The following is a 57671-nucleotide window of genomic DNA, read 5'->3' on the forward strand; positions in this document are numbered from 1 at the left end:
GCCGCAGGTTGTGCCGCCGACCTGCTCCTGCTCGACGCTGATCCTGCGCAGTCGCTCGCAACGCTCTCGGATCCCGCGCTGGTCATCGCGCAGGGCAAAGTCCACGACCGCAAAGCGCTGGCCGATCTTAAGGTCCTTGCTGCAAAGGCCGATCTCGCCCGCACGCAGACCAACGTGATCGAGGGTTTGCAGGCGCAAGGGGCTGACGTAACGCCGCTGCTCCAAGGCGCGGGCGGCTGACCCTCGGCCCCCGTGTCACGTCGTAATCGAATTCTTCAGGTTTCAAACGTTACTATCTGGCAGAAATCCGCCAGATTCGGGTCTGGACAAAGAGGAATCGAGCGACCATAGCCGCTTTCGAAATGACAGCGATTTACGCCCCTACGGCCCTAGGCCTGCTGCTTCGACTTACTCGCCCTCGGGCGTGACCCTTGCGCTGTCCGCTGGCGGCGCACCTGTCGCCCGGGGGATCGAAAGCCACCTTACCCAGTCGAATTAGCCAAGAAGTTCCTGTCATGACCCAAGCTACTACCGGCCAGGCGCCTACCGGGATGTTGAAAGACCCCTCGCGCAAATACCGCGCGTTTCCGCAGATCGACATCGCCGATCGCCAGTGGCCCTCGCGCACGATCACCAAGCCGCCGCGCTGGCTCTCCACCGACATGCGCGACGGTAATCAGTCGCTCATCGATCCGATGGACAGCGTGAAGAAGAACCGCTTCTTCGACCTGCTGGTCAAGGTCGGCCTGAAAGAGATCGAAGTCGGCTTCCCCGCCGCCGGTGCGACCGAATTCGACTTCATCCAGAACCTCGTGCGTTCGGGCCGCATTCCCGACGACGTCATGGTGCAGGTCCTGACGCAGAGCCGCGAGGACCTGATCCGCACCAGCTTCGACAGCCTCGAAGGCGCGAAGCAGGCGATTGTGCACGTCTATAACGCGGTCTCGCCCGCGTGGCGCGACATCGTGTTCAAGATGAGCAGGGAAGAAGTGCGCGGCATCGCCCAGGCTGGCGCCAAGGTCATCCGTGACGAAGCGGGCAAGCGCCCCGGCACCGACTGGCACTTCGAATATTCGCCGGAGACGTTCAGCACCGCCGAACTCGACTTCTCGATTGAGTGCTGCGAGGCGGTGATGCAGATCCTGCAGCCTACGCCCGAACGTCCGATCATCCTGAACCTGCCGGCAACGGTCGAGTGTGCGACACCCAACATCTACGCCGACCAGATCGAGTATTTCTGCCGCAACCTGCCCAACCGTGAGAGCGCGATCGTATCGCTGCACACGCATAACGACCGCGGCACCGGCGTAGCTGCGGCGGAACTGGGCATCATGGCGGGCGCGGACCGCGTCGAAGGCTGCCTGTTCGGCAATGGCGAGCGGACGGGCAACTGCTGCCTCGTGACCGTGGCGCTCAACATGTACACGCAAGGGGTCGATCCCGGCCTCGACTTTTCGGACATCGACGAGGTGATCGAGACGGTCGAGTACTGCAACCAGATCCCCGTCCACCAGCGCCACCCCTATGGCGGCGAACTGGTCTTCACCGCGTTTTCGGGCAGCCATCAGGACGCGATCAAGAAGGGCTTCGAGGCGCACGACAAGCAGAACGACGAGCAGTGGCGCGTGCCTTACCTGCCGATCGACCCTGCCGACCTCGGCCGCAATTACGAGGCCGTGATCCGCGTCAATTCGCAGTCCGGCAAGGGCGGTTTTGCCTGGGTGCTGGAGCAGGACAAGGGCCTGAAGCTGCCCAAGCGGATGCAGGCCCACTTCTCCAAGGCGGTGCAGCGAATGGCCGACGAAACCGGGCGCGAGCTGAATGCCGAGGATATCTGGACGACGTTCCGCCACGAATACCATCTGTCGCGTCCGCAGCACTTCCAGCTCGTCGATTATGAAGAGCAGCGCGCCAAGGACGGCACGCGGGTGTTCTCCGGCACGATCAGCGAGGACGGCAAGGAGCGTACGGTATCGGGCCGTGGCAACGGGCTTATCTCGTCCGTGGTGGCAACGCTGTCGGACGCGTTCGGGATGAAACTCGAAGTGCTCGATTACTCCGAACACGCCCTTTCCAAGGGTTCGGACGCACGCGCAGCCGCCTATGTCGAGTGCATGACCGAGGCGGGCGATATCGTCTGGGGCGTTGGCATCAGTGCCGACGTTGCGACCGCGGGCGTGCGCGCCATTCTCAGCGCCGCAAACGCGACGCGCCCCGAATAACCTGGTTGATGTCGGCGACGGGAGCACCTGTCGCCGACACGGCTACAGGCTGCCTACCGCGCCCCAAAGCACGTCGGCCATCGCATCCAGTTCGGAATAGTCCTTGTCGCGCCCGATCGGGTCGCGCCGGTTCAGCACGAACGGCCCATCGCCGCCCCTCTCCAGCCCACGCGCCAGACCGCGTTGGATAAGACGGATGCGCGCCAGGGCGACATCCCGTGCAAGCAGTTCATCACGACTGCGAGTGTGCGACCACTCCATTTCAACTGCGCCGACCCTTTCAAAGACCAGTTCGTTGTACACCCTGTGAGGTCCGCGATGCAGCGGCAGCCGGGCGTTTAGAGCGGTTTCCACACGATCTGACTCAACGGGGATTCCCATTGCTGCGCTGATGTGATTCACGCTACCTGCTGGTGGCAGGAGGCCAGCTTGGATGGCACGAACGCTTTCACAGGACCTTCGAGACAGAGTTATTGCTGCGATTGATGGGGGCATGAGCTGCCGTGCGGCTGCGATGCATTTTGAGGTCAGCGCATCGAGCGCGATCCGCTGGCGGCAACGGGCACTTGAGCTTGGTCAGGCCGTTGCAAAACCGCGCGGCGGTGACCGGCATTCGGGCAAGATCGAGGCGCATGGCGGCTTCATCCGGGAGTTGATTGCTGAGCAGGGTGACATGACCCTAGTCGAGGTCCAGGCGCGGCTGATGGAGCGCGGCACGTCGGTCGGGATCGGCACGGTGCACCGCTTCTTCCAACGCCACGGGATCACGCGTAAAAAAAGACCGGGCACGCGATCGAGCAGGACCGTCCCGATGTCCTGAAGCAGAGGCGGCAGTGGTTCAACGGCCAGCTCGATCTGGAACCGGAGCGCCTCGTGTTCATCGACGAGACGTGGACTGCCACAAACATGACCCGCAGCCACGGTCGCTGCGCCAGGGGCGAGCGTCTGCGGATGGGCTTCCCGCATGGTCACCGCAAAACCACCACGCTGGTCGCCGGGCTGCGCATGAGCGGAATGGTTGCGCCAATGGTGCTCGATGGTCCGATCAACGGCGACTGGTTCGAGGCCTATGTGACGCAAGTTCTCATACCCGAGCTTCGACCTGGCGATGTCGTGATCATGGACAATCTGTCGAGCCACAAGCGCGCATCGGTGCGTGAGCGGATCGAAGCAGCCGGCGCAACCCTGCGCTTCCTTCCGCCCTACAGCCCGGACTTCAATCCGATCGAGAAGGCGTTCTCCCGGCTCAAGGCCATGCTCCGAAAGGCGGGTGAGCGAACCGTCAGCGGCCTGTGGGACCTGATCGGCAAGCTCATCGACATCTTCCAGCCAGACGAATGCGCCAACTACTTCAGCTCGTGCGGATATGAACCGGAATGAACGAAAACCGCTCTAGAGCTGCCGCCTCCGTGCCCGGCAGCAAAACGCCGTTCACGTTGAAATCGTCGAACCACTCTCCATGCGGAGAAATCAAGGAGAACATCGCCGCGAAACTGCGACGGCCGAATGTCTGGCGCGGCAACAGGTGGTGTTTTTGCCATCCGCTGCGATAGCCGGTTCGGCCCCGCCTGTTCACACTGGCAAACCGGCGCACCGGTTCCGGCCTTCGGCAAGTCTGCGACGTCCCCCTTCCCATGCCGCTTCTTGGGAAGGCAGGTTTAAGGAAAAGGTGACCGTCTAAGGTAAATTTTCTTACCACTGTCGCGAGGATCTAACTCGAACGAGCCGAAACCGTCGACTTCGACAATCTCGTTTTCCGTAACGGCACCCTCGGCAGCGAGATGGTCGATCATGCGGATCGCGATCTTTGCCTGTTCCGGCATCGGCATGGGCGCGAGATCGAGGACAAGCTCTTGTTCGCAGAAGGGGGAGAGCCCCCTCGTAATCAGTCCGCCATCGCCATCACCCTGAAGAGCGACAAGCACCATCGCCGGGAAAGCACCGCCGTCTTCCCAGCTTTGTACGACTTTGATAAAAAACTCGCTCCCAGTAATCGTCCCAGCTTCAGACCAGCCAATCGCCTTTGCCTGAGCGCTGCGTGCGATTTCGGCAGCAAGCGCTGACAAAGCCTTAACCGAAGTCAAAAACGAAGCAGAACCGCCCTCGACCAGTCTCAGTTCGAGTGAGGGGCCGTCGGGCAGATCGATGGGGTTGGTGGCAATGTATTGCGGCGTGTCGATGTTGCCGCTGGCAGGTGCCAGGTGCAGATCCATGCCGTTACGCTTAATCGTGATTGGCAGGGTGTCAGCGCCGAAATGCCTGGCCAGAATGTCAGCGGCGCTTTCCGCGTCATCAAACCAGAAGCGAAAGCAAGCCTGCGAAGCTGGCGTCATCTGATCTGAAGTTGGTGCGTTGCCGTTCATCGTCCCGCGCTCCCGTCGCGCTCTGGCGACGCTATGCAATTCCTCCGTTACGCCGTCGAGACCTTACCCTGTTGTTGTATCCGATGTGGACATAAAATTCACGTCCCCGCGACAAGCGCGCCACATCTAGAAAATGCCGAGCGACAGACCCTCTGCCAACGCCGCGCCCAATTCGCGGCACGTGCTTGCATCGTCGTCTGCAAGTGTCTTTCGCGCCATGATTTCCTCTGGCGTCTGCGCGTCGAAGTTCACGATCAGCGGATCGGCCACGCGTTTCAGCCGCCACCCTTTGGCGATCCGGTCGATCTGACGCGTGGCCCCTTCCCCGTCCGAACCGGCGGCAATGGCGGTGGCGAAAGCCTTCCCTTCGATCTTGCCCAGCACCGGATAGTAGCAGCGGTCGAAGAATTCTTTCATCGCGCCGGACATCGTGGCCAGGTTTTCCGGACAGACGAACAGATAGGCCCCTGCACCAATCAGATCATCAGGCCCCGCCTCGTCACAATAGAGCAACCTTGCCCGATCCGCCGTGCCATCCAGCACCGCACGCGCCATCGCCTCGGCGCCGCCCGTGCGCGAATGCCAGACGATCAGCAGATGTGCTTCAGTGCTCATAGCCCATATCGCTAGCAGGTCGATCGGCCCCGTGGAAAGGCGTGGAAGCAGTCTGCGTCAACCTTTGCGCTGGGTGCCTGCGTTACTGTATCTGCGGGGCATGGCATCGGTAGCAGGACATCACGAACTCGACAGCGCGGCATGCGGCGTAACACGGTCGCTTAGCGGCAAGGCATGGCGCTGGCGTGGCGGGAACATGGCGCTCGGTTCTGGCGGCGGTATGGCGGGCGATGATCTCGTTATGCAGCTGCTTACCTCACGCGGGGTTCCGCTCGAGGATATCGAACGGCACCGCAATCCGACCATCCGCGATTTTCTGCCCGATCCTTCGATCTTCGCGGACATGGACGTGGCGGCTGACCGACTGGCACAGGCCGTCGTTTCAGGTGAGGCGATCACGATCTACGGCGATTACGACGTTGACGGTGCGACAAGCAGCGCGCTGCTGATCCGCCTGCTGCGCGAACTGGGCGCCAACCCGTCGCACTACATTCCCGACCGCCTGCTCGAAGGATACGGACCTTCGGGCGAGGCACTGGTCAAGATTGGCGAGCAAGGCTCAAGCCTTATCGTGACTGTCGATTGCGGCGCGATGGCGCATGAGGCGCTGGCCATGGCGCATGACGCGGGCATCGACGTAATTGTGGTGGATCATCATAAGTGCGCGGCGGAGAACCCGAAAACCGTCGCTCTGGTAAATCCGAACCGCCTCGATTCGACTGACGAGGCCGCGTCGCATGGGCATCTGGCGGCAGTGGGTGTCGCGTTCCTGCTTGGCGTTGCGCTGGTTCGGACACTGCGCGGCCAAGGTTTCTTTGCCAACCGCCCTGCCCCCGACCTTATGGGCCTGCTTGATCTCGTCGCGCTCGGCACGGTGGCCGACGTCGCGCCGATCCATGGCCTGAACCGCGCTTTCGTGGCGCAGGGTCTCAAGATCATGGCGCATCGCCGCAATGTGGGCCTTAGCGCGCTGATCGACACGAGCCGGCTCAAGCGTGCTCCGCAGTGCAGCGATCTTGGCTTTGCCCTTGGCCCCCGCATCAATGCCGGCGGCCGCGTCGGAGAATCGACACTGGGCGTTCGCCTGCTGACGGGTGAGGACTTGCCCGAGGTGCAGGACATTGCGTCCCGGCTCGACGGGTTGAACGAAGAACGCCGCGCGATCGAGGCGGAGGTTCAGGCAGCGGCGGAAGAACAGCTTGCAGGCCAGCACAACCGATCGGTCCTCGTCCTGTCCGGTAAGGGCTGGCACCCGGGCGTCATCGGCATCGTTGCGGGGCGCATCAAGGAAAAGGCGGGCAAGCCCACCATTGTGATTGCCGTCGACGAGAACGGCGAAGGCAAGGGGTCGGGCCGTTCGCTTTCGGGCGTCGACCTTGGCGCTGCCATCATCGCCGCGCGGGAACACGGCCTGCTGGCCAAGGGTGGCGGCCATGCCATGGCGGCAGGCCTGACGGTAGAGGAAAGCCGGATCGATGCGCTGGCTGACTGGCTGGACAGCCAGCTTGCCCGCGACGTGGACCGCGCGCGTGCCTCACAGGCGACTATCGTTGATATTTCGGTCAGCCCGCGTGGGCTGCAACCCGATCTTGTCGAATTGCTCGAATCGGCGGGCCCGTTCGGCGTGGGTTGGCCCGCGCCGCGCATTGCGGTCGGGCCAGTGAAGCTGGTGAAGGCAGATGTCGTCGGCAATGGCCACGTCCGCCTGATCGCCGCCGGACAGGACGGCGCTCGCTTCAAGGGAATCGCTTTCCGTGCAGAGGAAAGCGATTTGGGTCAGGCCCTGCTCCACGCTTCTCGCGGGCGTAGCCTGTGGCTTGTCGGGCGTCCCAAGATCGATGACTGGGGCTCTGTCCCTGCAGCAGAACTGCATGTCGAGGACGCGGCTTTCGCGGATTGAGCGGCTTTGCCGACAAACATTTTTCGGTCCGCGCAATAAAAGTGCAAAAGGCCCCTTGACCGTCCGCGAATGCACTCGTAGATGGCCGGCCTGCACCGCGACGTGGCCCCTTCGTCTAGCGGTTAGGACGCGGCCCTTTCACGGCTGAAACACGGGTTCGATTCCCGTAGGGGTCACCACGCGGTGCAGTATTTGCCTTCCCGGCGCGGCGTTTGCCCCGGCATGGCACGGCCCCTTCGTCTAGCGGTCAGGACGCGGCCCTCTCACGGCTGAAACACGGGTTCGATTCCCGTAGGGGTCACCAGTCTCCTCCTCCACATTACGGTTTTATGACAGTGGCGCGGCGCGTTTTGCCGCACTACAGCCTGTCGCCGTGACAAGTGGATTCGTGATTCCCGCTGCCAGTATTTCGGCTCCGACCAACGTGCGAGGTGCATGGTGAAACGCTCCATGCCCTGGGCCGGTCTCACGCTTGCCACGGCAGGCTCGATCGTCCTGCTGCTCGTCACTTACGATTTCCTCGTCAGCTTCGCGCTGTGGATCGTCTGGTGCGGCTCGCTGCTCGTCCTGCGCCCCGCGCCTGAGCGTGAACGTATGCGCGACGATGGCATGGCGATCACGCAGGACCGCATGCGCGAACTGATCGAACCGCTCAGCCTGCCTTACCTCGTCATGGAAAACCGCCGCATCGTGCTTGCCAACGGCGCGGCGCGCGAAGTGCTTGGCCCCCACGTCGTCGGGCAGGACGCCCGCGTCGCCTTGCGCCACCCGGAGGCAGTCCGCCTGCTCGAAAGCGACAAGGGCGGCGAAGCGATCGTTCGCGGCCTCACCGGCCCGCGCAGTGTCTGGGCCGTCTCCCTACGCCCCGTCGATGCCACCAAGACGATGATCGAACTGGTAAACCGCACGGCCGAGGCCGACATCAGCCGGGCTCATACCGATTTCGTCGCCAACGCCAGCCACGAACTGCGCACGCCGCTCGCCTCCATTATCGGCTATGTCGAAACGCTGATCGACGCGGACGAGGAAGAGCAGGTCCGCCCTATGAAACCGGAGACGCGCAAACGTTTCCTTGAGACCATCGCACGCGAGGGCAAACGCCTGCAGGCTCTGGTCGAGGACTTGATGAGCCTGTCGCGTATCGAGGCGGAAAAGCACGACCTTCCCGCCACGGTGGTCGATTTCGGCACCAGCATGGAATCGCTGGTGTTCGGCATGCAATCGCTCCACGGCAAGGACCGTATCGTCTTCGAGCGCGCCGAAGTGCCAATGCCCGTCCGCGGAGACGAACAGCAGTTGCATCAGCTGGCCCGCAACCTGGTCGAAAACGGCCTCAAGTATGGATCGGACAGCGAACCGGTTCGCGTTTCGGTGCAGCGCCGGGACGACATCTTCGAATTGAAGGTGACCGATAGCGGCGAAGGCATCGCGCCTGAGCACGTGCCGCACCTCACCCGCCGTTTCTATCGCACCGATCCGGGGCGTAGCCGTGCGGTCGGGGGTACGGGGCTTGGCCTTGCCATCGTGAAGCACATCGTCGAACGGCATCGCGGACGGATGGAAATCGACAGCAATGTGGGATTCGGCACCACGATCACGGTCCGATTCCCTCGCCATCGCCCGGCAGAGACTGTCGCGGCAGCTTAAGTCGCGTAATTTTATTTCCCAAATATTACAGTGTTCGCCGGGATTATCCCGAGCGTAAAATGGCCTGCACGCTCTACTGTAACAAAACCGTCATCTGCTGGTCATAGAGGCGTCGCCGTTCGGACAGCGAACTGTCAGAAAGGCAAGAAACGTCATGAGGATCCACCAGGTTTCGCTGATCGCCGTTGCCGCGGCGACCGCAGTCTCCTCCCCCGCCTATGCGCAGGATGCATCGACCGTTCAGGCCGAGATCGAGGCCATGCGCGCGCAGATGCAGGCAATGGCTGCTCGTATCGACGCTCTCGAGGATCAACTCGAAGTCGCCGAAGCCAAGGCCGATGCCGCAACCACTGCAGCCACGGCTGCGGCGGAGACTTCCGGCACGGCCCTTGCCGCTGCCAATGAAGCGAAGAGCGACACCAAGGTTTCCTGGAAGGGCGCCCCGCTGATCGAGGGCAAGGGTGGCTGGAGCTTCAAGCCCCGTGGCCGCATGAATTACGACGTTGGCTTTACCAATGCGCCGGAAATCGATGGCCGCGAAGACGGCTTCGGCAGCGAGGCACGCCGCGTCCGTCTGGGCGTCGAAGGCGATATTCCGGGCGGCTTCGGCTACAAGTTCGAAGCGGACTTCGCCGGCAACGAGGTGGAAATTGCCGATGCGACGATCACCTACGAAGACGGCGGCCTGAAGATCGCGGCCGGCCAGCAGAACAACTTCCAGTCGATGGAAGAGCTGACCAGCAGCCGCTTCACTTCCTTTATCGAACGCGCCGCTTTCACCGATGCGTTCGGCTTCCAGCGCCGCGTCGGCCTTTCGGCTGCAGTCGCGGCGGGCGACGTCATCGTTCAGGGCGGCCTGTTCACTGACAACATGGAAGAACTTTCGAACAAGCAGTGGGGCGCAGATGGCCGCGTCGTCTTCATGCCGAAGATGGGCAACACCCAGCTGCACCTCGGCGGTTCGCTGCACTACACCGAACTGGATAACGACAACCTGACGGTTCGCTATCGCCAGCGCCCGCTCGTCCACTTTACCAGCAACCGTTACATCGACACCGGCGCGTTCCTTGCCACTTCGGAAACCGGTTATGGTCTGGAAGCAGCCGCCATCAACGGCCCGTTCCACTTTGCAGGTGAAGCTTTCTGGCAGAAGTCGGATCGTCCCGGCCTTGCCAACCCGACGTTCTTCGGCGGGTCGGCCGAAGTGGGCTACTTCCTGACCGGCGGAGACAGCCGCGGTTACAAGAAGGGCGTGTTCGATCGCGTGAAGCCGGCAAACCCGGTCGACAAGGGCGGCATGGGCGCACTGCAGGTCAACTTCCGCTATGATCGCCTTGATCTCAACGATGCGTCGATCATGGGCGGTACGCAGGACAGCTATCAGGCTTCGCTGATCTGGACGCCGACCAACTACACTCGCCTCATGCTGAACTACGGCCGGATGGAATACACCGATGCAGCCGTCGTCGCAGCAGGTGGCGACACGTCCTACGGTGTCGATGCGGTCGGCGTGCGCGCCCAGATCGACTTCTGATCACCCGGACTTGTTCACAGGCCAACGACCAGATCGAACCATCCCATTGATCTAAATAGGTTTTCAAATTTTTGACCGGGCGACGCGTGGCTGTCATATCAGTGTCACGACAGGTCCATAGAGCGCCCGGCAAGAATTCACGAAGAAGGAAAGCATTCCATGCGCTTCACCAAGACAATCGTCATCGCCGCTGTTTCCAGCCTCGCCCTCGCGGCTTGCGGCGGCCAGCAGGCTTCCACCCGAGATCAGGTCAAGGCCGTCGGTTCGTCGACCGTCTATCCCTTCGCCAAGGCCGCTGCGGAGGAATTCGCCCGCAGCTACGCCGGCCAGTACAAGTCGCCGATCATCGAATCGACCGGCACCGGCGGCGGCATGAAGCTGTTCTGCGGCGGTGTCGGCGTAGAACACCCCGACATGGTCAATGCCTCGCGCCGCATGAAGGCGAGCGAGCTTGAAACCTGCACGGCCAACGGCGTCACGGAAGTGATGGAAATCGAAGTCGGCAAGGACGGCATCGCCGTTGCCGAATCGCTCGAAGGGCCGACCTTCGGCCTGACGACCGCGCAGCTTTACGAAGCGATCGCGGCAGAGCCCTATGGCCAGCCCAACACGGCCAAGAACTGGTCGGACATCGATCCCTCGCTCCCGAACGAGCCGATCCTCGTTTACGGCCCGCCGGCAACGTCGGGCACGCGCGATGCGCTGGCCGAACTGATCATGACCGAAGGTTGCAAGACCGATTCGGCAACCGCAGCGCTGAAGGAAACCGACGAAGAACGCTTCGAAGCGATCTGCACCGAAGTCCGCAACGACGGCGCCTATGTCGAGCAGGGTGAAAACGACAACCTGATCGTCCAGAAGCTTGCTTCGAACCCGGAAGCCATCGGCATCTTCGGCTATTCCTTCCTTGAAGAAAACGCCGACAAGCTGCGCGGTCTGGCCATCAACGGTGTTGAGCCGACCTACGACAACATCGCCTCGAACACCTACCCCGGTGCCCGTGCGCTTTATGTCTACGTCAAGAAGCAGCACCTCGACGCCGTCCCCGGCCTGCGCGAGTACCTCTCGACTTGGGTCGAGAATTGGGGCAAGGGCGGCCTGTTCACCAGCAAGGGCATGATCGCCTCGACCGACGAGGTGCAGTCCGCTAACGCCGATGTCGTGACGAACATGACGCTCGTTGACGCCTCGAAACTGAAATAGTCCGGACCTAAAAAGTCAGGGAATATGTCGCCAGCCATTTTTGTACTCGTTGCCATCGGACTGGGATTAGTCGGATGGCTGGCCGCAAGGTCGCGCGCCTGGGCTTTCGCCTCGAATGAAGGCGCGCGCCTTCACTCCCTGCCGAACTATCACGGCTGGTACGTTGCCATGTGGGCGTTCGTACCGGCCGTCATATTCGCTCTTGTCTGGAATGCGGTAAGCCCGAACCTCGTGATGCAGGCGGTGCTTTCCGATCCTGCGGCAGCGAAGCTTCCCGAATTCGGCATCACCCGCGATACCGTGTTGGCAGAGGCGATGGCCGTTGCCAGCGGCAGTGCACAGGGCGTGTTCAATCCGCTTGCCCGCGAACTCGTTGAACCCGCTCGCAACGCGATGCGACTTTACAGCATCATCGGCCTTGTCGTGACGGTGCTTGTCGGATTTGCCGCCGGCGTCTTCGCATTTACGCGTTTGCGCCCCGACTTCACGGCCCGCACCCGCGTTGAACGCGGCGTCATGCTGGGCCTTCTGGTCGCATCGCTCGTCGCGATCCTGACCACCTTCGGCATCGTCGCCTCACTTCTGTTCGAGACGATCCGCTTCTTTGGCATGGTCAATCCGATCGACTTCCTGTTCGGCACGCAATGGTCGCCGAACCCGATGGGTGACCCCGCTTTCACCAACAGCGAAGATTACGGCGCCCTGCCCCTGTTCTGGGGCACGATCTACATCGGCGCGATTATCGCCATGATCGTCGCGATCCCGCTTGGTCTGATGAGCGCGGTATACCTCACCCAGTATGCGAACCCCACGTTCCGCAAGTGGATGAAGCCGATCCTCGAGATTCTCGCCGGTGTCCCGACCGTCGTCTACGGCTACTTCGCCGCACTGACCGTTGCGCCCTTCATCCGCGACGTCGCCCGCTCGGTCGGCATCGCCAGCGCGTCGAGCGAGAGCGCGATCGCGGCAGGCCTTGTCATGGGCGTGATGATCATTCCGTTCGTGTCCTCGATGGCAGACGACTCCATCGCCGCCGTGCCTTCCGCCATGCGCGACGGCAGCCTTGCGATGGGTGCGACCAAGTCGGAAACGATCCGCAAGGTCCTGATCCCCGCAGCCCTGCCCGGTATCGTTGCAGGCGTCATGCTGGCGATCAGCCGCGCTATCGGCGAAACGATGATCGTCGTCATGGCCGCGGGTGCTGCGGCGAACCTGACGGGCAACCCGTTCGAGAGCATGACCACGGTGACTTACCAGATCGTCGCCATGCTGACTGGCGAAGGCAGCTTCGACCATCCCGCAACGCTTTCCGCGTTCGCGCTGGGCATGGTGCTGTTCATCGTCACTCTCGCCCTGAACTTTTTCGCCCTGCGCGTCGTAAAACGCTACCGCGAAGCCTACGAGTAAGATCATGAGCGAAGCGATATCCAACGGTTCGGCAGAAGACGCCGACCTCGCCCGCAAGGCCCGTAACGAGCGCCTCGCATCGCGCATTCAAAAGCGCTACGCGGCCGAACGCCGGTTCAAGCTTCTGGCGCTTTCCTCTGTCCTGTTTTCGGCGCTCGTGCTGGCGTTCCTGCTGGTGACGATGACAGCCAATGGCCTTGCCGGCTTTACCCGCGCTGAGATGAAGGTGCCGGTCGACTTTGGCGGCGCTGGGCTGACCGTTTCGCAGGATCGCCTGTCGCAGCCCGGTGCGCTCGGTGCGCTCGAAAACGCGGGGCTTCCCGACGTTCTCCAGTTCGCGGCGAGCGAGGCCTATGACCCCGAAGCAGCAGAGCAACTGGGTGCCAGTGCATGGCGCGATCTTGCTTCGCAGCTGATTTCCAATCCGTCGATGCTGGCCGAAGACACCGTCGTCTCGGTACCGGTAAGCGAAGACCTGGCTGCGGCATTTCGCGGTGAAGGTGCCGCCGGACTTCAGACGCTGGCCCGCGATCTCGAATCGCAAGGTGCGCTCGACCGCGCGTTCGACTGGGGTTTCCTGGCGCGCGCCGACGCGACCGACCCGCAGGAAGCGGGCATCTGGGGCGCGCTCAAGGGTTCGCTGCTGACGATGATCATCACGCTCGCCCTCGCCTTCCCGATCGGCGTGCTGGCTGCGGTCTATCTTGAAGAGTATGCGCCCAAGAACAAGTGGACCGACATCATCGAGGTGTCGATCAACAACCTCGCAGCGGTCCCCTCGATCATCTTCGGTCTGCTCGGCCTCGCGGTGTTCCTTGCGATCTTCCCGAACTATCGCTCGGCCCCGCTCATCGGCGGCATGACGCTGGCCTTGATGACGATGCCGGTCATCGTGATTTCGGGCCGTAACGCGATCAAGTCGGTCCCTCCCTCGATCCGTGACGGTGCACTGGCTGTAGGCGCCTCGCCGGTGCAGGTCGTGTTCCACCACGTCCTGCCGCTTGCCCTGCCCGGTATCCTGACCGGCACAATCATCGGCATGGCCCGCGCCCTTGGCGAAACCGCGCCGCTTCTGATGATCGGCATGCGCGCCTTCGTCGCCACTCCGCCCGACGGTTTCACTTCCCCGTCGAGCGTACTTCCCGTCCAGATCTTCCTCTGGTCGGACGAAATCGACCGCGGCTTCGTCGAAAGGACCAGTGCCGCGATTATCGTGCTATTGCTGTTCCTGCTGGTCATGAACGGCCTTGCCATCTATCTGCGCAATCGGTTCGAAAGGCGCTGGTAAAGGATGAAGATGAATAACCCTGAGCTAGAGGGACAGGTCGCTGGCTTCAGCGATGCCGGTCCTGCGAAGATCAGCGCCAACAAGGTGTCGGTGTTCTACGGTGAGAAGAAGGCGATCGACGAAGTGTCGATCGACATTCACACCAAGTACGTGACCGCCTTCATCGGCCCGTCGGGCTGCGGCAAGTCGACGTTCCTGCGCACGCTGAATCGCATGAACGACACGATCCCCAGTGCTCGCGTCGATGGCGAAATCCTGCTGGATGGCGAGGATATCTACCGTTCGAAGATGGACGTGGTGCAGCTGCGCGCGCGTGTCGGCATGGTCTTCCAGAAGCCGAACCCGTTCCCGAAGTCGATCTACGACAACATCGCCTATGGCCCCAAGATCCACGGCCTCGCAGAATCGAAGAGCGACCTTGACGGCATCGTCGAACAGTCGCTGCAGCGCGCCGGTCTTTGGGATGAGGTGAAGGACCGCCTGTCGGATTCCGGCACCGCGCTTTCGGGCGGCCAGCAGCAGCGCCTGTGCATCGCACGCGCCATTGCGGTCGATCCCGAAGTGATCCTGATGGACGAGCCCTGTTCGGCGCTCGACCCCATCGCGACCGCGCGTATCGAGGAACTGATCGACGAGTTGCGCGGGCGCTATGCCATCGTGATCGTCACCCACTCGATGCAGCAGGCCGCCCGCGTTTCGCAGCGGACCGCGTTTTTCCACCTCGGAAATCTCGTCGAGTATGGTCGCACCAGTGACATATTCACGAATCCGCGCGAAGAACGGACCAAGGATTACATCACCGGTCGCTACGGCTGATCGGGCGATACGAGAGAGATAAGTCAGGCACCATGGAACATACCGTCAAGGCCTTCGAAGAAGACATCACGCGTCTGCGCGGCCTCATCGCGGAGATGGGCGGCCTGGCCGAGCTTTCGGTGCAGGAAGCGCTCGAAGCGATCGTCAACGGTGACGACGACCTTGCTGAGAAGGTCATCGCCCGCGACAAGGAAATCGACGCGCTGGAAACAGAGGTCGACCGCCTTGCCGTTCGCATCATCGCCCTGCGCGCCCCGATGGCCGACGACCTTCGCGAAGTCATCGCCGCGCTGAAGATCGCAGGCGTGGTCGAACGTATCGGCGACTATGCGAAGAACATCTCCAAGCGGGTCGGCAAGATCGAAGGGCGCCGCCACTTTGAACCCATCGCGCTGATCCCGGCCATGGGCGAGGTCGCGGCCGAGATGGTCCACGACGTGCTGACCGCCTATGCCGCACGCGACCCGCAGCTCGCCCGCGAAGTCATCCAGCGCGACGCAACGGTCGATGCCTTCTACGATTCGATCTTCCGCAATCTCGTCACTTACATGGTCGAGAACCCGGCGACGATCGGTTCGGCAGCTCAGCTTCTGTTCGTTGCCCGCAACGTCGAACGCGTCGGCGATCATGCCACCAATGTCGCCGAAATGGTCCACTTCGCCGCCACCGGCACCTATCCGCCGGACCGCGAGGAACTGAACCCCTAAGGGCGAAGAACGACGGTCGCCTTCTTGTCATAAGGCGGTAACAAAAGACGTGTGAGGGTGGCCGAGTTCTCAAAGACCGAAAGGCCAGACTTTGCCTTCTCCCCGCCTGCTTCTCGTTGAAGACGATCTCTCGCTGGCAGAGCTTCTCCAGTACCGTTTCGAAGCCGAAGGCTACGACGTTGTCGCCACCGCCGACGGCGACGAGGCCATGCTCCTCGCCACCGAACAGGCGCCCGATCTCGTCATCCTCGACTGGATGGTCGAAGGCACCAGCGGCATCGAGATTTGCCGCCGCCTTCGCCGTGACAAGGAAACGGCCCACGTTCCCATCGTTATGCTGACGGCGCGCGGCAGCGAGGACGACCGCATCCGTGGCCTTGAAACCGGCGCGGACGACTATGTAACCAAGCCCTTCTCGCCCCGCGAACTGATCGCCCGCGTCAGCGCCGTCCTGCGCCGCGTGCGTCCGGCCCTTGCCGGAGAGATGCTGGAAGTCGGCGACATCAAGCTCGACGCCACCAGCCACCGCGTGACCCGCCGCGGCCAGTCGCTTCAACTGGGCCCGACCGAGTTCCGCCTCCTCAAGTTCTTCATGGAACACCCGGGGCGCGTCTTCAGCCGCGGGCAGCTTCTCGATGCCGTCTGGGGCACGGGTAGCGACATCGAACTGCGTACGGTCGACGTACACATCCGCCGCCTTCGCAAGGGCATTACGCTCGAAGGCGGCAAGGACCCGGTTCGCACTGTCCGTTCAGCCGGTTACGCTTTCGAAGCCGTGTAAGGAACGGGTGGACTCACCACCCGCGCAGGCCTAGCCTTCACCCCAGCAAGGGGATGGCCCTCCGGGGGGAGTGGGTCGCCCATGCCTTTGCCTTTTTGGGGAAACCCGCGGCCATCCGGCCCCGGGATGGGAAAGGTAACACACATGAACATGCTTCGTATCTTTGCGCCCGTCGTGCTTGCCACGTCGGCGATTGCCGCTCCGCAAGTCGCGTCGGCACAAAGCGAATGGCCCGTCGACAACGGCGACTATGTCGAGATCACCGGCATTGCCGTCGATGATGGACACGAGCTCGAATATACCAAGTGGCTAGCCAGCGAATGGCGTAAAAATGCAGACTTCGCAGTCTCGCAAGGTTGGCTGTCGAGCTACGAGATCATGTACAACGTGAACCCGCGCAAGGGAGAGCCGACGCTCTACCTGATCCGCCGGTTCCCGAACTTCCCGACTTCGGCCGAGGAAGATGCGCGTGAAAAGGCCTATCGCGAATGGGATGCGCGCACGGAATCGCAGATGCAGGCCGCGTCCGCCGGTCGCGCCGAATTCCGCCACGTGACGGGTTCGATGCTTCTTCGCGAAGTCACCTGGAAGTAATCGGTTCAGGGCGGGCCTTCGCGGGTCCGCCCTGCCCTTAACGGCAAAATCCGCCGTAACCGCGCTGCGCCTGATCAAGATGGAAGTGATCGGCATGAAGCGCGTTGTAATCGGGCGATAGCGTCGTTCCGAACACGTCACAGGCCCCGTCGCGGGCCGCCTTCAGAAATGCACCGTCGGGACCGTTAGAGGTCCAGTCCTTCAGCACCGAAATTCGCCTGCCATCGGCCAGTTCGAAAGCGGCGATGTCGATAGCATTGCCGGTGGCGTGTTCACTCCACCGCCCGCTCTCGGCTCCGTTCACGCGGCGACAGTTCGCGGTGCCGAGTTGCACGATGCGCACGACTTCGCTGCCCAGCAATTCGCGCGCCGCAGGCTGGACGCGGTGGTCGAGCCACCACGCAAGGCCTGCATGAACCGCGCAGGTCGCATCGGCGCGGGCCGGGGTGAAGGACAGTCCGAGAGCGCCTCCGTCATCGGGGATCAGGCGATCGGCCCTGCGGCACTGATCTTCGCCGACCGGATCGAGGCTTTCAAACGCGATACCCGAACGCGAGAGTACCGCGCGGCACGCGTCTGCATCGTCGCGCAGGGCCGCCAGTTTCCGGCCCGTCGCCCAGCCCTCTTTCTGCGTTATCGTCAGCGGGGCGCGCGGGTCATGCTCGGGATGCTTCGCCAGCCAGTCTACGCCGTAAAGTACCACCCCGCCGATCACGAAAAGCGCGATCAGCAGGTAGTCGAGACGAAACGGGCGGCGGGGCAGCTTGGCAAAACGGGGCATCGCTAGTGAAAGTCGCGAGACTTCGGAAGTATCCGGGGAATGATCCTGACATCGCGCGGATGACGTCCCTGAAAGCCGCATTCGCGGTTGCCCGCAGGCGGCGGCTCCCACGGGTCGATCGGCGGTTTGCCGTCCACCAAGGCGCCATCGGGGGCCGAAACGTAAGGATCGTCCGGCCCTTCGCGCAGATTATCTCGCGGGTTGAATTTATCCGGTAGCGGGCTCGCCACATGGTCCGCGCGGGCCAGCGTCATCGGCAGCATGTCCTCCGACAGCATGTCGAGCCGGTGCGTCGCGTCTTCCATGTGGCTGACGATGACGTGGATGACCTCGTCGTCGTACTCCACCCGCCCGCGCACTTCCATCAGGCGCGATCCCATGACGACGCGGCGGTATTTCTCCTTCAGATGCGGCCAGACGACCAGGTTGATGACCCCGGTCTCGTCCTCCAGCGTGATGAAGCAGACGCCTTTTGCAGAGCCGGGCCGCTGGCGGATCAGCACCACGCCCGACACCAGCACAGTGGAACGGAACTTGCGCGAACGCAGCTCGCTCGCCCGCACGAAACCGCGCTCTGCCAGATGGGGGCGCAGGAAAGCCATCGGATGCGCCTTAAGCGACAGGCGGGTCGTCTGGTAATCGGCGACGACTTCCTCGGACAGCGGCATCGTCGGGAGGCGCGCAGGCGCGGCCTCCGCTCCCTCATCCCGCGCCTTGGCAAAGTCGAACAGCGGCAATGGCGGCGCGGAAACGAGGCTGCGCGCATCCCAGAGCGCCTGCCTGCGGGCAAGACCGATCGAGGTGAAGGCATCGGCGCTGGCAAGCCGCTCGACATGGGCAGCAGGGCTGCGGCTGCGCTCGCGAACGGCGGTGACGTCGGCAAAAGGCCCTTCCCGCTCGCGCGCGTCGATCAGCATGGCGGCGACATGTTCGGGCAGCCCGTCGACCATGCGCAAGCCAAGCCGCAGCGCCATGCTCCTATCATTCGGCTCCAGCGTACAGTCCCATTCGCTGGCGTTCACGTCGGCAGGCCGGATCTCGACCCCGTGCTCGGCAGCGTCGCGCACGATCTGCGCGGGCGCGTAGAAGCCCATCGGTTGCGAATTGAGCAGCGCGCAGGCGAAAGCGGCGGGGTAATGGCACTTCAGCCAGCTCGACACGTAGACGAGATGCGCAAAGCTGGCCGCGTGGCTTTCGGGAAAGCCGTATTCGCCAAACCCGCGGATCTGGTTGAAACAGCGCTGGGCAAAGTCACGGTCGTAGCCGCGGCTGACCATCCGCTCGACCATCATGTCCTGAAGCTCGTCCACCATCCCGCGCGACCGGAACGTCGCCATCGCCTTCCTCAGCCGGTTCGCCTCTGCGGACGAGAATTTCGCCGCGTCGAGCGCGATCTTCATCGCCTGCTCCTGAAAGATCGGCACGCCGAGCGTACGCCCGAGGATGCTGGAAAGCTCATCCGGCGGGCCGTGATCGGGGCCGGGCGCGGGGATCTGCACTTTCTCCTCGCCCCGCCGGCGTTTGAGATAGGGGTGGACCATGTCGCCCTGGATCGGGCCGGGGCGCACGATGGCGACCTGAATGACGAGATCGTAGAATTCGCGCGGGCGCAGGCGGGGCAGCATGTTCATCTGCGCCCGGCTTTCCACCTGGAACACGCCCAGCGAGTCCCCCTTGCGGAGCATGGCGTAAGTCTCCGGATCCTCGCGCGGGACAGTGGCCAGCGTCATGCATGAACCATGATGACCGGCAACGAGGTCGAGGCACTTGCGCACGCAGGTCAGCATGCCAAGCGCCAGGACATCGACCTTCAGGATGCCCAGCGCCTCGATATCGTCCTTGTCCCACTCGATGAAACTGCGGTCGGGCATGGCGCCGTTGCCGATGGGCACGGTTTCGGTCAGCGCGCCTTCGGTGAGGATGAAACCACCGACATGCTGAGACAGATGCCTCGGCATTCCAATCATTTGCTCGGTCAGTTTGAGAACGCGCCTGAGATGCGGATCGGACAGGTCCATGCCCGTTTCGGCAACATGCGCCTCACCGATCTCGCGGCCCCATCCGCCCCAGACCGTTCCGGCCAGCGCGCTCGTCGCGTCTTCCGACAGGCCCATCGCCTTGCCCACTTCGCGGATCGCCATGCGCGGGCGGTAGTGGATGACCGTGGCGCAAAGCCCGGCGCGCTGGCGGCCGTATTTCTCGTAGATGTGCTGGATCACTTCCTCGCGCCGCTCATGCTCGAAATCGACGTCGATGTCGGGCGGCTCCTTGCGCTCTTCGGAAATGAAGCGATCGAACAGCAGTGCGTGCTGTGCTGGATCGACGGCCGTGATCTCGAGGCAGTAGCAGACTGCCGAATTGGCCGCGCTGCCGCGTCCCTGGCACAGGATCGGCGGATCGACGCTGCGGGCGAAGTCGACGATGTCCTTGATGGTGAGGAAATATCGCGCAAGGTCGAGCTTTGCGATCAGCACCAGTTCGCGTTGCAGCGTTTCCTTAACCGTGTCCGGCAAGCCATTGGGATAGCGTCTTTTTGCCCCCTGCCACGTCTGGATTTCCAGATGCTGTTGCGGGGTGCGCCCTTCCGGATAGATCTCCTCCGGATATTCGTAGCGCAGTTCGTCGAGGCTGAAGTCGCAGGCATCGGCCACATCGCGCGCGGCGCGGATCGCGTGGGGCCAGCGGGCGAAAAGACGGCACATCTCCTCCGGGCTCTTGAGGTGCCGCTCCGCATTCGCCGCCAGCAGGTGACCTGCCCTGACCACGGTGGTCTTGTGGCGGATCGCGGTCATCACGTCCTGCAAGGGGCGACGGTCGGGCGCATGATAGTGAACATCGTTCGTCGCCAGCAGGGCAAGCCCGTTCTCGCGCGCCAGCGTGTCGAGCCGTTCGATGCGCGCGATATCGTCGCCGGTGTAGAGATAGCTGGCCGCAAGGTGGCGCATCGCGGGCAGTTCATGGGCCAGCTGCGGGACCAGTTCCGCAAACGGCATTCGCGTTTCGACCCGCGCAGCCTCGCTCCCGTCCATCGGCACGACATTGCCCGGCAGCCTGACGGTGACATGCTGGTCCAGATCGCGCGGCGGCATGCAGATGAGCTGCACGTCTTCGCTATGCTCGGCGAGCATGGCGAGATCGATCTCGCACACGCCCTTTTCCTGCCATTCACCCGACAGCGTCTGCATCCGGCCCGCAGAGACCAAGCAGCACAAGTGGCCGTAACCGGCGCGGTTCTTCGGATAGGCGAGGAACGTCAGGCCTTCGACAGTCTCTATCCGGCAGCCGATCACGGGCCGCAGTTTCAGCGTCTGCGCCTCTGTATGGACCCGCACGACGCCCGCCATCGAGTTCGCGTCGGCTATCCCGATCGCATCATAGCCCAGCGCCCGCGCGGTCATCACCATGTCGACCGCGTCCGACGCGCCGCGCAGGAACGTGAAGCAGGACACCAGCCCCAGTTCCACGAACGGAGCGCGGGATGGCGCGCCTATGCTGTCGGGATCGACCTCGACCCGGCGCTTGTCGGGAGTAAGCGGAGCGTCAGGCATCGGCGCACCTTACGCCGCCTGCAACTGCGCAAGGCGCGCGGAAACGGCGGCAAGGTCCTCGCGGAACAGGCGCTCCTGCTCCTCGCGCCCTGCCCCGTCGAGCCGCAGTAGATAGGACGGGTGAGCCGTGACCCAAAGCTCGCTGCCATCTTCCAGCGGGATCAGCGTACCGCGCGCCTTGGTGACCGAAACCGTCCGCCCCAGCATGCCGCGCGCCGCGCTTGCGCCCATGGCGAGCACGAGTTTCGGCTGCACGATCATCCGTTCGCTTTCGACCCACCACCGGCACATGTCGATTTCCTTGGCCGTGGGCGACTGATGCAACCGGCGCTTGCCGCGCTGGACGTACTTGAAATGCTTCACCGTGTTGGTGACGTAGGCCGCACTGCGGTCGATACCTGCCTGCGCCAGGTGAACGTCCAGCAATTGCCCTGCGGGGCCGACGAAGGGCCTGCCAGCCAGATCCTCCTGATCGCCCGGCTGTTCGCCCACGATCATCAAGAAGGCATCCTGCGGCCCCTCACCCATGACGGCGGTGTTGTGCAGTTCCCCGATCGGGCAGCGCGCGCAGACGTGGATCGCCTTGTCGATCGCCGCCAGCGTTTCGGGCCGCTCACCCATGTCGAGCGCGCCCTTTTCCACCATCGTCGCCTCACGCGCCTGTGCGCCGGCGATGAGTTCGGGGATCAGCTGCGCTTCGGGCATGTTCTTCCAGTACTTGCGCGGCATCTCCTTCAGCATCGCGCCGACTTTCAGGCGGGCGGGATTGAAGATCGAAGCATAGTAGCTGCGCCACAGGTCTTCCGCCGGATCGCCGCTGGGCGCGTCGGCGCGGGTCGCGGGAGGGCCTTCGCGCAAAGTCTCGCCGTCCCAGTGCAGGCTGCCGCGCGGGGTCAGGATCGACCAGCGCATGTTGGCGAACCGCCGCGTGAAGAACCCTGCGTTGTGGCGCAGGATGTGGTGGAACGGTTCGAACCAGGCGACGTAATGCTCGGCGCGTGAACCGTCTTCGGCCTCCTCCTCGACCACGCGAAAGCGGACGAAGGCGCGCATCTTGTGAATGTCGCGGCGTACGGCGCGGGCCATGTCGGCCATCGCGCGCACGTCCGGATCGGCCATGTCCTCAATCAGGCGCGGTTTGGTCTGCAAGCGCCAGAGCACGCGGTAGAGCAGAGAAAACCGTGTCGGGTCAGCGTTCAACAAGACAGTCTTCGCAATGTCCATGAACCGTTTCGATACGCGGGGCGGTGCGGCGTCGCGGTCCAGCACCGGCAGGCGGCGATCACCATGAGAAAACAGATCCCCCGCGCTGCCACCCGGTTCGGTCCACGCCACGCGGTCGGGAGGAACGTCGGCCATCAGCAACCGGCGGGCATGATCGCGCCATTCTTCGAAATCGTCCGAACCTGCCATCGGCACGACGTAATAGGTGCCTAGCCGAACGTGCTGGAGAGCAGTCATGCCGCAAACAGCTCCAGCTGCTCGGCCTTCGGAGCGATCAGCGCCTTGAGGTCCGCCCGGTCGGTCAGCAGCACCGGCCGCCAGTCCACGGTCACGATGAACGGCTGCACCTTCTTTACCGAGACGGTGAGCTTGGCGACATCCTCCAGCCTCAGCCGCCGGTGCCGCCGCGCCATCAGGATCTGGCCCACAGCCCGCGTCCCCAGCCCCGGCACGCGCAGCAGCGCCTCTTTCGGGGCACGGTTCACATCGACGGGAAAGCTTTCGCGAAATTTCAGCGCCCAGGCGAGCTTGGGGTCGATGTCGAGCGGCAGCATCCCGTCCGCGCCCGCCGCCTGCGCCACCTCGTGCGGGGCAAAGCCGTAGAAACGCATCAGCCAGTCCGACTGGTAGAGCCGGTGTTCACGGATCAACGGCGGACGCTTCAGCGGCAGGACCGCGCTGGCATCGGGGATCGGCGAGAACGCGCTGTAATAGACGCGCCGCAGCCGGTGGCGGGTGTAGAGCGAGCTGGCCCGCGTCACGATATCGGCATCGCTGGCGGCATCCGCGCCGACGATCATCTGCGTCGATTGGCCCGCAGGCGCGAATTTCGGCGCGTGGCGGAACCGCTTCTTCGCGTCCTTTGCCTCGACAATCGCAGACTTCATCCCCGCCATCGCACCATCGATCTGGCCCGCGTTCTTGTCGGGCGCGAGACGGGTCAGCCCCGCATCGGTCGGCAGCTCGACGTTGATCGAGACGCGGTCGGCATAGAGCCCGGCGCGGTGCACGATCTCGGGATCGGCCTCGGGAATGGTCTTGAGGTGGATATAGCCGCGAAAATCATGCTCTTCACGCAGGATACGCGCGGTTTCGACCAGCATCTCCATCGTGTGATCGGAACTGCGGATGATGCCCGAGGACAGGAACAGCCCCTCGATATAATTGCGCTTGTAGAAAGAGAGCGTCAGGTCCGCGACTTCCTGCGGCGTGAACTTCGCCCGCTCCACGTTGGAGCTCTTGCGGTTCACGCAGTAGTGGCAGTCGAACACGCAGTGGTTGGTCAGAAGCAGCTTCAGCAGCGAGATGCACCGGCCATCGGGCGCATAGGCGTGGCAGATGCCCACACCCTCGGTCGAGCCGATACCCTTCCCGCCCCGACTGTCGCGCTTGCTCGTCCCCGAAGACGCGCACGAGGCATCGTATTTCGCCGCGTCGGCAAGGATCTTGAGCCGGTCGAGAGTGGACTTCTGCGCCATATGTTCCTTTTATGTTCTTATGACTGCCAAGCCAATATCCTTTGTGAATCGCTCCATCGCAAAATCGCACCTCTGGCCCTGACTTTGTCGTTCTTCGGCCGACTTCAGGAAATGCTTGAACCCGCTTGATAAATCCCGCGCATCTCGATCCGTTCAAACTTTCGTACGAAAGCCTAGGATTTCCGCCGTTTTTTCTTGGTTGTTAACCATTTCTGGGCCATAGTTGCGTCAACAGGCGGACAGGATTCGCCATCGCGGTCGGCCGCCCCGGACACGGCAGACCTGATCGCACCAGATTTTAAAGATAGAGATACACGGACGGCCTCCGTGTGGGGGTGATGGGCTTCATGCACATCACCCCTTTTCTCTGCGCGTCACCCGAACAATCCGTGCAGGAACCACTGCGGCAACCCGCCGCGCCCGTCTCCGGCAAGCCCCGCGCGATAGACCCAGTAGCGGCGCCCCTCCCCGTCCTCGATCCGGTAGTAGTCGCGAAGGCGCGTGCCGCCTTTCTCGCGCCACCATTCAGGCGCGATCCGTTCTGGCCCTTCCGCGCGCGCAACCTCGTGCAAGGTGCCGCGCCAACGGAAACGGCGGGGCAGCCCGTCGGGCGTGGCGTAAAGCACCTCGATCGTCTCGGCCCGGTCCAGCAGCTTCAGCGGGCGCTGGTGAAAGCGCATTTCCTCCTGCGCGGCGGGCAGCGGGTCGAGCGGGGCCTGCCATCGCTGGGCGCGTTCGGGCAAGTGGCTGGCGTGGGGCACGGGCCTGCGCACCGCATCGGGGCCGAGCCGCGTGTTCAGCCGGTCGATGCAGGCGGCAAGGCTGGTGCCCTGTTCGCCCTCTCCCTCGCCCAGACGGCGTTGGGCAAGGTCCAGCGGTTCGGCCCAGGTCGCGGTCAGGCGCACCATTTCGAACCCGAAACCGGCCTCCAGGTCCTGAAGCTTTTCAGTGAAGAGGCGGCAGATATGCGCCGGATCGCGGCTTCCGGCGGCAAGTTCGAGGCGGCGGCAGGCCACTTCGCCATCGACGCGCCAGCACGCGAGGTCGAGCCGGCGCGCGCCCTGCCCCCGCCCTTCGAGTTCGCGCACCATCGCGGCGGCCAGATCGCCGAGCACGATTTCCAGCAGCGGCAAGTGGCGGATCGGCTCCATCAGCCGGTGCTGCACCATGGCCGGATGCTCTGCGATCACGGGCAGCAGCGGTTCGGGCACACGGCCCAGCAGCTGGTCGTGCCGCAGCAGCGGATTGGCCGCAGGCGTGCGCCGGTTGCGGAAACGGCGGGATAGCGCATCGCGCCCGATCCCCGAAAGGTCGCCAAGCCGCTTCAGACCCAACCTGCGCAGGACGAGCAGGACATCGGCATCGAGGCGCAGCGCCGCCATCGGCAGCGAGGCCAGCCGTTCGGCAATGTCGTCATCAGGCGTCAGGATCGCGCCGGGCGGGCCGTGATGCGCCAGCGCCCAGGCCGCACCCGCGGTCGGCGCGATGGCGACGCGCGCGGTAAGACCGCGACTGTTCAGCATCGCCTGTGCATCGGCCAGCAGGCGTCGTTCCCCGCCGAACAGGTGCGCGGCCCCCGTCACGTCGACGATCAGCCCGTCGGGCGGGTCCATCGCGCTCCACGGGCCCCAGCGCTGCGCCCAGACTGCCATCTTTTCGAGGAACGCCAGATCGCCCGCCGGATCGGCAGGATGGGTCACGACTTCGGGACAGACCGCGCGCGCATCGGCCAGCATCGTTTCGGCGCGCACGCCCGCAGCCGCGCCTGCGCGGTTGACGGCGGCAATGCGGGGGCCATGCGCGGTTTCGCGGATCAGCGCGACGGGGGCTGCGTCCTCGCCCTCTCCGTCCGCCAGCAGGCGACCGTCAGGTGCCGGACGCGCGCGCCGCCAGCGATCGATCGCCAGCCGGGCCAGCCAGATCGCCAGCACCCGGCGCGGCGGCGACGCGGGCGGCTTCAAGGCGACTTCGCCCATCGGCCTCTTCCTCCCTGCTGATCCACCATGGCCCCGGCCTGACCCCGCGCGCACGGAACAGGTCCGCCTTCCAGCGCGGCGCACCGGGGGCCTGCGGGTTCCACCGCGACGGGCCCGAAGGCGCCGAGACTGCGTCCCACCGCATACGCGCCGCGCCCAGATCGCGCCTTGCATCGAGGCGCACCAGCCAGAGCGGCACGCCATGCCGTTCGGCCGCCAGCACGAGCCGGCGTGAGGCGGTGAAGTCCAGTTCCTTCGGGTTACCCGCGATCTCTCCGATCACGAAGGCAAGGTCTCGGCAGCGGATCCCTTCCTCCAGCGCGAAGAGCAGGTCGGCGGGGCTGTCGGCGCAGACATGGACCAGTCGGTGCCGCAAGTCGCGCGGCAGGCCAGGCAGATAGGGCCTGCCCCCCGCCTTGCGCGCAGCCTTGTCCTGCACCCAGAGGAACGGGCGTTCGTCGCTGCTTTCGGCAGGAACGTCGCGCGCGGGACCGATACGCGGCGCACCTTCGGCCAGCGCGATGGCAAGCGCCGCGCCCGTGGCTTCTCGCGCAGGGGCGAAGATGTCGCCCGCCCCGCGAAAGGGCGAAGCCGGGCTCCAGTCGTCCGCCCCCGCCTTTGCAGGCACGCTTCCCCCATCCCCCAGCCAGCGGGCGGGAGCGAGGCGGGCGGCCGGAAACAGCCCCTCCGGCAAGCCCTGAGGCACGGCGGAAGGTCCGTTCCCGCCGCGTGACAAGGCGGCCGAATCGGTCATGGCAAATCCCGTGTGGAACGATCTTTGTTCTTATTATGTTCCAGCACTCTCGTCTATGCCCGCGCTTCGTCGCGTCGGGGATAGCGGTCGGCTCACCCCTCGGAACACAGGAGCGCCCGCTCCGTTGGTGAAGCAAAAGAGAAAGGATCCGCCATGAACTACGACAAGCACCCCGACCCCGAGAAGATGAAGCACGAATTCTGGGAAGAGCTTTCCGATTCGCCCTTCGTCATGCTTCAGCTCGACAGCGATCCCGACAGCGCCGCACCGATGACTGCGCAGCTCGACAAGGATGCGAACAGCGCAATCTGGTTCTTCACATACCGCGACAACCGCTTTGCCAAGATGGGCCCAGCGACCGCGACTTTCGCGTCGAAGGGTCACGAGGTCTTCGCACGCTTCCACGGTGTGCTGACCGAAGAAACCAGCAAGGAACGCCTCGACAAGCAGTGGGACAACACCGTCGAGGCATGGTTCCCCGAAGGCAAGAACGACCCCCGCCTGCTGCTGATGCGAATGGATCTTGGCGATGCCTCGATCTGGTCGGGAGACATGGGCCTGCTCTCGGTCGGCAAGATGCTGCTGGGCATGGATGTTACCGACGACGTAAAGGGCGGACAGGTCGAAACCGCGCTCTGATCCCGACACCAACCAACGAAAAAGGCCGCCCCCGACAGGGCGGCCTTTCTCTTTATGAACAAACCTTACGAAGTCAGGCCGACAAACAGGATAGCTGCCAGGACGATCGGGCAAGCCCAGCGCACCAGGAAGCGCCAGAAGATGTGTAGCGCGCCGTCCAGCCCGTTTTCAGAATCGACAAGCCGCGCATCGGCAATCCAACCCACAAGGATGCAGACCAGGATCGCGCCAATCGGCATGAACAGCTTTGCCGTCACGCCATCCAGAACATCGAACATCCCCTGCCCTTCGAACAGCGGGATGAAGCCCAGCGGGTGAAAATCAGCCAGCGTGTTGAACGAAAGCGCCGCCAGCGTACCGAGAATGCCCGCCGCGATAATCACGCTCAACGCGCAAGTACGGCGCGAAGCCTTGAACTTTTCCATCGCCCAGGCCGTCGGCACTTCGAGCAATGCAACAGAACTGGTCAGCGCCGCTACGGTCACCATCAGGAAGAACAGCAGACCCACAATCGTCCCGCCGGGGATAGACTGGAACGCGACCGGGATCGTCTGGAACATGAGACCCGGCCCGCCATCGACCGCAAGACCGGCGGCAAAGACGATCGGGAAGATGCAGACGCCCGAAATCAGCGCAACCGAAGTATCCGCCGCGGCAATGATCGTCGACGTACCGGCAAGGTTCACATCGCGCCCAACGTAGGAGCCATATGTCACCATTCCCGCAACGCCGAGCGATAGAGAGAAGAACGCCTGCCCCACGGCGGCCAGCATGACCTCGCCCGTCAGCTTCTCAGGCTCGAACGTGAAGAGGAAATCCATCGCCTCGCCGAAGGCACCACCGAACGCGCCATAGATCGTGATCGCGACCAGCAAGACGAAGAACACCGGCATGAGCCACACGGCCATGACCTCGATCCCCCCGGAAACGCCGCGGATCACAAAGAAGCCTGTCACCGCAAGGAAGACGAGGTTGAGCCCGACCATGAGGCCAGCATTGCCCAGAAGATCGGGGAAGAACGCGCGAATGGTATCGATCTCGACACCCTTGAAAGCGCCGCCCGATACGCCCGAATTCATGAGGTCGGCAATGAACTGCCAAACGTAGTAAAGCACCCAGCCACCGACTACGCAGTAGAAGCTGACGATCAGAAATGCGGCCAGAACGCCGATGCCGGCCACGGCTTCCCAATAGGGGGACGCACCGGACTCGACCGCCAGCTTGCGCGCGCTCAGCGTCGGTGATGACTGGCCGTGACGCCCGATCAGCGTTTCGGAAAGCAGGACGGGCAGACCAATCAGCAGTACGCAGAAGATGTAGAACAGGACGAAAGCACCGCCGCCGTTTTCGCCGGCCTCTGCCGGGAAGCGCCACAAATTTCCGAGCCCGACCGCGGACCCGATTGCCGCGAGCACGAACGCGGTCTTCGACGACCACCCCTCGCGCCCAGTTGCTCCGCCTGCTGCAGCCATGCGTGTCTTCCCTGCCCTTCTTTGATTTTGTCTCGGTAGAAACCGGTTTGGCGCGTTCTGCAACGAATTGTGGCTCGCGTCGAGGCGTGGTTTGCGACTTTGACCAGCTTCGCTAAAAGCACCGGCATGTCCACGACCTTCCAACTCGACACTTCGACCAGCCGGGCCAACCCGACGCCCGCCCCGATGAAGCGCCTGACGGTGCCCAAGATCATGCGCCGCAAGGTGGACGGGGTGACCGAAGAACCGCTCGTCATGCTCACCGCCTATACCGCGCGGCAGGCCCAGTTGCTCGACCCGCACTGCGACATGCTGCTGGTCGGGGATTCGCTGGGGCAGGTGATTTACGGCCTGCCTTCGACCCTCCCCGTCACGCTCGATATGATGGTCGCGCACGGCGCCGCCGTCGTCCGCGGGTCGTATCATTCGGTCGTCGTCGTCGACATGCCGTTCGGCAGTTACGAGGCGTCGCCGCAGCAGGCCTTCGAAAGCGCGAGCCGCATCCTGGCCGAAACCGGTGCGGCAGCGGTCAAGCTGGAAGGCGGACAGGCGATGGCCGAGACGATCCGTTTCCTGTCGCAGCGCGGCATTCCGGTCATGGCCCACGTCGGCCTCACCCCGCAGGCGGTGAATGCGCTGGGCGGTTACATGGCGCGCGGGCGCAGCGACGCCGAAGAAGCGAAGATCGTCGCCGACGGCAAGGCGGTGGAAGAGGCCGGCGCCTTTGCCGTCGTGATCGAGGGCGTGGTCGAGGACATCGCCATCCGCCTCACCGAGGAAGTCGCCATCCCCACCATCGGCATCGGCGCATCGGCAAAGTGCGACGGTCAGGTGCTCGTCACTGAGGACATGCTGGGCATGTTCGAACGCGTGCCCCGCTTCGTGAAGAAGTACAACGACATCGCGGCAGTCATCTCGGAAACCGCCGCCCAATACGCGGAGGAAGTGCGCGATCGCAGTTTCCCCGGCGAAGCGCAGGTCTATCCCGCAAAGAAGGATTGAACCAATCCGCCCTCGGATCGTTCGCCTGACATTGCCAGCCAACATCTCCTGACAGGATTTCCCCTACCTTGAAGACGCTCCTTGCCCATTACAAAGGCTCGTTCATTTTCACGTTCATCTGCCTTGCCTTGGCCGTCTGGCTGGGCTTCTCGCAGGGGAACGGGATTTCCGGCGTTTTCAGCGTCCTGTGGATCGTGGTGGTGCTCTCGATTCTCGAGGTATCGCTCAGCTTCGACAACGCCGTCGTCAACGCGACTGTCCTGAAAGACATGCCGCCCAAGTGGCAGCAACGCTTCCTGACCTGGGGTATCGCGATTGCGGTCTTCGGCATGCGCATCGTTTTCCCGCTCGCCATCGTCGGCATCGCGGCCAGCCTGAACCCGATCGAGGCGATCAATCTCTCGCTGAACGAGCCCAAGCGATACGAGGAAATCGTATCATCCGCGCACACCGGCATCGCGGGCTTTGGCGGCGCGTTCCTGACCATGGTCGGCCTGAATTTCTTTTTTGACGGTGAAAAGGACATTCACTGGATCCGCACGGTCGAGGAATTCCTGGCCAAGGTGTCAAACATCAAGGCGGCGGAAATCGCTATCCTCGTGCTCGGCCTCTACGGCATTTCGCTGATGTTGCCCGAGGAAGAGGCGCTGACCTTCGTGACCGCAGGCATGCTCGGCATCGTGACGTATATCGCGGTCGAGGCGATCGGCACCCTGCTCGACATGGCCGACAACAAGGCGGCCGAAGGCGCGGCGCGGTCGGGCCTTGGTGGCTTCCTCTATCTCGAAGTTCTGGACGCCAGCTTCTCTTTCGACGGCGTGATCGGTGCCTTTGCGCTCACCAACAACATGCTGATCATCGCGCTCGGCCTGTCTATCGGTGCGATGTTCGTGCGTTCGATGACGATCCACCTCGTCCGCGCAGGAACGCTGGCGCAGTATCGCTACCTTGAGCACGGAGCCTTCTGGGCGATCATCGTGCTGGGCGTGATCATGCTGCTGACGGCGAAGTTTCACATTCCCGAAGTCATCACCGGCCTGATCGGCGCGACGCTGATCATGATCTCGTTGTGGTGGTCGGTCCGCTACTCGAAACGCCATCCTGAAGAAGCGAACGCCACGGTCGACTGAGGCAGTCAGGCCGAAAGGTCGTACTGCTTCATCAGGTCGTAGAGCGTGGGCCGGCTGATGCCGAGCATCCGCGCGGTCGAGCTGATGTTGCCCTCGCTCCGCGCAAGAGCGTGGCGGATCACCTTGCGGTCTGCCTGCTCGCGCGCGGCCTTGAGGTTGAGCGCGTTGGCCAGTTCCTCGTCGGGTTCGGCAAGATCGAGATCCTCTGCGCTGACCAATTTCCCGTCGGCCATGATGACGGCGCGCTTCACGCGGTTCTCCAGCTCACGCACGTTGCCCGGCCAGTGCCATGTGTCGATGGCCGACAGCGCATCAGCGGAAAAGCCGGTAACCTTGGGGTTCATCTCCTTGGCGAAGCGATGCAGGAAATGCCGTGCCAGCAGCGGAGCATCACCCGGCCGTGCAGCCAGCGTCGGGATGGCAACGACGATCTCGGCAAGGCGGTAGTAGAGGTCTTCGCGGAAGGTGCCTTCGACGATCATCGCCTGCAAGTCGCGGTGCGTGGCGCAGACAATCCGAGTGTCGACCGCGATGGACTTGCGCCCGCCGACGCGTTCCAGTGTGCGCTCCTGCAGGAAGCGCAGCAACTTGGCCTGAAGCGCGAGCGGAATGTCGCCCAGTTCGTCAAGGAACAGCGTGCCGCCTTCGGCCAGTTCGATCTTGCCCTCGCGGGTCGAAGTCGCGCCGGTAAACGAACCTTTCTCGTGTCCGAAAAGCTCGCTTTCGAGCAGGTGCTCGGGAATCGCGGCGCAATTGATCGCAACGAAAGCCCCGCCGCGGCGCGGGCTGGAATCGTGCAATCCACGGGCAAGCAGCTCCTTGCCCGTGCCGCTCGCGCCTTGCAGCAGGACCGAGACATCGGCAGGTGCGACGCGCTCGATCGTGCGGGCGACGCGAACCATTTCAGGCGCGGCCGTGACGAGCGTGCCGAGAACGCGGCTCTCCTCGCCGGACTTGGCAGCAAGGTTGCGGTTCTCCTGCTCGATCTCGCGCAAGTGCAGCGCGCGGCGCACGATCAGCGCCAGTTCGTCGATCTTCACCGGCTTGGCATAGAAGTCGTATGCGCCCCGCTCGATCGCCTGCAACGCGCTTTCGTGCGCGCCGTGGCCGCTGGCAATGATGACCTTTGTGTCGGGCTTCAGTTCCATGATCGCGTCGAGCACGGCAAATCCCTCGCTCGTGCCGTCAGGGTCCGGCGGAAGGCCGAGGTCGAGCGTGACGACATCAGGCTCCTCGGACCGCAGCGCGGCCAGCGCGGCATCGCGGTCGCCGACGCAGGTGACATCGAAATCGTCCCACGCCCACTTGAGCTGGGCCTGGAGGCCGGGATCATCCTCGATCACCAGCAACTTCGGCAGAGCCGTCTCGCTTTTCCCGCCCATCTTACGCAACCTTCCTGTCTTCGTCCGCCTGCTCGGCCGCGCGCGGCAGCCAGATCACGAACCGCGAACCTGCGCCGACCCGCGATTCCACTTCGAGCCTGCCGCCCATCGCGCGCACGAGTTCGCGCGCCTCGTATGCCCCGATGCCGAAACCGTTGTTCTTCGTGGACACGAACGGCTTGAACAGGCCCGAACGGATGAATTCGGGCGACATGCCGCAGCCGCTGTCGACGACGGCGACACCGGCCATGCGGTCTGTTCCGGGGAAATGGATCTCGACCTTTTGATCCGCATTGCTCGCTTCGATGGCGTTGCGCACAAGGTGCTTGAGCACGGTTTCCAAGGCATCGTGATCACCCAGCAGGGTCGCGCCGCCTCCATGCCCGACTTCGACCAGATCGCCCGCAATCTCGGCGCGCAGCGCGCTATGCACCGCGTCCAGCGGAGAAAGCGGAGAGGGAGAGCCGACCCCGTTGGTGCCGTAGTTCGAAAGCCTGCCAATCAGCCCTTCCAGTCGCTCCGTCGCGTTACGAAGGGTTACAAGCATGTCTGCACGAAACGCCGGTTTCTCGATATGCCGCTCTGCATTCGACACCAGCAATCCGAACTGGCTGGCAAGGTTCTTGATGTCGTGCATCACGAAAGCCATGCGGCGGTTGAATTCGTCAAATCGCGCGGATTCCAGCAGTGCTTTTTGCGCCTGGTTCTGGCTGAGGTGTGCGGCAAGCTGCTGACCGACAATGCGCAGGAGATCGTGATCTTCCCAGTCAAGCTCACGCGAATAGGCCGGGCGGGCCAGTACGATCATCCCAGTCGTCCGGCCATCCACCTGCAATGGCACGAGCAACCAGGCACGCGACAAAGAAGTCAGCCATTGCGGCAAATGATGCCCCCCGAACGGCTGGTGCCCGTTGCGCACCCGGTCGAGCTCGATCACTCCACCGTCGCAGGCAATCATTCGCACGAGCGTTTCGGGTATTCCGGTGGCCGGCACTTCAAGCGTTGGCCACTGCCAATGCGCGCTCAACTCGAAGGCGCCATCGTCTCCCGGTGACATGAGAAAGCCTGCCGGACTGTCGACGATATCGGCTAGCGCCTGGACCACGCGCTGCTCGGCTGGTGCGGAATTGGCCCCTATCGTCGCTGACAACCGCAGCCATTCTTCGCGATAGTCGTAGCGATGGCGGAACAGGTTGCGCACCAAAATCTCGCGAAGCCACGTCCGCAGGTTTCGTGACGCGAGCAGCGCCCCGATCGCGATCGCGAAAACAACGGCACCGAAACGCCCCACGATCCCCAAGCCCGGATCATCCCCCGCAACGGCCCCGTCGATCGTGAACAAGGCGAAGAGGTAGAAAGCGATGACGATCAACGACAGCGACTGGAACGTGACGGTGCGCGAAGGCGAAAATTCGCGCGCACCTTTCTGCCGCCCGTCGAGCCAGAGGAAGAAAGCAGCGACGCTCCATGCCGCGGCCCGCAGAAAGCTCATCGCCGCGGGCAGTTCGCCCCAAAGGTAGCTCGCGGCAAAGACGTTGAGTTCAGTCCCCCACGCTACAACCAGTGCGCCGGCCATCCACTTGATGCGCGGCCGCTGTTGAGGACCTGCCCCACCGTACAGGTTGTGAACGAGTACCAAGGTGCCGATAGCGAAAAGGAGGTGGAAGATCGCCGACACCTTCGCCATCAGCGAAAAGGCAACGGGGATCGGGAATATCCCGGCCAACACTGCTAAAGGCACTTGCAAAAGCTCTGCCAAGGCAAGGGCGATCAGTAATGGCCCAACGGGGCGAAGGCTTGCGTGTCTGCCATCGGCGGCGAACAGGGCGCGGATCAAGGCAAGCCAAACCAGATTGCGCAAGGCGGTGACCAGCCAGATGCCGGCGGGATCGATCACGCCGGGAGTGCTCACCAACAAATGGGCCGCGGTAGTGCCGAGACCGGCGATGACGAGCGCCCGCGAAGGTGCCTGCGCGGCACCGCGCCAAAGCAGGTATGCCGAGGTCAGGCACGCAAATGCCGCCAGCGCCTGTACGAGCGAGACGAAGAACGCGACGCTCATCAGCAGGCAACCACGGCCGCGGTCTCACCCGCCAAGCCGGAGCCGTTATCGCAGGAGTGCAAGTGCGCCTGATCCATGGCCGCCAAATTTAAACACCCATGGTAAATGCGCCGTAAACGCAAAGGCGCCGGATCCCCCTTGGAAGATCCGGCGCCCGCGCTTTGATTTTCGCCGCAAAAACGGCGCTGGATGATTTTATTCGGAAATTCGTTCCGCTGCCGTGTCGGCGGCACTGCCGACGCTTTCGGCTGCGTCGCCGACACTATTGGCAGCATCGGCAATTGCGTTGTCACGCGCGATTTCGGCATCGTTACCCTTCATGAGCACGAAACCGCCGATTATAACGGCCAGCAGCAGGACTATGACAATTGCCCAACCGGCACCCCCACGAGAGCGTGCAGGCTCTTCGCGGATAATTTCAGTATGGGTATGGGTATCGCCCGCGGGCGTGCGGGTTTCAGTATAACGTTCTTCTACCATCAAAGGTCTCCCCTTCATTCAAGTTGAAGGGAAAACTCTCAAGGTCAGTACGTTGTTCCGCGGGGTGTGCGACCCTGCGGGGGTGGATCAGCCGCCAAGCAGGCCGTCCAGCGTCCGGCGGAAGCCGCCCGAACGGGCACCTTCCTGCTTTGCGATGGTGTCAAGCCACGCCGCGATGTCGCTGGTGCCTTCTTCGGTGTTTCCCTGAGGGAGAATCGAAGTCTTGCCAGTGTCCATTGAAAGTAGTCCCCGGTTAGTCCAGATCACGTAGAGAACCGCTGCCTGACACCAATGTCAATATGTCACAATGTATCAAAAACGGCAGAAATCCGGGTGTTGCAACGCCGCAACATCATAAGTGGTTCCCACATTGCAATTGCTTCCCGGATGGCCCAGCAAACGCACAATGATTGCTGACGATTTTTTGCCTGATGACGCATTTTCCGACTGCACCGGACCCGACAAGCACGAAATTGCTGAGACTCTGCCGCGAATCGACATCGCAGAACCGATTGCTGGCATTGCATTCGTCAGCCTGGACTTGCCCGATGCGCCGGACCGGATCGCGACACGTTTGCGTGCGGGACGGAAGGTCATCGCGCCAGCAACCGTCGCACGCAAATCTCAGCGCGTGGCAGCTCTTTCTCTAGGCGCTCATGAATTTCTCACTCTCGGTCCGCTCGACCCCGATCAGTTGTCGGCCCGGCTTGATCTCTTGGCGGGTCGCTCTGCCCTTCCCGTCGACATGGCGTTAGACGCGCGGTGCGGCGTCCTGTCGCTGGGAGACGGGGCGCACGCCCTTAATGAGCGCGAGGCCCGCCTTTTTGCAGTGTTACTGGATCGTCGCGGCGGGTTTGCCACGCATGATGAGCTTCTCCAGGAAGTCTGGGGCTCGCGCGAATATGATCGCCAAAAGCTGAGGGTCCTGATCAACCGCCTGCGCAAGCGGATTGAGCCGGAACCCGACATGCCCCGCTATTTGCTGGCCGAAGCCGCAATCGGGTATCGCATTGGCCGTCCGGCCAGCCATCGTCACATATAGAAGAAGACCAGCATCAACGAGAGTGTCGTTGCCATCAAGACGACCAGCGGCACGCCAGTGCGCAGGTAGTCACTGAACCTGTAGCGCCCCTCTTCCATGATCAGCATGTTCGTCTGGTACGCAATCGGTGTGGCGTAGCAAAGGTTACAGCCGAACAGCACCGCGAGGACCAATGGTTCGACGGGAAGGCCCAGCTTTTCGGCAATGCTGAACGCGATCGGCGTGCCGACGGTGGCAGCCGCGGCATTGGACGCAAAGTTGGTGAGCAGCGTCACGAAAAGCATCACTGCGGCCACGATCATCGCAGGCGGCAGGAACTGGAGACCTGTGGACAAAACCCCGCCAAGCCATGCGGCAGCCCCGCTTTCGAGGATCAGGCGCCCGATGGCGATGCTGGCCGCAACCAGCACGATGACGTTTGCCGAGAGCGCGCGTCCAACACGATCAAACTTCACGCAACCGGTCGCAAACATTAGGATCGCACCAACCAGCGCCGCGATCGCAATGGGCCACAATCCGATGCTGGCCGTTGCGACCGACCCGAACATGATGGCTGCCGACATCAGCGCCTTGGACCGGCGCGGAACTTCCACTACGCCTTCCAGCACCAGCAAACGGTCGCTTTCGGCGAATTCCTCGATCTCGGCCATGGGGCCCATGACCAGCAGCACGTCGCCCGGCTTCAGCTGAAGCTCGGAATATTCGTGACGCCCGCGATCAGGCCCGCGGTTCAACTGGTGGATGCCCAGGACGGCGACACCGAATTGCCCGGCAACGCCCGATGACGGGATCGTGAGGCCAACCAGACGCGATTCGGCAGTAACTGCCATTTCGACCACGACGACGTCGCTGGCCTGCGTCCGGGCGGCGGCGTTGATGCGTTCTACCACCCAGGCAGGTGCCACGCGAGCCTTCAGGATGCGCACGGCATCTTCCAGTGCCTTGTGCGTTCCCGATACCGGAAGGCGCGAATTGGCCGTGATTTGGCGGTCCAATGAGCCTTCGAACGCGAAACCTTCGGGCAGTCGTTCAAGCAGATCGCGAGGGGTTTGACCGATCAATTCGCTGTCATCATCAATGCGCAGCGTCGCTGAAAACGTGCGCATGGCGCGCGTGAAAGCCTGTCCGTTATCCGGCAACAGGCGAGGCATCACCAGCCAAAGGTAAGGCAGCGCAACCAGAGCGGCGACGGCCACGATCGGCGTGTAATCGAACACGCGCATCGGCTCCATGCCAAGATCGGCGGCGATCGAGACAACCAGCAGGTTGGTGGATGTGCCGATAGTGGTTGCCATGCCGCCAATCAGAACGGCTGCGTTCAGCGGGATAAGGGTCTTCGAAGCCGCCATAGCCCCGCGTTCCGCAAGTCCGACGAAAACGGGCAGCAGCAGCACCAGCACTGGCGTGTCGTTGACCATCATCGACAGCACCATCGCGAGCAGCAGCGAGACCAGCATGCCGAGATGCTTGTTGAGCTTCCAAACCTGGGCAAGCAGGCGTGTAGCAGGTTCGAGCGCGCCGGTGACGACAAGGCCGCGCCCCATCACCATCAGTGCGCAAATCGTAATCAGCGCCGGGTGCCCGAAGCCAGAGAACGCAAGCGCCAACCCTTGTGTCTGCCCTTGCCCTTCCAACGGGAAGAAGAAGAGACCCAGCGCAATGAGAACAATGGTGACAAGGCTGACAATTTCCGTCGCGATGCGTCCGCGCGCGAACGCGATGAACATCGCGAGGGTGAGGACCATCGCGCCCAGTGCATGATAGGGGGGAATGCCGGGCATATAACCCATGGTTACCAGCCCTTTGCGGTGCGCGCTACAGGTGACAGGTGAAGCGCGCGGTTCCGCATGAATATCGCATTCCCGGTAATGGTGCCCCTGGCCCGACTCGAACGGGCACGTCCTAAGACAAACGATTTTGAGTCGTTCGCGTCTACCATTCCGCCACAGGGGCCCGCTGCAAGTGCATGCGGGACGACGCTCTTAACCGCGCCGCCCGCGTGCTTCAAGCAGACTTCAATGCACCGACCAGAAGCTTGTGCAGGCGCGAGTGCAGAACGTCGTTACCGGCAAGGATCGTCTGGTCGCAGATCTGTTCGGACCGGCCGCGCCAGTCCGACACGAAGCCGCCGGCTTCGCGCACCAGGAGACAGCCTGCGGCCGTATCCCAGGGCTTGAGGCCCGATTCCCAGAAACCTTCGTAACGGCCCGCAGCAACCCACGCGAGGTCGAGTGAAGCCGTACCGTAGCGGCGAATGCCCGCAACGCGCGGAGCGATCTCACCCGCGATCTTGGCCCATTCGGAAAAGTTGCCGGCGCCTGCGAAGGGAATGCCCGTCGCGATCAGCGATTCGGTAAGTTCGCGCCGGCCCGAAACGCGAAGACGCGCATCGTGAAGCCATGCGCCGCGGCTCTTTTCGGCCCAGTACGTCTCGTCGGTGACGGGCTGATAGACGACGGCGTGCGTCACCTCACCCCAACCCGAACCGTCGAGCTTGGGCTCCTGCACCGCGATCGAGATCGCGAAGTGCGGAAGGCCGTGAAGGAAGTTCGACGTGCCATCCAGCGGGTCGATGATGAAGCGTGGCTTGCCGTCCTCACCCTCGATCTCGCCGGATTCCTCGAGCAGGAAGCCCCAGCCCGGGCGTGCGGTGCGCAGTTCTTCCCAAAGCGTGCGTTCAGCGGCGCGGTCGGCCTTCGACACGAAGTCTGCAGGCCCCTTGCGGCTGGCCTGCAGGTGTTCGACTTCGCCGAAGTCGCGGCGCAGGCGCGAGCCGGCCTTGCGGGCGGCGCGCTCCATGACGCGGATAAGTCCGGTAATTGCCATCTCGTCTTACCCTTACGAGGCCTTGCCCACGTAAGTACGCTCGTACACGTCGACGACGATGCGCGTGCCGCTTTCGATGTGCGGCGGCACCATGACGCGCACGCCGTTTTCGAGCACGGCGGGCTTGTAGCTCGACGAAGCGGTCTGGCCCTTAACTACGGCGTCGGCCTCGACGATGTTAGCCTCGACCTGTTCGGGAAGCTGCACCGAGATCGGCTTTTCTTCCCAGAGTTCGAGCAGGACCTGCATGCCGTCTTCAAGGAAGGCCGCCGCATCGCCCAGCAGGTCTGCGGGAAGCATGATCTGTTCGAAGGTCTCGGTATCCATGAAGACGAGCATGTCGTCTTCGGCGTAGAGATACTGGAAGTCCTTGGTATCGAGACGCACGCGTTCGACCGTGTCGGCGCTACGGAAGCGGACGTTGGTCTTGCGGCCATCCTGCAGGTTCTTCATTTCGACCTGCATGTAGGCGCCGCCCTTGCCGGGCTGCGTGTGCTGGATCTTGGCAACCTTCCAGATGCCGCCTTCGTATTCGATGATGTTGCCGGGGCGAATGTCGACGCCGCTGATCTTCATGGTGCTTCAGCCTGTGAAAGAACGTGGATTCCTGTCGGAAAGCGCCGCCCTTAGCGGCAAGGACGCCGCGCGGCAAGCAAGCGCTGCTGTCATAAAGCGGCCCGCCCGATATCGTTCCTGTCCCGCACAGGCGTTGCGGGGGCGAAAGGCTTTCCCTATCGTCGCGTCCGCAACCACAGGAGGCCCGGTTCCGCACATGGATGACAATGGCGATCTCAAAGACCTGATCCGCACGATCCCAGACCATCCCAAGCCCGGAATCATGTTCCGCGACATCTCGACGCTCATGCTCGAAGGCGGGGCATTCCATGAAACGATCGACCGCCTTGCCGACCTGATCGAGGGCGAGGAGCCAGATCTTGTGGCCGGGATCGAGGCGCGCGGCTTCGTCTTCGCCTCCGCCCTTGCCTATCGCCTGCGCTGCGGCGTCCTGATGATGCGTAAGTCGGGCAAGCTGCCCGGATCGCGCGTGTCCATCGAATATGCGCTCGAATACGGCACCGACATGCTGGAAATGCACGACGATGCCTGCGGGCCCGGTGCAAAGGTCGTGCTGGTCGATGACCTGCTGGCAACCGGCGGGACCGCACTGGCGGCAGTGGAGCTGCTGCGCGGGCGCGGCGCCCATGTCGATCAGGCGCTATTCGTGATCGACCTGCCCGAGCTTGGCGGCGCGAAGAAGTTGCGCCAGGCCGATATTTCGCCGCTATCCCTTGTCGAGTTCGAGGGCGAATAATTCTTTTCAAGGCCTGTGCGCCTTTACCGCGTTGCAGCAAGCAGAACCGGGAAAAAACGGCGCGTTCAGGCGTTGTTCGGGGATACTGTGCTTGCGAGGCGCAATAAAATTTCATACCCGTGAAGGATGCAAATGAAACTACTTCGAAATGTCATCCTGGCTGCGTGCATGGGTCTCGGCCTCGCATCGTGCGGAGATCGTGAACGCGCCACCGACGTTGCCGCACGCGAAGGTGTGCTGATGATGGGCAACGGTTCGGAGCCCAAGGGCCTCGACCCCCATCTCGTCACCGGCGTGCCGGAAAACAAGATCATCTCGGCCCTTCTCGAAGGGCTGATTTCGTATCACCCGACCGACGACCTGAAGCCCGAACCGGGCATGGCGGAATCGTGGGAAAGCAACGACGACTACACCGTCTGGACCTTCAAGCTTCGCGACGCCAAGTGGTCGAACGGCGATCCGGTCCGCGCCGGTGACTTCGCCTATAGCTGGGAGCGCATGCTGACCCCGGCACTGGGCGCCGAATATGCCCCGATGCTTTACGTCATCAAGGGCGCGCAGGCGTTCCACAACAGCGAGACGGACGATTTCTCGACCGTCGGCGTCAAGGTCATCGACGACAAGACGCTTGAAGTTACGCTCGAAGGGCCGACCCCTTACTTCCTCAACATGTTGAAGCACTACAGCTTCTTCCCTGTAAACCCGCGGGTGGTCGAGGAATTCGGCGGCATGGCCGACCGCTCAAGCCGTTGGTCCACGTTTGAAAACTATGTCGGCAACGGTCCGTTCGTTCTGAAGGAATGGGTCACCAACCAGGTCATCCGGGTCGAGCCGAACCCGACCTACTGGGACGCCGGAACGGTCAAGCTCAAGGGTATCGAGTTCTACCCCGTCGAGAACGCGGCGACCGAGGAAACGATGTTCCGCGGCGGCCGACTGCACATGACCAACACGGTTCAGCCCGACAAGATTCCGATCTTCAAGGAGAAGATGGCGAACGAGCTCAAGATCGAGCCCTATCTCGGCACCTACTTCTACCGCGTAAACGTGACGCGTCCGCCGTTCGACAATCCGAAGGTGCGTGAAGCGCTTGCAGTCTCGTTCGACAAGCAGCTGCTCGTCGAAAAGGTGACCAAGGGCGGTCAGGCTCCGGCCACCGGATACGTTCCGGCCGGCATTCCGGGCTATGCGACTTCTGACAAGGTGCAGTACGATCCCGAACGCGGTCGTCAGCTTCTGGCAGAGGCTGGGTATCCAGACGGCAAGGGCTTCCCCAATGCGGAAATCCTGATCAACACGTCCGAGGCACACCGCAAGATCGCCGAAGCCATGCAGGCCATGTGGAAGCAGAACCTGGGCATCAACGTCGGCATCTACAATCAGGAGTGGAAGGTCTATCTCGATAGCCAGTCCAACCTCGACTACGACATCTCGCGGTCGGCCTGGATCGGTGACTATGTGCACCCGTCGACCTTCATCGACATGTTCACGACCGGCAACGGCAACAACGACACTGGCTGGGCGAGCCCGCAGTACGACCGTCTCGTTGCGCAGGCACAGGTCGCCAGCAGCGAGGATGAACGTCTCGGTCTGCTTCGCGATGCGGAAAACCTGCTGTTGACCGAACTGCCGATCGTGCCGGTTTACTGGTACACCCGCGTGTATCTGAAGGATCCGCGCATTCAGGGCTGGAATCCGAAACTGCTGGACAACCACCCCTACAAGTACGTTTCCATCAACGCCGAGTGACACGAAACTGGCGGGCGGCCTTTAACCGAGCCGCCCGCTTCCAGAAGCGAGCTTAAGCGCCAATGGCAAAATTCATCACACTCCGCTTCCTGCAGGGCATCCTTGTCCTGCTGGGCATATATGCGGTGACATTCTTCCTCGTCGCGGCGACGCCGGGCAGCCCGTTCAGTTCCGAACGCGCGATCCAGCCCGAGATCCTCGCCCAGATCGAGGCGTTCTACGGCTATGACAAGCCGACTTCGGAACGCTTCATCGTCTCCCTCGGCAATATCCTGCACGGCGATTTCGGCCCCAGCGCGGTTTACGCGAACCGTTCGGTCACCGACATCATCGCCGAAAGCTTTCCGGTCTCGCTGAAGCTGGGTTCGATCTCGCTCGCGATCGCACTGCTGCTGGGCATTCCGGCGGGCATCCTTGCCGCGGTGAAGAAGAACACCTGGCTCGATTATGTGCCCATGTCGACGGCGATGGCCGGCATCTGTTTGCCGACGTTCGTCATGGGCCCGTTGCTAGCTCTCGTCTTTGGCCTGATCTTCGCGGTCCTGCCGGTGGCGGGCTGGTTCGGGCCTGAATTCGTCGTCCTGCCGTCGGCTACCTTGGGCCTCTACTACGCCGCCTATTTCGCGCGTCTGACGCGTGGCGGCATGCTCGAAATGCTCAACCAGGACTGGGTCCGCACGGCGCGGGCCAAGGGCGTGCCGGAACGCACGATCGTGTGGAAGCACTGCCTCAAGGGCGGTCTCATCCCCGCCATCACGTTCCTCGGCCCTGCCCTTGCCGGCATCATTTCCGGCTCGTTCGTCGTTGAAACGATCTTCCAGGTGCCCGGACTTGGCCAGTGGTTCGTGAAGGGCGCGCTCAACCGCGACGACTTCCTGATCCTCGGCCTCACGGTCCTTTTCGCATCGCTGATCGTGCTCATGAACCTTCTGGTCGACATCGCACAGGTCGCCCTTAACCCACGGCTGAAGTATGACTGATCATTCCGAAACCGCCGTTCTCGGCAATGAAGCAGCCCCGCTGCCCAAGCACAGCGCGTCGGAGATCGCCGAAGAGGAGCTGATCGAGGGTTCTTCCCTTTGGAAGGACGCCTGGTCGCGCCTGAAGAAGAACAAGCTGGCCGTGGCCAGCCTCGTGATCTTCCTGCTGATCTGCGTCTTCTGCGTCGTCGGCCCGTTCCTTGTGCCCTACGACAGCCAGGAACAGGACCTGTTCCTTGGCGCGACCGGCCCTTCGGCCGAGCACTGGTTTGGCACCGATACGCTTGGCCGCGACCTCCTCGTCCGCACCATGGAAGGTGGCCGCATCTCGCTGATGGTCGGTCTCGTCGCGACGGTTGTCTCGCTGGCCATCGGCGTGATCTACGGCGCGACCGCGGGCTATCTCGGCGGCAAGGTCGATGCGGCGATGATGCGTTTCGTCGACCTGCTCTATGCCCTGCCCTTCACGATCTTCGTCATCCTGCTGATGGTCGCTTTCGGGCGGTCGATGTGGCTGATGTTCGTCGCGATCGGCTGCGTCGAGTGGCTTTCGATGGCGCGTATCGTCCGCTCGGGCGTGCTCGGCCTCAAGAAGCAGGAATTCGTCGAGGCGGCGGTTTCGCTGGGCTACAGCCACAAGCGCATCATCCTGCGCCACCTGATTCCCAACGTGCTCGGCCCCGTCATCGTCATCGCGACGCTGACCGTGCCTGCCGTCATGCTGCTGGAGGCGTTCCTGTCGTTCCTCGGCCTTGGCGTTCAGCCGCCGAATGCGTCGTGGGGCGTTCTCATCAACGAAGGTCAGCAGAACATGGAGATTTTCCCGTGGCTGCTGATGTTCCCCGCCTTCTTCTTTGCCCTCACCCTGTTCTGCCTGAACTTCCTGGGTGATGGCCTGCGCGACGCGCTCGACCCCAAGAGCGCGAAGGACTGATCACATGGCGCTACTCGAAGTCAAAGACCTCAGGACATCGTTCTATACCCGCGACGGCATCGTTCGCGCGGTGGACGGCGTCTCCTTCTCGCTCGACAAGGGCGAGACGCTGGGCATCGTCGGCGAATCCGGTTCCGGCAAGTCAGTGACCTGCTATTCGCTGATGCGGCTGATCCCGGAACCTCCGGGCCGGATCGACGGCGGCACGGCCATGTTCGATGGCCAGGACCTCCTGACGATGAGCCAGAAGGAACTGCGCAAGATCCGCGGAAAGCGGATCAGCATGATCTTCCAGGACCCGATGACGTCGCTGAATCCGTTCCTGCGGATCTCGACCCAGCTGATCGAGGCGCTGCGCCTCCACTACGACGTCGACAAAAAGACCGCGATCAACAAGGCGATCGCGGCGCTGGAAGAAGTCGGCATCCCCGAAGCTGCCAAGCGCGTGCACAACTACCCGCACGAGTTTTCGGGCGGCATGCGTCAGCGCGTGATGATCGCGATGGCCCTGATCACCGAACCCGACCTGCTGATCGCGGACGAGCCGACGACCGCGCTCGACGTGACGGTGCAGGCGCAGATCATGGACATCATCAAGAAACGTCAGGAAGACCTCGGCACCGCGGTCATACTGATCACGCACGATCTGGGCGTCGTTGCCGGCACCTGCGACAAGGTGAACGTGATGTACGGCGGCCGCATGATGGAAAGCGGCACGGCCGAGCAGGTCTTCTACGAGGCCAAGCACCCCTATACCCGGTCCTTGCAGAAGACGATCCCGTCGCTGCAGACCAAGGGCGAGGAACTTTACACCATCCCCGGACTGCCACCAGACGTGTCGAAGCCGATCCACGGCTGCGCCTTCTATCCGCGTTGTCCCTATCCCAAGACCGGCAAGCCCGAGGGCGATCGCCCGTCGCTGGTCGAGATGGCTGACGGCCACTGCTATGCCGACTGCGGCTTCTGTGACAGCTCGGCCCCGATCGAGACGGTCCTGGCCAAGAATGACAGCCCCGACGAAGTCGAACAGGCGGGAGCAGCCGAATGAGCGAGCATGTAGAACCCGCCGTGCCGGTCGATCCGAAGAACGACTTCCTCGTCCTCGATGACGTTCACACCCATTTCGACATGGGAAAGACGCTGCTGACGCGCGAAAGCAAGGGCGTTGTGAAGGCCGTTGATGGCGTGACGCTGACCGTGAAGGAAGGCGAGATTCTTGGTCTCGTCGGCGAATCCGGTTGCGGCAAGTCGACCCTGTCGCGCACCGTGATGCAGCTGATCCGTCCGACGTCGGGCCGCATTTTCCTTGAAGGCAAGGAACTGTCGGCGCTGTCGGATACGGACATCCGCAAGGAACGCATCAACTTCCAGATGATCTTCCAGGATCCCTACGCATCACTCAACCCGCGCATGACGGTTCTCGACACGCTGTCCGAAGCGATCCGGACGCGTCACCCGAACGTGAACGGCGATGCCCTGCGCGCCCGCGTGGCGGACCTGCTGCGCACGGTCGGTCTGAACCCCAACCAGATGAAGCGCTATCCGCACGAGTTTTCGGGCGGTCAGCGTCAGCGTGTCGCCATCGCCCGCGCGCTTGCGCCCGAGCCCAAGCTGATCATCGCCGACGAGCCGGTCTCCGCGCTGGACGTGTCGATCCAGTCGCAGATCCTGAACCTGCTGAAGCGCCTGACGCGCGAGATGGGTCTGACGATGATCTTCATCAGCCACGATCTTTCGGTCGTGCGCTACATCGCGGACAGAATCGCGGTCATGTACCTTGGCCGCATCCTCGAACTGGGCGAAGCGAGCGACGTCGTCGATCATCCGCTGCACGTCTATACCCGCGCGCTGATGAGCGCGATCCCGCGGCCCGACCCGACTTCGGAAAAAACGCGAAACCGCATCGTGCTTCAGGGCGATCCACCCTCACCCATGAACCCACCCGAAGGGTGCAACTTCTGGCCGCGCAGTCCGGTCGAGCATGACGAGCGGATGAAGCACGAGGAACCCGTGCTTACCGAAATCCGGCCAAACCACTTCGCGGCCAACTGCCCGTTCTGCGTGCAAGCCGCGGCGGAAACCGAACCGGCCTGATAGACCGATTCTGACTTCGACAGGGGCGGCGAACCATCACGGTTCGCCGCCCCTTTTCGTTGGGAATATCGTCGCTAATGCCGCATTTTGTGTCGCCAAAAGAAAGTGTTTGTTGCCCGCCCTCCCATTTGGGAGGTTAGGACGTGTGCGCCGCAACCTAAGCCCATGCCTCAGGAAAGGGCCTGCAATGAGCGAACACGTAAACCTTACTCATCTCCAGCGGCTTGAGGCCGAGGCGATCCACATCATGCGCGAAGTCGTGGCCGAGGCTGAAAAGCCTGTCATGCTCTATTCGGTGGGCAAGGACAGCGCCGTCATGCTGCACTTGGCGCGCAAGGCGTTCTACCCCTCGCCGCCGCCCTTCCCCCTGCTTCACGTCGATACGACTTGGAAGTTTCAGGCCATGTACGAACTTCGCAACGAGATGGCGGAGAGGTCCGGCATGGAGCTGCTGGTCTATCAGAATCCCGAAGCGAAAGAGCGCGGGATCAACCCGTTTGACCATGGCGCGCTTCACACGGACATGTGGAAGACCGAAGGGTTGAAGCAGGCGCTCGACCTCTATGGTTTTGACGCGGCCTTCGGCGGCGCGCGCCGTGACGAGGAAAAGAGCCGCGCGAAGGAACGTGTCTTTTCCTTCCGCACTGCCAGCCATGGTTGGGACCCGAAGAACCAGCGCCCCGAGCTCTGGAACCTTTACAACGCCCGCAAAAAGAAGGGCGAAAGCATTCGCGTCTTCCCGATCTCGAACTGGACCGAGCTCGACGTGTGGCAATACATCCACCTCGAAGACATCCCGATCGTGCCGCTCTATTTCTCTGAAAAGCGCCCGACGGTTGAGCGTGACGGCATGCTTCTGATGGTCGACGACGAACGCTTTCCTCTGGCCGAAGGTGAAGAGCCGGTCATGCGCTCGATCCGGTTCCGCACGCTGGGCTGCTACCCGCTGACCGGCGCGGTGGAGAGTGAGGCCGCGACACTTCCCGAAGTGATCCAGGAAACGCTGCTGACGACTACCAGCGAACGCCAGGGCCGCGCCATCGACAAGGACGAGGGCGGTGCAGGCATGGAGAAAAAGAAGCAGGAGGGCTATTTCTGATGGCCGATACCGCCACGAACGATCCGGTCTACAAGACCGACGCGCTCATCGCCGAAGACATCGACACCTACCTGTCGACTCACCAGCACAAGACCATGCTGCGCTTCATCACTTGCGGCAGCGTGGATGACGGCAAGTCGACCCTGATCGGTCGCCTGCTCTACGATTCCAAGATGATCTTCGAGGATCAGCTTGCCGCTCTCGAAAACGACAGCAAGCGCGTTGGTACGCAGGGTCAGGAAATCGACTTCGCATTGCTGGTCGACGGCCTTGCCGCCGAACGCGAACAGGGCATCACGATCGACGTCGCCTACCGCTTCTTCAACACTGAAAAGCGCAAGTTCATCGTCGCCGACTGCCCGGGCCACGAACAGTACACGCGCAACATGATCACTGGCGCTTCGACCGCCGATCTTGCCGTTATCCTGGTCGATGCCCGCAAGGGCGTGCTCGTCCAGACGCGCCGGCACAGCTATCTTTGCAACCTGATCGGCATCAAGAACATTGTGCTGGCCGTGAACAAGATGGATCTCGTCGATTACAGCGAAGAGGTCTTCGACAAGATCGTCGCCGATTATAGTGAGTTTGCGAAGTCGATCGGCATCGAAAGCTTCACCGCGATGCCGATCTCCGGCTTCAAGGGCGACAATATCACCAAGGCTCCTTCGGCGAATACGCCGTGGTACAAGGGCCCCAGCCTCGTCGATCATCTGGAAACGGTCGAAGTCCGCTCCGCAGAGGATCAGGATAAGCCCTTCCGTATGCCGGTGCAGTGGGTGAACCGTCCAAACCTCGACTTTCGCGGCTTCTCCGGCCTGATCGCCACCGGCGGGGTGAAGCCCGGCGATGCGGTGCGCGTTCTGCCTTCGGGCAAGACCAGCACGGTGAAGTCGGTCGTCACTTTCGACGGCGAACTAGACGAAGCTGTTGCCGGCCAGTCCGTCACGCTAACGCTCGACGACGAAATCGATTGTTCACGCGGGAATGTCCTGTCGGTTGCGGACAACCCGCCCGAGGTGTCGGACCAGTTCGAAGCGTCGATTGTCTGGCTCGCTGACGAGGACCTGATCGTCGGACGCAACTACTGGCTGAAGCTGGGCACGCAGACCGTGTCCGCCGCGGTGCAGGAGCCGAAGTACAAGGTCGACGTCAACACGATGGAACACCTTGCGGCCAAGACCCTGTCGCTGAACGAGATCGGCGTCGCCGAGCTTTTCACCGACAAGTCGATCGTGTTCGAAGCCTATCAGCAGAACCGGGCACTGGGCGGCTTCATCCTGATCGACAAGATCACGAACCAGACCGTCGCCGCCGGCATGCTGAATTTCAGCCTGCGCCGCGCTCAGAACGTGCACTGGCAACCGACCGACATCACCCGCGCTGACCATGCCGCGATGAAGAACCAGAAGCCGCGCGTGCTGTGGTTCACCGGCCTGTCAGGTTCGGGCAAGTCGACCATCGCGAACGAGGTCGAAAAGCGGCTGGCGCTGATGAACCGGCACACCTTCCTGCTGGACGGTGACAACGTGCGCCACGGTCTCAACAAGGACCTCGGCTTTACCGAAGCCGACCGTATCGAAAACATCCGCCGCGTCGGCGAAGTCGCCAAGCTGATGACCGATGCAGGCCTCATTGTCCTCACCGCTTTCATCAGCCCGTTCCGTGCGGAACGCCAGATGGTGCGCGACATGCTGGCCGAGGACGAGTTCATCGAGATCTTCGTCGACACCCCGCTGGAAGTTGCCGAAGAACGCGACGTGAAGGGCCTCTACAAGAAGGCGCGATCCGGCCAATTGAAGAACTTCACCGGCATCGACAGCCCTTATGAAGCGCCGGAAAGCCCGGAGATCCGCGTCAACACGGTCGAAATGACCCCCGAGGAAGCGGCCGAGCACATCGTGCGCGCCATTCTCCCGCTCAAGTAAAGGCCATGACCATGACCGACGCAGAACTCGCCGCTCACCTGGCGGAACAGGCTGGCAAGATCCTCCTGCAGGTCCGGGCATCCGGAATGTTCGAGGGCAAGTCGCTGGGCAAGGCAGGTGACGAAACCGCGAACCAGTTCCTCGTTCACGCATTGCGCCAGCAGCGGCCGGATGATGGCCTGCTGTCGGAAGAAAGCAAGGACACCGAAGAGCGGCTTTCGAAAGAACGGGTCTGGATCGTCGATCCGGTGGACGGCACGCGTGAATATGGCGAAGAGCGCACCGACTGGGCCGTTCACGTCGGACTGGCGATCAATGGCGTGCCGGAAATCGGGGCGGTTGCCCTGCCTGGACTCGACTGCATCCTGCGCACCGACAAACCTTCAGCCTTGCCAGTTGCGCCGGAACGGCTCCGCATGGTCGTCAGCCGCACGCGCCCTGCCGCCGAAGCGGTCAGTGTATCGGAAAAGATCGGTGCCGAACTCGTCCCCATGGGAAGCGCCGGTGCCAAGGCCATGGCAATCGTCCGCGGAGAGGCAGACATCTACCTGCATTCGGGCGGCCAGTACGAATGGGACAGCTGCGCCCCCGCCGCCGTCGCCCGCGCCTATGGCCTGCACTGTACGCGCATGGATGGAACGCCGCTGATCTACAATCAGCGCGATACATATATGCCTGACCTGCTGATCTGCCGTCCCGAACACGCGCAGATGGTTCTGGACTCTATCTAGGACCTGGCAGCAGCGGTAACTTTTACGATAGCCAGCGACTAAATTTCGGAATTCGGCCGAAGACCAAACGCTTTTGAATCATTTTGGCTGTAACGGTCGACATCGCGTTTGATGATTCTTAGAATTGGCTGGATGTTTGACGATTCACCAGCCCATTACGAACGCCTGAATTCTGCAATCATCGATGAGGTTCTGACCGCAATACGCGGCAAGGGCTTTTGGGAAGCCCCTTCCTTTCTGGACAAACGAACCTGTTCGACCCTGCGGGAACTTTTGGCGACCTTTATATCCGACAATCCGGAGCATGTGGTCGGCTCGAATAAGGGTGATGAGCGGATTTGGGCGGCAGAGCATGTCTCTCCCGTCATTCGTGCATTCAAGGAAGACCCTTTCTTCGAAGAGCTTTGCACGCGCTTTTATGGCGTACCGTCACAACCGCTTTTCATAATGGCAAATCGCCTCGATCTGCGTGACGATCGGATCGTGAGATCGGGCGGACGGTGGCACAGGGACCGTGCGACACCGCAGCTAAAGGCAATGATTTACCTAAGCGACGTGACGGATGCGAACGGGCCGTTCCAGATGTATCCTTACAGCCAGGTCGAAAGCGAGGCATGGAACGACCGCTTTGAACTGGCAGGCCTGGATCCGGCAGATACACGGTGGGACGACGAGGACTTCGAGCAGTTCGAACTGGCTAATCAGGCCTATCTCAAGCAATTCACGGCCCAGGCGGGCACGCTGATCTTCTTCGACAGTTCGGTCATTCATAGCGGCAAGCCCCTAGTCGAGGGAACGCGGTACGCCCTGACGAGCTATTGCTACGAAAAAGATAAGAAGATGGTTAGGAAGGCCCGAAAGAAATGGCCGCGTGCAGCCGGTCCGATCGAGTGGGCCCAGTAGGTTCGCCGCAGATCAATTGGAAAGCGTTCGAACGAATTTTCCGGCCTTTCGCAGATCAGGCAATCCGGACGGCAACATGCGCCCATCCGTCTACCCCGTCTATGTTCAGCAAAACTTTCGATCGTCTTTCACAAGGAGCCAGCAACCCCTGCACAGTGGGCATTAGGAAGTGAGAGAAATCCTTATGGCTCCTAGCTCTTGGTCATCGATACCGAGGCGCCCGGTCACATATCCTTCAGGTCCACCGTATTCCGCGTTGAGGCGGTCGAAGAAAGTGTCGAGATAGGCTCGCTCGACCACGATCATCGGGCGCAGTACTTCGGGACGCTGTTCAAAAATCTGGCGAAAATCTGCGAGCTCGGACATTCGTTGCTCCAGCGTATCGGCCCACTCGTTCGTCAGCAGAAAGTCCGAAATGATATCTTCGTGCGGCACTTTCAGGATCGCGAGAATGAGGGCAGCAGCAGCACCAGTGCGATCCTTCCCCGCGGAACAATTGAAGACGAGCGGTACCTTTCCATCCGCAAGTCGGCGAAACAGCATCCTGAAATTGTTCGCCTGCTCTTCCGGAAACTTTCGATAGGCCTCGATGACACGACGCCGCATGACGCTGGCATCAGTGCTCTCCATCTGCGCTAGCGTGCTGAGCTTGCCCGCGCTGCTTTCGTAATCGCAGCTCACCAGTTCTGTCGGCAGGTCTTCATGCCAGGTCGTCGGCCTGTGATGACGCTCGGAATTCGTCCTAAGATCGCAGATGCTGACTATGCCCATGTGGCGTAGCGCCTGCTTACCTTCGCCATCGATTTCCGACATCACGGCCGACCGAAAAAGAGAGCCCCATCTGACGGTGCGTCCCTCCGCCGTCGCATAGCCGCCAAGATCCCGAAAGTTCTGCGCGCCAGAAATCGCCGGTTTGCGGTTTTGCTCCAAGATCACTCCCTCTCATTTTCGAAGCCGATGCACTGGCTTAGGGGGTGGAGAGGGAAAAAGAACGAGGATTTACAACGAAAACACGCCTGGCGGACATTCGGGAGAATCTTGTCCGGCCATCAGGGCTATTCTCGAAAAATTGGCGAGGAGAGATCAGACTTCATGCCGCGGCGCCAGACAAGCTCGCCAAGTCTGATCGACTGGCCGGGTACTGCTCACACTGCGCTGGAATCGCGGTCTCGGTCAGTCGGAGTGTTTTTCCTCGTAATGGCGGGCAAGCCAGCCGGCTCCATAGTCATTGGACGGATCGCGCAAAATGGAATGTACGTGATTGTAGCCACCGTCGGGAGATCTCTCGCGGATGTAATCAATCAGAACGGATGGCCCCTGCACCCGAAACATGTACCGCCCTCGCGGCTCGTCGGCCGGCCCCCACCATGCAAAGCGCAAGGATCCGAGCCCGTCCGCATCGATCGCTGCTTGCTGACGGGAAGCGGCTTCATCCGAAGCATCGCCCAGATACTCATGGACAAGGCCGTAAAGCAGCCGCCTCTGCGATGTGTCGAGATCGCTTGCTGTGATACCGAATTGGCTAAGGTGGGCGTCCTGATTGCCGGGACCTGCAAAAATGGCGGCATCGACCTCATTCGAAATAACTGCGGATTTCAACTGATTGTCACGCAGGGATGAGAGCAACGCCAGGGCGCGATCGGCTTCATGCTGCATGATCCGCCAACCGGCAAAACGCCCCTCGGGAACCACTTGCGGGCTGGCGCCGAGGAATAGCGGGAAGAATGCGATTTTGCCGTCTGACACGGTTATGCTGGCGGCATAGTGGTGACCGGTCAGAAGCCACCCCCAATCGTCATCGATCGGATTACCGAACACCCGCACGAAGAACTTTTCAGCATCATAGTTTGCAGCGAACGCGAGACCCTCGGCCTTTCGCGGATCGTCGTCCGGCAGTTGTGCGATCACCTTGTCCGTCAGGTCGCGCAAAATGTCTTCGTGCCACATGATGGTCGTCGTCTTGAGATATCCCTGACTGGAAAGCGCAGCCGAGATCATCGCATGAAGTGCCATCCGTTGCGGAGCAGTCAGGTCGGCCACGGCTACACCTGCACGCGGGGCCATGCTTACCGGAAGATTCGACCAGATTGTTCGCGCTTCGCTATCATCCAGACTGACCATCGCCTTGGCGCGCTGCTCCTCGTCCAACGCGGCGAGAAACCTTTCAGTCGCATCCTGCATCGACTGGACCCGAGCTTTTTCCAGTCCGGCATCGAGCTTTTCATGTCCAAGGACCGGATTAATCGGCACCGCCAAAACCAGAACGGCCGCGGCACATACGGTACGAAGGGCGAATGCTTTCATCATCATCTCCCCGACCCGGGAAAGACTATGGCAGGCATGCGCCGTCGACGAAACTTGTTTCGAAAGTTGATAGCGGCGGAGGGACTTGAGCCCCCGCCACGCAGATTTTCGCTACCCGCGCAGTTCCAGTGCTAAAGTGCGTGCGCGGGACAAACGTGTACCGCGGGAGAGAAAAGCGCCATGCGTTTCAGCCTTCTCAGGACACTGGCTTACCTTGCGGGCGGTCTCTGGACTGCGTCTGGCGGGCGAAAACGGATAGAGGCCAAACAGCTTCGCAACTTGCAATGCCTGGTCGAAAAAGTGCGAACCACCTCTCCACTGTTCGCCAGGCTCTACAAGAATCTGGGACCATCGAGTGAGATCAGGTTGAGCGACCTGCCGGTAACCCACAAACGGGACCTCATGCGGGAGTTCGACGAATGGCTTACCATCCGCTCTCTTTCACTGGAGCAGGTTCGCGAACACCTTAGCGATATCGAGAAGATCGGCGTTCCCTTGGAAGGCGTCGCCGTATTTCGGACTTCCGGCACATCGGGAGAGCCAGCGGTAATCGTCCTGGCCCCACGCTTTCTGGAGTACTGCTACGGAATCACTCTAGCGCGTCTTGATCGCACCCAATGGAGGCTGGCGCTTGAAGAGCGAAAATCCGGGGTCAAAGTCATTCTTACTGGCGGCAACGGCCACTTCGCGGGCGTTGGATTCGAAAGGCTGATGCGCCAGATTCTGCCCCGGCTAACGAGCACTCGGACCTTCATTGATGCAGAACAGCCTATCGCCAGCATCGTCGAAAAGCTGAATGCAATCCCCTACATCTCCAGCATCATGACTTACCCGAGCATGTTGGCGATACTGGCCAAGGAGCAGGAGGCCAGCCGGCTGCGGATCCGGCCTTTCCTGTTCCGAACTGGCGGGGAGACGCTTACGGACGAGCTTCGCAAGCGTGTCAGGTCGGCGTTTCCTGACCTGAAGCACGATATCGTCGATACATACGCCAGCACCGAATGCCTCGTCCTGTCATTCTCATGTGGCAGCGGAAGGCTGCACGTGAACGAGGACTGGGTCATCCTGGAAGCCGTCGATGACGCAATGCAGCCCATTCCCGATGGCACGCTCTCGTCCAATGCATTGCTGACCGTTCTTGCAAACGACACTCAACCATTCATCCGATACGATCTCGGCGACTGCGTACGATTCCACACCGACCAATGCCCCTGCGGCTCTCCTTTCCGAAGCTTTCAAGTCGAGGGACGTGACGCAACACTCCTGCGCGTCGGAGAGGTGACTTTGTCACCCCTCATTTTCGATCTGGAGCATGAGGAAGCTCGCCGCGTCCAACTCGTCCAGACCGGCCAGAACGATTTTGAAGTCAGGATCGAGCCTGTCGACGAGGCAGACTTCGGTACGGCCATTCAGGATATCGTTCGCAAGGTTGAAAGCGCGTTTCACGCCCATGGCCTGCAAGGCGTAACGGTAAGGGAAAGTGCCGAACCACCGCAACTGACTGCCAGCGGCAAGTTTCATGAGGTCCTGCCCTGGCGAAACGGAAGCTCGCCATCATGAGAACCGCAATGACTTGACCTGCACGCTGAGCGGACGGCGCGACATTCCGTCCGGAATCACAAGGTTTCCAGCGCCCTCTCAAGGTCGGCGATCAAATCGTCGGCATGCTCGATACCAATGGAGACACGCACCACATCGGGCCCTGCGCCAGCGGCGACGAGATCCTCTCCTTCAAGCTGGCTATGCGTTGTAGACGCGGGATGGATGATAAGTGAGCGGGTGTCCCCGATGTTAGCGAGGTGACTGAACAAGCTGACGCTCGATACCAGTTTGACGCCTGCCTCGTATCCCCCCTTTACGCCGAACGTGAATACCGACCCGCCCTTGCCGCCTAGATACTTGTCGGCAAGAGATTTGTAAGGGCTGTCGTCAAGGCCAGCATAGGATACCCAGTCGATCTTTTCGTGCTGGTTTAGCCACTTGGCGACGGCCAGGGCATTTGCGCAATGACGCTCCATTCGAAGGGCCAACGTTTCCATGCCGGTAAGCGCAAGCCACGCATTCTGCGGAGCCAACGCGGGGCCGAGATCGCGAAGACCGAGAACGCGGCAGGCAATGATGAAAGCGATCGGACCGACAGGTTCCAGCGCATCGACAAGCACTGCGCCGTGATACGACCCGTTCGGACAAGTCAGACTGGCAAACTTGTCGCCATGCGCTTTCCAGTCGAACTTACCTGAATCGACGATAACCCCGCCTACCGCATTACCGTGGCCGTTCAGGAACTTCGTCGTCGAATGCGTCACGATGTCCGCCCCGTGTTCAAAGGGGCGGCAAAGCATGGGAGTAGCCATGGTGTTGTCGACGATGAGCGGTACGCCCCCTGCGTGCGCCACGGCAGCAATCGCAGCGATGTCGGTCACCACCCCGCCGGGGTTGGCAAGGCTCTCCACGAAGACGCAGCGAGTATTCTCATCAATCGCCGCACGGACATTTTCGGGATCATCAGCATCGACGAAACGGGTTTCCCATCCGAACTTGCGGAAGGATTCGCCCATCTGGTTGAGCGAGCCACCATAGAGTTTGCGGGCCGCGACGATATTACGCCCCGGCTCCATCAAGGTGTGAAATGCGATAAGCTGCGCCGCATGCCCACTCGCAACACCAAGAGCGCCAACGCCCCCTTCAAGCGCGGCAATCTTCTTTTCCAGCACATCGTTCGTCGGGTTCATGATCCGCGAATAGATGTTGCCGAACTGCTTTAGCGAAAACAGGTCTGCGGCGTGTTCGGCGCTGTCAAAAACGTAACCGGCCGTCTGGTATATCGGCGTGATCCGCGCGTTCGTGGCCGGGTCAGGCTCGCACCCTGCATGCACAGTCATCGTTTCAAGTTTCAGATCGGCCATTGATCCCCCCGCCTCCAGTCCTGAATAATTTGGAGATCGGGTACCACTTCGCGCCGAGGACTTCCATGGCCGTCGGTGCTGCGGATCGAACAGGATTAGTTGAAAATGGCAGCGGCGGGCGGACTGGAACTCCCGACAAGCGGATCTGAGTTTTTACCTGACTGCCCCGGCATTCAAGCGATCAGGCCGGGCATACGCTGCAAAAGCCAGACACCTCCGCAAATGGCCGTAAAAGCACCGGCGACCGTGCGGAACGTTGCGAAACGTTCGTTGCGCATGAGCAGGAACAGGATCGGTAGAGCGGCGGCAAGAACGGCAAGTTGCACAAGTTCGATCCCGATATTGAACCCGAGCAACGTGGTGAGAGTTTGCGCCGGCATTCCTTCACTACCTGCCGCGAGTGTTGCAAAGGCCAGTCCGTGAATTAGCCCGAACCCGGTCGCCACGCATGCCTCCCGTCCCGGAAACAGGGGCCGAATAGCGTGCACTGCCGTGATGATCACGGACAGGGCAATCAGGGCCTCAACCGGCGCAACCGGAAGCGCCCAATTCGCAAGTCCTGCCGCGATCAGTGTGACCGAATGCCCAAGCGTGAATCCCGAAGTCACTTTGGCAAGGTTCCACAGCGCACGGCCCGGTCGCTCCATCCCTACCCAACTTCCGTTTCTCGCGATCAAGGGTGCCGAGATGAGCAGGGCGAGCAGAAACAGCAGATGGTCGAAACCGCTGACGATGTGGGACGCCCCCAACGAAATGGCGTTCAGCAATCCGCTGCTAGGAAGCGGAATGGGATCGATATGCAATGATCGGTCCACTTGCCGTAACGATCCCAGCACTTGGCGCGTCGAACCATCATCGCGAATGACGAGCGCGAAATGATCGGGAACGCGGTCGATCACCGCGGACCAATGCAGCGTGATCTTTGACGCCGCTTGTGCCGAGGGAACCTCTATCCTCGCCGTCGCCAGAAGATCCGCCGGTCCGGAGACACGCGCGAAACGAACGTCTCCGATCGTCACCGGGAGAACTTCGCCATCCGCTCCCGTCACCCGGAATCTTTCCTGCAAATAATCGAGGGCCGCAGCCCGCGCAGCGGGAGCGTTTTCGGCCTTGTTGCCCGATGCGTAAGCATATTCCGCAGCAGGCACGATGACCTTAACGACATAACCGTCTGCCACAGGCTGCAGGCGAATCTCGCTGTTGGGGGTCAAATGGGCCGCGGCGGTGTGGCTCCAGACAAGCAGGACCGCGGCCATGAACAGATGAAACAATTTAACCATGACCGAACCACGCTAGGCGAGTTTCAGGTGCAAAAATCTTGGGGTTGATGTTTTCCGCCTTCACGGTGGCATCGCGCATCGCTGCGTCGTCGCCACTCATCGCCGCGGCTTCGGCCATTGCGGCGAACATCTGCGCACTTCGCCAGCCTTCTCTTTCGGCGGCCCTGAGCTCATTCAGGGCCTGCTTCGGGTAGCCATTGGCGATCAGGGCATTGGCCATCAGGATGCGCGCTTCGCCATAGGGGCGCGCAGCAAGGTTCGCACGCGCCAGTTGCAGCGCCTTGCGCGGATTGCCGAAAGCCAGTTCGTGCTCCGCCGCGTGGGCCTGCGCGGCATGCGGCGCCTGCTGCAGGCGCTCCTGCCAGATAGCTTCGGCGCGGGCGGCCCAGCGTTCGCTCTCCGTCCGATTGCCGCGCACACGGTGGATCATCGCGAGCAAATCCATCATTTCCGGCCACTGGTGCGTCTCGATCGCCGCCTCGAGCGCGGCAATGCCTCCGTCGTAATCTCCTGCCAGAGCGAGCGCTTCGGCATTCAACGCCGCGCCAAGCGGGCTGCCCGCAAACAGGCTCTCGGATTCC

The 57671-nt window shown here is 62.2% G+C and carries 51 protein-coding genes and 3 tRNA genes (2 of these 54 running past the window's edge); 30 read left to right on the top strand and 24 right to left on the bottom strand.

Annotated elements, in window-relative coordinates; all coding sequences use genetic code 11:
* A protein-coding gene (locus KIH45_RS14890) for an amidohydrolase family protein (protein WP_213176834.1) crosses the window boundary here: on the top strand, positions 1-240 show its 3' end. 1194 nt of this gene lie to the left of the window's left edge; the window shows 240 of its 1434 coding nt (coding positions 1195-1434); the start codon falls outside the window, past its left edge; its stop codon occupies positions 238-240.
* A gap of 311 nt (positions 241-551) precedes the next feature.
* Positions 552-2222: a 2-isopropylmalate synthase gene (leuA, locus tag KIH45_RS14895; protein ID WP_213176927.1), complete on the top strand. Its 1671-nt coding sequence runs from the start codon at positions 552-554 to the stop codon at positions 2220-2222.
* Between the two features lie 42 nt (positions 2223-2264).
* On the opposite strand, the gene KIH45_RS19490 is transcribed toward leuA, so the two are convergent.
* On the bottom strand, positions 2265-2717 hold the full coding sequence (locus tag KIH45_RS19490; protein WP_337925495.1) for an AHH domain-containing protein: 453 nt from the start codon (positions 2715-2717) through the stop codon (positions 2265-2267).
* On the opposite strand from KIH45_RS19490, the gene KIH45_RS14905 reads away from it, so the two are divergent.
* Positions 2656-3602 (top strand): IS630 family transposase gene (locus tag KIH45_RS14905; RefSeq protein ID WP_213176836.1). Its coding sequence is split into 2 segments (ribosomal slippage): positions 2656-2995 and positions 2995-3602, totalling 948 coding nucleotides; the frame shifts between segments, so codons are not numbered across the junction. The genes KIH45_RS19490 and KIH45_RS14905 overlap by 62 nt on opposite strands.
* Here the strand turns inward: KIH45_RS14905 and KIH45_RS14910 are convergent.
* The 3 genes from KIH45_RS14910 to KIH45_RS14920 form a co-directional block, all read right to left on the bottom strand.
* A complete protein-coding gene (locus tag KIH45_RS14910; RefSeq protein ID WP_213176837.1) occupies positions 3574-3816 on the bottom strand; it encodes a hypothetical protein in 243 nt (80 codons plus the stop codon). The genes KIH45_RS14905 and KIH45_RS14910 overlap by 29 nt on opposite strands.
* 64 nt (positions 3817-3880) lie before the next feature.
* Positions 3881-4585, bottom strand: coding sequence for a hypothetical protein (locus KIH45_RS14915; protein WP_213176838.1), 705 nt, complete (start codon positions 4583-4585; stop codon positions 3881-3883).
* A gap of 126 nt (positions 4586-4711) precedes the next feature.
* A complete protein-coding gene (locus tag KIH45_RS14920; RefSeq protein WP_213176839.1) occupies positions 4712-5200 on the bottom strand; it encodes a flavodoxin family protein in 489 nt (162 codons plus the stop codon).
* Between the two features lie 100 nt (positions 5201-5300).
* Between KIH45_RS14920 and recJ the strand changes: the two genes are divergently transcribed.
* The 12 genes from recJ to KIH45_RS14980 all read left to right on the top strand — a co-directional run bounded on the left by recJ (position 5301) and on the right by KIH45_RS14980 (position 17077).
* The gene (gene recJ, locus KIH45_RS14925; protein ID WP_225899959.1) at positions 5301-7100 is read left to right on the top strand and encodes a single-stranded-DNA-specific exonuclease RecJ; all 1800 of its coding nucleotides are present in this window, start codon (positions 5301-5303) and stop codon (positions 7098-7100) included.
* A 104-nt stretch (positions 7101-7204) separates the two neighbouring features.
* Positions 7205-7279 (top strand) — tRNA-Glu (locus KIH45_RS14930).
* Between the two features lie 50 nt (positions 7280-7329).
* Positions 7330-7404 (top strand) — tRNA-Glu (locus KIH45_RS14935).
* 131 nt (positions 7405-7535) lie between these two features.
* Complete coding sequence (locus KIH45_RS14940; RefSeq protein WP_213176840.1) at positions 7536-8747, top strand: ATP-binding protein; 1212 nt, start codon at positions 7536-7538, stop codon at positions 8745-8747.
* A 154-nt stretch (positions 8748-8901) separates the two neighbouring features.
* Positions 8902-10281, top strand: coding sequence for an OprO/OprP family phosphate-selective porin (locus KIH45_RS14945; RefSeq protein WP_213176841.1), 1380 nt, complete (start codon positions 8902-8904; stop codon positions 10279-10281).
* A gap of 159 nt (positions 10282-10440) precedes the next feature.
* Entirely contained in the window at positions 10441-11484 is a 1044-nt protein-coding gene (locus KIH45_RS14950) for a substrate-binding domain-containing protein (protein WP_213176842.1), read from the top strand.
* 24 nt (positions 11485-11508) lie between these two features.
* The gene (pstC, locus tag KIH45_RS14955; RefSeq protein WP_213176843.1) at positions 11509-12891 is read left to right on the top strand and encodes a phosphate ABC transporter permease subunit PstC; all 1383 of its coding nucleotides are present in this window, start codon (positions 11509-11511) and stop codon (positions 12889-12891) included.
* 4 nt (positions 12892-12895) lie between these two features.
* Complete coding sequence (pstA, locus tag KIH45_RS14960) at positions 12896-14179, top strand: phosphate ABC transporter permease PstA (RefSeq protein WP_213176844.1); 1284 nt, start codon at positions 12896-12898, stop codon at positions 14177-14179.
* Positions 14180-14188: 9 nt separating this feature from the next.
* Positions 14189-14995 (top strand): phosphate ABC transporter ATP-binding protein PstB, encoded by an 807-nt coding sequence (gene pstB, locus KIH45_RS14965; protein WP_213176929.1) that lies wholly within the window; start codon positions 14189-14191, stop codon positions 14993-14995.
* A 32-nt stretch (positions 14996-15027) separates the two neighbouring features.
* Complete coding sequence (phoU, locus tag KIH45_RS14970) at positions 15028-15702, top strand: phosphate signaling complex protein PhoU (protein WP_213176845.1); 675 nt, start codon at positions 15028-15030, stop codon at positions 15700-15702.
* Positions 15703-15793: 91 nt separating this feature from the next.
* Positions 15794-16483, top strand: a complete 690-nt coding sequence (phoB, locus tag KIH45_RS14975; RefSeq protein WP_213176846.1) for a phosphate regulon transcriptional regulator PhoB — start codon at positions 15794-15796, stop codon at positions 16481-16483.
* Positions 16484-16627: 144 nt separating this feature from the next.
* Positions 16628-17077, top strand: a complete 450-nt coding sequence (locus tag KIH45_RS14980) for a hypothetical protein (protein ID WP_213176847.1) — start codon at positions 16628-16630, stop codon at positions 17075-17077.
* A gap of 37 nt (positions 17078-17114) precedes the next feature.
* Here the strand turns inward: KIH45_RS14980 and KIH45_RS14985 are convergent, their stop codons facing one another.
* The 6 genes from KIH45_RS14985 to KIH45_RS15010 all read right to left on the bottom strand — a co-directional run bounded on the left by KIH45_RS14985 (position 17115) and on the right by KIH45_RS15010 (position 26838).
* Positions 17115-17858 (bottom strand): extensin-like domain-containing protein, encoded by a 744-nt coding sequence (locus KIH45_RS14985; RefSeq protein ID WP_213176848.1) that lies wholly within the window; start codon positions 17856-17858, stop codon positions 17115-17117.
* A 2-nt stretch (positions 17859-17860) separates the two neighbouring features.
* The gene (locus KIH45_RS14990; protein ID WP_213176849.1) at positions 17861-21406 is read right to left on the bottom strand and encodes an error-prone DNA polymerase; all 3546 of its coding nucleotides are present in this window, start codon (positions 21404-21406) and stop codon (positions 17861-17863) included.
* Positions 21407-21415: 9 nt separating this feature from the next.
* On the bottom strand, positions 21416-22867 hold the full coding sequence (locus KIH45_RS14995; protein ID WP_213176850.1) for a UdgX family uracil-DNA binding protein: 1452 nt from the start codon (positions 22865-22867) through the stop codon (positions 21416-21418).
* Complete coding sequence (locus KIH45_RS15000) at positions 22864-24108, bottom strand: putative DNA modification/repair radical SAM protein (RefSeq protein WP_213176851.1); 1245 nt, start codon at positions 24106-24108, stop codon at positions 22864-22866. The genes KIH45_RS14995 and KIH45_RS15000 overlap by 4 nt, the downstream gene beginning before the upstream one ends.
* Before the next feature lie 374 nt (positions 24109-24482).
* Positions 24483-26084, bottom strand: a complete 1602-nt coding sequence (locus KIH45_RS15005) for a DUF6504 family protein (protein WP_213176852.1) — start codon at positions 26082-26084, stop codon at positions 24483-24485.
* On the bottom strand, positions 25975-26838 hold the full coding sequence (locus KIH45_RS15010) for a hypothetical protein (RefSeq protein WP_213176853.1): 864 nt from the start codon (positions 26836-26838) through the stop codon (positions 25975-25977). The genes KIH45_RS15005 and KIH45_RS15010 overlap by 110 nt, the downstream gene beginning before the upstream one ends.
* A gap of 153 nt (positions 26839-26991) precedes the next feature.
* Here KIH45_RS15010 and KIH45_RS15015 point away from each other — a divergent pair, with 153 nt between their 5' ends.
* A complete protein-coding gene (locus KIH45_RS15015; RefSeq protein WP_213176854.1) occupies positions 26992-27477 on the top strand; it encodes a pyridoxamine 5'-phosphate oxidase family protein in 486 nt (161 codons plus the stop codon).
* 65 nt (positions 27478-27542) lie between these two features.
* On the opposite strand, the gene KIH45_RS15020 is transcribed toward KIH45_RS15015, so the two are convergent.
* Positions 27543-28949, bottom strand: a complete 1407-nt coding sequence (locus tag KIH45_RS15020) for a sodium-dependent transporter (protein WP_213176855.1) — start codon at positions 28947-28949, stop codon at positions 27543-27545.
* A gap of 126 nt (positions 28950-29075) precedes the next feature.
* Here KIH45_RS15020 and panB point away from each other — a divergent pair, with 126 nt between their 5' ends.
* Entirely contained in the window at positions 29076-29951 is an 876-nt protein-coding gene (panB, locus tag KIH45_RS15025) for a 3-methyl-2-oxobutanoate hydroxymethyltransferase (protein ID WP_213176856.1), read from the top strand.
* Between the two features lie 68 nt (positions 29952-30019).
* Positions 30020-31081 carry a DUF475 domain-containing protein gene (locus KIH45_RS15030; protein ID WP_213176857.1) on the top strand — a complete coding sequence of 354 codons (1062 nt, stop codon included), beginning with the start codon at positions 30020-30022 and terminating at the stop codon, positions 31079-31081.
* A 5-nt stretch (positions 31082-31086) separates the two neighbouring features.
* On the opposite strand, the gene prsR is transcribed toward KIH45_RS15030, so the two are convergent.
* The 4 genes from prsR to KIH45_RS15050 form a co-directional block, all read right to left on the bottom strand.
* Entirely contained in the window at positions 31087-32463 is a 1377-nt protein-coding gene (prsR, locus tag KIH45_RS15035; protein ID WP_213176858.1) for a PEP-CTERM-box response regulator transcription factor, read from the bottom strand.
* A 1-nt stretch (position 32464) separates the two neighbouring features.
* Positions 32465-34525, bottom strand: a complete 2061-nt coding sequence (gene prsK / locus KIH45_RS15040; protein ID WP_213176859.1) for an XrtA/PEP-CTERM system histidine kinase PrsK — start codon at positions 34523-34525, stop codon at positions 32465-32467.
* 195 nt (positions 34526-34720) lie between these two features.
* Positions 34721-35005: a hypothetical protein gene (locus tag KIH45_RS15045; RefSeq protein WP_213176860.1), complete on the bottom strand. Its 285-nt coding sequence runs from the start codon at positions 35003-35005 to the stop codon at positions 34721-34723.
* 87 nt (positions 35006-35092) lie between these two features.
* Complete coding sequence (locus KIH45_RS15050; RefSeq protein ID WP_213176861.1) at positions 35093-35242, bottom strand: hypothetical protein; 150 nt, start codon at positions 35240-35242, stop codon at positions 35093-35095.
* 169 nt (positions 35243-35411) lie between these two features.
* Between KIH45_RS15050 and KIH45_RS15055 the strand changes: the two genes are divergently transcribed.
* Positions 35412-36047 (top strand): response regulator transcription factor, encoded by a 636-nt coding sequence (locus tag KIH45_RS15055; protein ID WP_213176862.1) that lies wholly within the window; start codon positions 35412-35414, stop codon positions 36045-36047.
* On the opposite strand, the gene KIH45_RS15060 is transcribed toward KIH45_RS15055, so the two are convergent.
* From KIH45_RS15060 to efp, 4 genes are all read right to left on the bottom strand, one after another.
* The gene (locus tag KIH45_RS15060) at positions 36038-37837 is read right to left on the bottom strand and encodes an SLC13 family permease (protein WP_337925496.1); all 1800 of its coding nucleotides are present in this window, start codon (positions 37835-37837) and stop codon (positions 36038-36040) included. The genes KIH45_RS15055 and KIH45_RS15060 overlap by 10 nt on opposite strands.
* A gap of 79 nt (positions 37838-37916) precedes the next feature.
* A tRNA-Leu gene (locus KIH45_RS15065) sits at positions 37917-38000 on the bottom strand.
* A 51-nt stretch (positions 38001-38051) separates the two neighbouring features.
* Positions 38052-38873: an inositol monophosphatase family protein gene (locus KIH45_RS15070; protein ID WP_213176863.1), complete on the bottom strand. Its 822-nt coding sequence runs from the start codon at positions 38871-38873 to the stop codon at positions 38052-38054.
* Between the two features lie 12 nt (positions 38874-38885).
* Positions 38886-39449: an elongation factor P gene (gene efp / locus KIH45_RS15075; RefSeq protein ID WP_213176864.1), complete on the bottom strand. Its 564-nt coding sequence runs from the start codon at positions 39447-39449 to the stop codon at positions 38886-38888.
* Positions 39450-39645: 196 nt separating this feature from the next.
* Between efp and KIH45_RS15080 the strand changes: the two genes are divergently transcribed.
* The 10 genes from KIH45_RS15080 to KIH45_RS15125 all read left to right on the top strand — a co-directional run bounded on the left by KIH45_RS15080 (position 39646) and on the right by KIH45_RS15125 (position 50600).
* Positions 39646-40185, top strand: a complete 540-nt coding sequence (locus KIH45_RS15080; protein WP_213176865.1) for an adenine phosphoribosyltransferase — start codon at positions 39646-39648, stop codon at positions 40183-40185.
* 132 nt (positions 40186-40317) lie between these two features.
* On the top strand, positions 40318-41934 hold the full coding sequence (locus tag KIH45_RS15085) for a peptide ABC transporter substrate-binding protein (protein WP_213176866.1): 1617 nt from the start codon (positions 40318-40320) through the stop codon (positions 41932-41934).
* A gap of 62 nt (positions 41935-41996) precedes the next feature.
* Positions 41997-42914: an ABC transporter permease gene (locus tag KIH45_RS15090; RefSeq protein ID WP_066764289.1), complete on the top strand. Its 918-nt coding sequence runs from the start codon at positions 41997-41999 to the stop codon at positions 42912-42914.
* Complete coding sequence (locus tag KIH45_RS15095; RefSeq protein WP_213176867.1) at positions 42907-43848, top strand: ABC transporter permease; 942 nt, start codon at positions 42907-42909, stop codon at positions 43846-43848. Before KIH45_RS15090 ends, KIH45_RS15095 begins: the two co-directional genes overlap by 8 nt.
* Before the next feature lie 4 nt (positions 43849-43852).
* Positions 43853-44896 (top strand): ABC transporter ATP-binding protein, encoded by a 1044-nt coding sequence (locus KIH45_RS15100; RefSeq protein WP_213176868.1) that lies wholly within the window; start codon positions 43853-43855, stop codon positions 44894-44896.
* Positions 44893-45942 carry an ABC transporter ATP-binding protein gene (locus KIH45_RS15105; RefSeq protein WP_213176869.1) on the top strand — a complete coding sequence of 350 codons (1050 nt, stop codon included), beginning with the start codon at positions 44893-44895 and terminating at the stop codon, positions 45940-45942. Before KIH45_RS15100 ends, KIH45_RS15105 begins: the two co-directional genes overlap by 4 nt.
* A gap of 145 nt (positions 45943-46087) precedes the next feature.
* A complete protein-coding gene (gene cysD, locus KIH45_RS15110) occupies positions 46088-47041 on the top strand; it encodes a sulfate adenylyltransferase subunit CysD (RefSeq protein WP_337925497.1) in 954 nt (317 codons plus the stop codon).
* Positions 47041-48966: a sulfate adenylyltransferase subunit CysN gene (cysN, locus tag KIH45_RS15115; protein ID WP_213176871.1), complete on the top strand. Its 1926-nt coding sequence runs from the start codon at positions 47041-47043 to the stop codon at positions 48964-48966. The genes cysD and cysN overlap by 1 nt, the downstream gene beginning before the upstream one ends.
* Before the next feature lie 11 nt (positions 48967-48977).
* Positions 48978-49697, top strand: coding sequence for a 3'(2'),5'-bisphosphate nucleotidase CysQ (locus tag KIH45_RS15120; RefSeq protein WP_420481943.1), 720 nt, complete (start codon positions 48978-48980; stop codon positions 49695-49697).
* Between the two features lie 111 nt (positions 49698-49808).
* Positions 49809-50600, top strand: a complete 792-nt coding sequence (locus tag KIH45_RS15125) for a phytanoyl-CoA dioxygenase family protein (RefSeq protein WP_213176873.1) — start codon at positions 49809-49811, stop codon at positions 50598-50600.
* Positions 50601-50762: 162 nt separating this feature from the next.
* Here KIH45_RS15125 and KIH45_RS15130 read toward each other — a convergent pair whose 3' ends face one another.
* Together KIH45_RS15130 and KIH45_RS15135 are read right to left on the bottom strand one after the other, a co-directional pair.
* Positions 50763-51530, bottom strand: coding sequence for a tyrosine-protein phosphatase (locus tag KIH45_RS15130; RefSeq protein ID WP_213176874.1), 768 nt, complete (start codon positions 51528-51530; stop codon positions 50763-50765).
* A 243-nt stretch (positions 51531-51773) separates the two neighbouring features.
* The gene (locus tag KIH45_RS15135) at positions 51774-52904 is read right to left on the bottom strand and encodes a DUF3500 domain-containing protein (protein ID WP_213176875.1); all 1131 of its coding nucleotides are present in this window, start codon (positions 52902-52904) and stop codon (positions 51774-51776) included.
* A gap of 180 nt (positions 52905-53084) precedes the next feature.
* Between KIH45_RS15135 and KIH45_RS15140 the strand changes: the two genes are divergently transcribed.
* The gene (locus KIH45_RS15140; protein WP_213176876.1) at positions 53085-54464 is read left to right on the top strand and encodes a phenylacetate--CoA ligase family protein; all 1380 of its coding nucleotides are present in this window, start codon (positions 53085-53087) and stop codon (positions 54462-54464) included.
* 56 nt (positions 54465-54520) lie between these two features.
* Here KIH45_RS15140 and KIH45_RS15145 read toward each other — a convergent pair whose 3' ends face one another.
* The 3 genes from KIH45_RS15145 to KIH45_RS15155 form a co-directional block, all read right to left on the bottom strand.
* Positions 54521-55810 (bottom strand): O-acetylhomoserine aminocarboxypropyltransferase, encoded by a 1290-nt coding sequence (locus KIH45_RS15145; protein WP_213176877.1) that lies wholly within the window; start codon positions 55808-55810, stop codon positions 54521-54523.
* Between the two features lie 173 nt (positions 55811-55983).
* Positions 55984-57066: a HupE/UreJ family protein gene (locus KIH45_RS15150; RefSeq protein WP_213176878.1), complete on the bottom strand. Its 1083-nt coding sequence runs from the start codon at positions 57064-57066 to the stop codon at positions 55984-55986.
* A 16-nt stretch (positions 57067-57082) separates the two neighbouring features.
* Positions 57083-57671, bottom strand: the final stretch of a protein-coding gene (locus KIH45_RS15155; protein WP_213176879.1) for a tetratricopeptide repeat protein. The gene runs 839 nt beyond the window's last position; 589 of the gene's 1428 nt are visible here — the last part of the coding sequence; the start codon falls outside the window, past its right edge; it ends in the stop codon at positions 57083-57085.

Source organism: Croceicoccus gelatinilyticus, assembly GCF_018398395.1.
Classification (GTDB): Bacteria; Pseudomonadota; Alphaproteobacteria; order Sphingomonadales; family Sphingomonadaceae; genus Croceicoccus; species Croceicoccus gelatinilyticus.

Coding starts and splice junctions, on each gene's coding strand:
- leuA (WP_213176927.1), top strand. CDS start 552: ATGTTGAAAGACCCCTCGCGCAAATACCGCGCGTTTCCGCAGATCGAC.
- KIH45_RS19490 (WP_337925495.1), bottom strand. CDS start 2,717: ATGCCCCCATCAATCGCAGCAATAACTCTGTCTCGAAGGTCCTGTGAA.
- KIH45_RS14915 (WP_213176838.1), bottom strand. CDS start 4,585: ATGAACGGCAACGCACCAACTTCAGATCAGATGACGCCAGCTTCGCAG.
- KIH45_RS14920 (WP_213176839.1), bottom strand. CDS start 5,200: ATGAGCACTGAAGCACATCTGCTGATCGTCTGGCATTCGCGCACGGGC.
- recJ (WP_225899959.1), top strand. CDS start 5,301: ATGGCATCGGTAGCAGGACATCACGAACTCGACAGCGCGGCATGCGGC.
- KIH45_RS14940 (WP_213176840.1), top strand. CDS start 7,536: ATGGTGAAACGCTCCATGCCCTGGGCCGGTCTCACGCTTGCCACGGCA.
- KIH45_RS14945 (WP_213176841.1), top strand. CDS start 8,902: ATGAGGATCCACCAGGTTTCGCTGATCGCCGTTGCCGCGGCGACCGCA.
- KIH45_RS14950 (WP_213176842.1), top strand. CDS start 10,441: ATGCGCTTCACCAAGACAATCGTCATCGCCGCTGTTTCCAGCCTCGCC.
- pstC (WP_213176843.1), top strand. CDS start 11,509: ATGTCGCCAGCCATTTTTGTACTCGTTGCCATCGGACTGGGATTAGTC.
- pstA (WP_213176844.1), top strand. CDS start 12,896: ATGAGCGAAGCGATATCCAACGGTTCGGCAGAAGACGCCGACCTCGCC.
- pstB (WP_213176929.1), top strand. CDS start 14,189: ATGAATAACCCTGAGCTAGAGGGACAGGTCGCTGGCTTCAGCGATGCC.
- phoU (WP_213176845.1), top strand. CDS start 15,028: ATGGAACATACCGTCAAGGCCTTCGAAGAAGACATCACGCGTCTGCGC.
- KIH45_RS14980 (WP_213176847.1), top strand. CDS start 16,628: ATGAACATGCTTCGTATCTTTGCGCCCGTCGTGCTTGCCACGTCGGCG.
- KIH45_RS14985 (WP_213176848.1), bottom strand. CDS start 17,858: ATGCCCCGTTTTGCCAAGCTGCCCCGCCGCCCGTTTCGTCTCGACTAC.
- KIH45_RS14990 (WP_213176849.1), bottom strand. CDS start 21,406: ATGCCTGACGCTCCGCTTACTCCCGACAAGCGCCGGGTCGAGGTCGAT.
- KIH45_RS14995 (WP_213176850.1), bottom strand. CDS start 22,867: ATGACTGCTCTCCAGCACGTTCGGCTAGGCACCTATTACGTCGTGCCG.
- KIH45_RS15000 (WP_213176851.1), bottom strand. CDS start 24,108: ATGGCGCAGAAGTCCACTCTCGACCGGCTCAAGATCCTTGCCGACGCG.
- KIH45_RS15005 (WP_213176852.1), bottom strand. CDS start 26,084: ATGGGCGAAGTCGCCTTGAAGCCGCCCGCGTCGCCGCCGCGCCGGGTG.
- KIH45_RS15010 (WP_213176853.1), bottom strand. CDS start 26,838: ATGACCGATTCGGCCGCCTTGTCACGCGGCGGGAACGGACCTTCCGCC.
- KIH45_RS15015 (WP_213176854.1), top strand. CDS start 26,992: ATGAACTACGACAAGCACCCCGACCCCGAGAAGATGAAGCACGAATTC.
- KIH45_RS15020 (WP_213176855.1), bottom strand. CDS start 28,949: ATGGCTGCAGCAGGCGGAGCAACTGGGCGCGAGGGGTGGTCGTCGAAG.
- panB (WP_213176856.1), top strand. CDS start 29,076: ATGTCCACGACCTTCCAACTCGACACTTCGACCAGCCGGGCCAACCCG.
- prsR (WP_213176858.1), bottom strand. CDS start 32,463: ATGGGCGGGAAAAGCGAGACGGCTCTGCCGAAGTTGCTGGTGATCGAG.
- prsK (WP_213176859.1), bottom strand. CDS start 34,525: ATGAGCGTCGCGTTCTTCGTCTCGCTCGTACAGGCGCTGGCGGCATTT.
- KIH45_RS15045 (WP_213176860.1), bottom strand. CDS start 35,005: ATGGTAGAAGAACGTTATACTGAAACCCGCACGCCCGCGGGCGATACC.
- KIH45_RS15050 (WP_213176861.1), bottom strand. CDS start 35,242: ATGGACACTGGCAAGACTTCGATTCTCCCTCAGGGAAACACCGAAGAA.
- KIH45_RS15055 (WP_213176862.1), top strand. CDS start 35,412: ATGATTGCTGACGATTTTTTGCCTGATGACGCATTTTCCGACTGCACC.
- KIH45_RS15060 (WP_337925496.1), bottom strand. CDS start 37,837: ATGGGTTATATGCCCGGCATTCCCCCCTATCATGCACTGGGCGCGATG.
- KIH45_RS15070 (WP_213176863.1), bottom strand. CDS start 38,873: ATGGCAATTACCGGACTTATCCGCGTCATGGAGCGCGCCGCCCGCAAG.
- efp (WP_213176864.1), bottom strand. CDS start 39,449: ATGAAGATCAGCGGCGTCGACATTCGCCCCGGCAACATCATCGAATAC.
- KIH45_RS15080 (WP_213176865.1), top strand. CDS start 39,646: ATGGATGACAATGGCGATCTCAAAGACCTGATCCGCACGATCCCAGAC.
- KIH45_RS15085 (WP_213176866.1), top strand. CDS start 40,318: ATGAAACTACTTCGAAATGTCATCCTGGCTGCGTGCATGGGTCTCGGC.
- KIH45_RS15090 (WP_066764289.1), top strand. CDS start 41,997: ATGGCAAAATTCATCACACTCCGCTTCCTGCAGGGCATCCTTGTCCTG.
- KIH45_RS15095 (WP_213176867.1), top strand. CDS start 42,907: ATGACTGATCATTCCGAAACCGCCGTTCTCGGCAATGAAGCAGCCCCG.
- KIH45_RS15100 (WP_213176868.1), top strand. CDS start 43,853: ATGGCGCTACTCGAAGTCAAAGACCTCAGGACATCGTTCTATACCCGC.
- KIH45_RS15105 (WP_213176869.1), top strand. CDS start 44,893: ATGAGCGAGCATGTAGAACCCGCCGTGCCGGTCGATCCGAAGAACGAC.
- cysN (WP_213176871.1), top strand. CDS start 47,041: ATGGCCGATACCGCCACGAACGATCCGGTCTACAAGACCGACGCGCTC.
- KIH45_RS15120 (WP_420481943.1), top strand. CDS start 48,978: ATGACCGACGCAGAACTCGCCGCTCACCTGGCGGAACAGGCTGGCAAG.
- KIH45_RS15125 (WP_213176873.1), top strand. CDS start 49,809: ATGATTCTTAGAATTGGCTGGATGTTTGACGATTCACCAGCCCATTAC.
- KIH45_RS15135 (WP_213176875.1), bottom strand. CDS start 52,904: ATGAAAGCATTCGCCCTTCGTACCGTATGTGCCGCGGCCGTTCTGGTT.
- KIH45_RS15140 (WP_213176876.1), top strand. CDS start 53,085: ATGCGTTTCAGCCTTCTCAGGACACTGGCTTACCTTGCGGGCGGTCTC.
- KIH45_RS15145 (WP_213176877.1), bottom strand. CDS start 55,810: ATGGCCGATCTGAAACTTGAAACGATGACTGTGCATGCAGGGTGCGAG.
- KIH45_RS15150 (WP_213176878.1), bottom strand. CDS start 57,066: ATGGCCGCGGTCCTGCTTGTCTGGAGCCACACCGCCGCGGCCCATTTG.